The 57,671-nt window shown below is 61.0% G+C and carries 47 protein-coding genes (2 of these 47 running past the window's edge); 33 read left to right on the top strand and 14 right to left on the bottom strand.

All coding sequences use genetic code 11. From position 1 onward, the window contains the following. From AC25BC_RS21170 to AC25BC_RS21125, 10 genes are all read left to right on the top strand, one after another. On the top strand, positions 1 to 1,027 hold the 3' portion of the coding sequence (locus tag AC25BC_RS21170) for a dipeptidase (protein ID WP_012759466.1). 32 nt of this gene lie to the left of the window's left edge; 1,027 of the gene's 1,059 nt are visible here — the last part of the coding sequence; its start codon lies off the left edge, out of view; its stop codon occupies positions 1,025 to 1,027. A gap of 37 nt (positions 1,028 to 1,064) precedes the next feature. Further along, the gene (locus AC25BC_RS21165; RefSeq protein ID WP_012759465.1) at positions 1,065 to 2,708 is read left to right on the top strand and encodes an ABC transporter substrate-binding protein; all 1,644 of its coding nucleotides are present in this window, start codon (positions 1,065 to 1,067) and stop codon (positions 2,706 to 2,708) included. Positions 2,709 to 2,726: 18 nt separating this feature from the next. Then, complete coding sequence (locus tag AC25BC_RS21160; protein ID WP_012759464.1) at positions 2,727 to 3,794, top strand: ABC transporter permease; 1,068 nt, start codon at positions 2,727 to 2,729, stop codon at positions 3,792 to 3,794. After that, a complete protein-coding gene (locus tag AC25BC_RS21155) occupies positions 3,791 to 4,726 on the top strand; it encodes an ABC transporter permease (protein WP_012759463.1) in 936 nt (311 codons plus the stop codon). The genes AC25BC_RS21160 and AC25BC_RS21155 overlap by 4 nt, the downstream gene beginning before the upstream one ends. Further along, positions 4,723 to 5,556 (top strand): ABC transporter ATP-binding protein, encoded by an 834-nt coding sequence (locus AC25BC_RS21150; protein WP_012759462.1) that lies wholly within the window; start codon positions 4,723 to 4,725, stop codon positions 5,554 to 5,556. The genes AC25BC_RS21155 and AC25BC_RS21150 overlap by 4 nt, the downstream gene beginning before the upstream one ends. After that, positions 5,553 to 6,302, top strand: a complete 750-nt coding sequence (locus tag AC25BC_RS21145) for an ABC transporter ATP-binding protein (protein WP_012759461.1) — start codon at positions 5,553 to 5,555, stop codon at positions 6,300 to 6,302. Before AC25BC_RS21150 ends, AC25BC_RS21145 begins: the two co-directional genes overlap by 4 nt. Before the next feature lie 163 nt (positions 6,303 to 6,465). Beyond that, positions 6,466 to 6,654 carry a hypothetical protein gene (locus AC25BC_RS21140; RefSeq protein ID WP_012759460.1) on the top strand — a complete coding sequence of 63 codons (189 nt, stop codon included), beginning with the start codon at positions 6,466 to 6,468 and terminating at the stop codon, positions 6,652 to 6,654. Positions 6,655 to 6,779: 125 nt separating this feature from the next. Then, the gene (locus AC25BC_RS21135; RefSeq protein WP_003543858.1) at positions 6,780 to 6,944 is read left to right on the top strand and encodes a hypothetical protein; all 165 of its coding nucleotides are present in this window, start codon (positions 6,780 to 6,782) and stop codon (positions 6,942 to 6,944) included. 574 nt (positions 6,945 to 7,518) lie between these two features. Then, a complete protein-coding gene (locus tag AC25BC_RS21130) occupies positions 7,519 to 16,038 on the top strand; it encodes a glycoside hydrolase family 94 protein (protein WP_128438342.1) in 8,520 nt (2,839 codons plus the stop codon). A gap of 100 nt (positions 16,039 to 16,138) precedes the next feature. Then, positions 16,139 to 17,377 carry an OpgC family protein gene (locus AC25BC_RS21125; RefSeq protein WP_128438341.1) on the top strand — a complete coding sequence of 413 codons (1,239 nt, stop codon included), beginning with the start codon at positions 16,139 to 16,141 and terminating at the stop codon, positions 17,375 to 17,377. Between the two features lie 50 nt (positions 17,378 to 17,427). On the opposite strand, the gene AC25BC_RS21120 is transcribed toward AC25BC_RS21125, so the two are convergent. The 3 genes from AC25BC_RS21120 to AC25BC_RS21110 all read right to left on the bottom strand — a co-directional run bounded on the left by AC25BC_RS21120 (position 17,428) and on the right by AC25BC_RS21110 (position 20,532). Next, on the bottom strand, positions 17,428 to 17,781 hold the full coding sequence (locus tag AC25BC_RS21120; protein WP_012759457.1) for a VOC family protein: 354 nt from the start codon (positions 17,779 to 17,781) through the stop codon (positions 17,428 to 17,430). Between the two features lie 467 nt (positions 17,782 to 18,248). After that, the gene (locus AC25BC_RS21115) at positions 18,249 to 18,623 is read right to left on the bottom strand and encodes an IS5 family transposase (RefSeq protein ID WP_012759456.1); all 375 of its coding nucleotides are present in this window, start codon (positions 18,621 to 18,623) and stop codon (positions 18,249 to 18,251) included. 145 nt (positions 18,624 to 18,768) lie between these two features. Continuing rightward, complete coding sequence (locus AC25BC_RS21110) at positions 18,769 to 20,532, bottom strand: glucan ABC transporter ATP-binding protein/ permease (RefSeq protein ID WP_012759455.1); 1,764 nt, start codon at positions 20,530 to 20,532, stop codon at positions 18,769 to 18,771. 309 nt (positions 20,533 to 20,841) lie between these two features. On the opposite strand from AC25BC_RS21110, the gene AC25BC_RS21105 reads away from it, so the two are divergent. The 3 genes from AC25BC_RS21105 (at position 20,842) to AC25BC_RS21095 (ending at position 26,042) form a co-directional block, all read left to right on the top strand. After that, the gene (locus tag AC25BC_RS21105; RefSeq protein WP_012759454.1) at positions 20,842 to 21,597 is read left to right on the top strand and encodes a helix-turn-helix transcriptional regulator; all 756 of its coding nucleotides are present in this window, start codon (positions 20,842 to 20,844) and stop codon (positions 21,595 to 21,597) included. Between the two features lie 217 nt (positions 21,598 to 21,814). Beyond that, positions 21,815 to 25,279: a pyruvate carboxylase gene (gene pyc, locus AC25BC_RS21100; RefSeq protein WP_128438340.1), complete on the top strand. Its 3,465-nt coding sequence runs from the start codon at positions 21,815 to 21,817 to the stop codon at positions 25,277 to 25,279. Between the two features lie 190 nt (positions 25,280 to 25,469). Then, positions 25,470 to 26,042, top strand: coding sequence for an NADPH-dependent FMN reductase (locus AC25BC_RS21095; protein ID WP_012759452.1), 573 nt, complete (start codon positions 25,470 to 25,472; stop codon positions 26,040 to 26,042). A 162-nt stretch (positions 26,043 to 26,204) separates the two neighbouring features. Here the strand turns inward: AC25BC_RS21095 and AC25BC_RS21090 are convergent, their stop codons facing one another. From AC25BC_RS21090 to AC25BC_RS21075, 4 genes are all read right to left on the bottom strand, one after another. Further along, positions 26,205 to 26,966 (bottom strand): amino acid ABC transporter ATP-binding protein, encoded by a 762-nt coding sequence (locus tag AC25BC_RS21090; RefSeq protein WP_012759451.1) that lies wholly within the window; start codon positions 26,964 to 26,966, stop codon positions 26,205 to 26,207. Then, complete coding sequence (locus tag AC25BC_RS21085) at positions 26,963 to 27,643, bottom strand: amino acid ABC transporter permease (RefSeq protein ID WP_012759450.1); 681 nt, start codon at positions 27,641 to 27,643, stop codon at positions 26,963 to 26,965. Before AC25BC_RS21085 ends, AC25BC_RS21090 begins: the two co-directional genes overlap by 4 nt. A 213-nt stretch (positions 27,644 to 27,856) precedes the next feature. Beyond that, the gene (locus tag AC25BC_RS21080; RefSeq protein ID WP_012759449.1) at positions 27,857 to 28,630 is read right to left on the bottom strand and encodes an amino acid ABC transporter substrate-binding protein; all 774 of its coding nucleotides are present in this window, start codon (positions 28,628 to 28,630) and stop codon (positions 27,857 to 27,859) included. Between the two features lie 151 nt (positions 28,631 to 28,781). Beyond that, a complete protein-coding gene (locus tag AC25BC_RS21075) occupies positions 28,782 to 29,732 on the bottom strand; it encodes a DMT family transporter (protein ID WP_012759448.1) in 951 nt (316 codons plus the stop codon). Between the two features lie 131 nt (positions 29,733 to 29,863). Here AC25BC_RS21075 and AC25BC_RS21070 point away from each other — a divergent pair, with 131 nt between their 5' ends. The 4 genes from AC25BC_RS21070 to hisC all read left to right on the top strand — a co-directional run bounded on the left by AC25BC_RS21070 (position 29,864) and on the right by hisC (position 34,422). Then, positions 29,864 to 30,640 (top strand): DeoR/GlpR family DNA-binding transcription regulator, encoded by a 777-nt coding sequence (locus AC25BC_RS21070; protein WP_041935598.1) that lies wholly within the window; start codon positions 29,864 to 29,866, stop codon positions 30,638 to 30,640. A 63-nt stretch (positions 30,641 to 30,703) separates the two neighbouring features. After that, positions 30,704 to 31,894, top strand: coding sequence for an MFS transporter (locus AC25BC_RS21065; protein WP_012759446.1), 1,191 nt, complete (start codon positions 30,704 to 30,706; stop codon positions 31,892 to 31,894). 199 nt (positions 31,895 to 32,093) lie between these two features. Then, entirely contained in the window at positions 32,094 to 33,344 is a 1,251-nt protein-coding gene (ispG, locus tag AC25BC_RS21060; RefSeq protein WP_012759445.1) for a flavodoxin-dependent (E)-4-hydroxy-3-methylbut-2-enyl-diphosphate synthase, read from the top strand. A gap of 16 nt (positions 33,345 to 33,360) precedes the next feature. Then, complete coding sequence (gene hisC / locus AC25BC_RS21055; protein WP_012759444.1) at positions 33,361 to 34,422, top strand: histidinol-phosphate transaminase; 1,062 nt, start codon at positions 33,361 to 33,363, stop codon at positions 34,420 to 34,422. 9 nt (positions 34,423 to 34,431) lie between these two features. Here the strand turns inward: hisC and AC25BC_RS21050 are convergent, their stop codons facing one another. After that, positions 34,432 to 35,346 (bottom strand): polyprenyl synthetase family protein, encoded by a 915-nt coding sequence (locus AC25BC_RS21050; RefSeq protein WP_012759443.1) that lies wholly within the window; start codon positions 35,344 to 35,346, stop codon positions 34,432 to 34,434. 135 nt (positions 35,347 to 35,481) lie between these two features. Here AC25BC_RS21050 and mtgA point away from each other — a divergent pair, with 135 nt between their 5' ends. The 5 genes from mtgA (at position 35,482) to AC25BC_RS21025 (ending at position 38,643) form a co-directional block, all read left to right on the top strand. After that, entirely contained in the window at positions 35,482 to 36,219 is a 738-nt protein-coding gene (gene mtgA / locus AC25BC_RS21045) for a monofunctional biosynthetic peptidoglycan transglycosylase (RefSeq protein ID WP_041935597.1), read from the top strand. A 146-nt stretch (positions 36,220 to 36,365) separates the two neighbouring features. Then, positions 36,366 to 37,088, top strand: a complete 723-nt coding sequence (locus AC25BC_RS21040; RefSeq protein ID WP_012759441.1) for a DUF1868 domain-containing protein — start codon at positions 36,366 to 36,368, stop codon at positions 37,086 to 37,088. A gap of 13 nt (positions 37,089 to 37,101) precedes the next feature. Further along, a complete protein-coding gene (locus tag AC25BC_RS21035) occupies positions 37,102 to 37,749 on the top strand; it encodes a glutathione S-transferase family protein (RefSeq protein ID WP_012759440.1) in 648 nt (215 codons plus the stop codon). A gap of 155 nt (positions 37,750 to 37,904) precedes the next feature. Further along, on the top strand, positions 37,905 to 38,090 hold the full coding sequence (gene rpmF, locus AC25BC_RS21030; protein ID WP_003543812.1) for a 50S ribosomal protein L32: 186 nt from the start codon (positions 37,905 to 37,907) through the stop codon (positions 38,088 to 38,090). 145 nt (positions 38,091 to 38,235) lie between these two features. Further along, a complete protein-coding gene (locus AC25BC_RS21025; protein WP_012759439.1) occupies positions 38,236 to 38,643 on the top strand; it encodes a hypothetical protein in 408 nt (135 codons plus the stop codon). Here the strand turns inward: AC25BC_RS21025 and phaR are convergent. Further along, on the bottom strand, positions 38,638 to 39,210 hold the full coding sequence (gene phaR, locus AC25BC_RS21020; RefSeq protein ID WP_012759438.1) for a polyhydroxyalkanoate synthesis repressor PhaR: 573 nt from the start codon (positions 39,208 to 39,210) through the stop codon (positions 38,638 to 38,640). The genes AC25BC_RS21025 and phaR overlap by 6 nt on opposite strands. A 237-nt stretch (positions 39,211 to 39,447) precedes the next feature. Between phaR and AC25BC_RS21015 the strand changes: the two genes are divergently transcribed. After that, the gene (locus tag AC25BC_RS21015) at positions 39,448 to 40,629 is read left to right on the top strand and encodes an acetyl-CoA C-acetyltransferase (RefSeq protein WP_012759437.1); all 1,182 of its coding nucleotides are present in this window, start codon (positions 39,448 to 39,450) and stop codon (positions 40,627 to 40,629) included. Positions 40,630 to 40,700: 71 nt separating this feature from the next. Beyond that, complete coding sequence (gene phbB, locus AC25BC_RS21010) at positions 40,701 to 41,426, top strand: beta-ketoacyl-ACP reductase (protein WP_012759436.1); 726 nt, start codon at positions 40,701 to 40,703, stop codon at positions 41,424 to 41,426. Between the two features lie 589 nt (positions 41,427 to 42,015). On the opposite strand, the gene AC25BC_RS21005 is transcribed toward phbB, so the two are convergent. After that, the gene (locus tag AC25BC_RS21005; RefSeq protein ID WP_003589657.1) at positions 42,016 to 42,273 is read right to left on the bottom strand and encodes a YMGG-like glycine zipper-containing protein; all 258 of its coding nucleotides are present in this window, start codon (positions 42,271 to 42,273) and stop codon (positions 42,016 to 42,018) included. Positions 42,274 to 42,300: 27 nt separating this feature from the next. Then, positions 42,301 to 42,456, bottom strand: coding sequence for a DUF3309 family protein (locus tag AC25BC_RS21000; RefSeq protein ID WP_007632343.1), 156 nt, complete (start codon positions 42,454 to 42,456; stop codon positions 42,301 to 42,303). 810 nt (positions 42,457 to 43,266) lie between these two features. Between AC25BC_RS21000 and AC25BC_RS20995 the strand changes: the two genes are divergently transcribed. From AC25BC_RS20995 to AC25BC_RS20975, 5 genes are all read left to right on the top strand, one after another. Next, entirely contained in the window at positions 43,267 to 46,515 is a 3,249-nt protein-coding gene (locus tag AC25BC_RS20995; RefSeq protein ID WP_128407300.1) for a helicase-related protein, read from the top strand. 2 nt (positions 46,516 to 46,517) lie between these two features. Then, entirely contained in the window at positions 46,518 to 46,922 is a 405-nt protein-coding gene (locus AC25BC_RS20990; RefSeq protein WP_012759434.1) for an RNA-binding S4 domain-containing protein, read from the top strand. Positions 46,923 to 47,116: 194 nt separating this feature from the next. Continuing rightward, the gene (gene fdxA, locus AC25BC_RS20985) at positions 47,117 to 47,455 is read left to right on the top strand and encodes a ferredoxin FdxA (RefSeq protein WP_012759433.1); all 339 of its coding nucleotides are present in this window, start codon (positions 47,117 to 47,119) and stop codon (positions 47,453 to 47,455) included. A gap of 393 nt (positions 47,456 to 47,848) precedes the next feature. Further along, positions 47,849 to 48,421 (top strand): CarD family transcriptional regulator, encoded by a 573-nt coding sequence (locus AC25BC_RS20980; protein WP_003543775.1) that lies wholly within the window; start codon positions 47,849 to 47,851, stop codon positions 48,419 to 48,421. Positions 48,422 to 48,798: 377 nt separating this feature from the next. Continuing rightward, complete coding sequence (locus tag AC25BC_RS20975; protein WP_012759432.1) at positions 48,799 to 49,662, top strand: RNA polymerase factor sigma-32; 864 nt, start codon at positions 48,799 to 48,801, stop codon at positions 49,660 to 49,662. 114 nt (positions 49,663 to 49,776) lie between these two features. Here AC25BC_RS20975 and AC25BC_RS20970 read toward each other — a convergent pair whose 3' ends face one another. Both AC25BC_RS20970 and AC25BC_RS20965 read right to left on the bottom strand, forming a co-directional pair. Beyond that, positions 49,777 to 51,321, bottom strand: coding sequence for a M48 family metalloprotease (locus AC25BC_RS20970; protein ID WP_041935596.1), 1,545 nt, complete (start codon positions 51,319 to 51,321; stop codon positions 49,777 to 49,779). 391 nt (positions 51,322 to 51,712) lie between these two features. Further along, on the bottom strand, positions 51,713 to 53,251 hold the full coding sequence (locus tag AC25BC_RS20965) for an MDR family MFS transporter (RefSeq protein WP_113546723.1): 1,539 nt from the start codon (positions 53,249 to 53,251) through the stop codon (positions 51,713 to 51,715). Positions 53,252 to 53,367: 116 nt separating this feature from the next. Between AC25BC_RS20965 and AC25BC_RS20960 the strand changes: the two genes are divergently transcribed. From AC25BC_RS20960 to AC25BC_RS20945, 4 genes are all read left to right on the top strand, one after another. Further along, positions 53,368 to 53,895, top strand: a complete 528-nt coding sequence (locus AC25BC_RS20960) for a MarR family winged helix-turn-helix transcriptional regulator (RefSeq protein ID WP_012759429.1) — start codon at positions 53,368 to 53,370, stop codon at positions 53,893 to 53,895. Positions 53,896 to 53,952: 57 nt separating this feature from the next. Next, positions 53,953 to 54,609, top strand: coding sequence for a thiamine diphosphokinase (locus AC25BC_RS20955; RefSeq protein WP_017995497.1), 657 nt, complete (start codon positions 53,953 to 53,955; stop codon positions 54,607 to 54,609). A 3-nt stretch (positions 54,610 to 54,612) separates the two neighbouring features. Next, positions 54,613 to 56,430, top strand: a complete 1,818-nt coding sequence (locus tag AC25BC_RS20950) for an ABC-F family ATP-binding cassette domain-containing protein (protein ID WP_113546724.1) — start codon at positions 54,613 to 54,615, stop codon at positions 56,428 to 56,430. Between the two features lie 120 nt (positions 56,431 to 56,550). Then, complete coding sequence (locus AC25BC_RS20945) at positions 56,551 to 57,180, top strand: hypothetical protein (RefSeq protein WP_032996483.1); 630 nt, start codon at positions 56,551 to 56,553, stop codon at positions 57,178 to 57,180. 71 nt (positions 57,181 to 57,251) lie between these two features. Here AC25BC_RS20945 and AC25BC_RS20940 read toward each other — a convergent pair whose 3' ends face one another. Beyond that, positions 57,252 to 57,671, bottom strand: partial view of an ABC transporter ATP-binding protein/permease gene (locus AC25BC_RS20940; RefSeq protein ID WP_206641106.1) — the 3' portion only. 1,470 nt of this gene lie beyond the right edge of the window; the window shows 420 of its 1,890 coding nt (coding positions 1,471-1,890); its start codon lies beyond the right edge, outside the window — the gene reads right to left on this strand; its stop codon occupies positions 57,252 to 57,254.

Raw genomic sequence — 57,671 nt, 5'->3', positions numbered from 1 at the left:
TCTCCTTCGACTCTGGACACATTCAAAAGACGGCAGCGACCCGATCGCGGAATTCGCAGACGGCACGACGGTCGGCCATATCGATGCGCATCGGGCTAGAGAGGGCGGTCTTTCAGGCGGCCTCTGTGCCATCTATATTCCCTCGGGCGATCTCGTCTTCGCCGATCCGGATGCCCACGGCCGCTATATGACGCCGATGGCGGCCCCTCTCGATCCGCTGCCTTCGCTTGCCATCGCCAATGAAATGGCGGCGATTGCGCTGCGGCTCGACCAGGCCGGCGCCTGGCGGCTCTGCCGGACGGTGAAGGATATCCGCGGCGCCATGGCGGACGACATTTTCGCCGCCGTCATGCATATGGAAGGCTGCGAGGCGATCGGCGCCGATCTCTCGGCGCTCGAGGTGTTCTACGCGGCAGGGCTGCGGTCGCTCGGGCCGGTCTGGAGCCGGCACAATGTCTTCGGTCACGGCGTGCCCTTCGCCTTCCCGATGTCGCCGGACACGGCGCCGGGCCTTACCGATGCCGGCTTCGCGCTGGTCAGGGAATGCAATCGCCTCGGCATCCTGATCGACCTTGCCCATATCACCGAGAAGGGTTTCTGGGACGTGGCGAAGAAGACGGACCAGCCGCTGGTCGCCAGCCATTCCAATGCCCACGCCCTGACGCCGGTCGCGCGCAACCTGACGGACAGGCAGCTCGATGCGATCCGCGAAAGCCGCGGGCTCGTCGGCATCAACTATGCCACCGCCATGTTGCGTGCCGACGGCCGCTCAGACAGCGACACGCCGCTTGCCGACATGATCCGCCATATCGACTATCTTGTGAATCGCATCGGCATCGACTGCGTGGCGCTCGGATCGGACTTCGACGGGGCCACCATTCCGGAGGAAATCGGTGATGCAGCCGGTAATCAGAAGCTGATTGCCGCTCTCAGAGAGGTTGGCTATGCTGACGCCGACCTGGCAAAACTTGCCCGTGAAAACTGGCTTCGCATTCTGGCCCAGGCTTGGCGGGAGGACCACGCCTAAGCCTTTCGTATTCAATCAAAAAACAGGGGAACAGACCATGATGATGACCAAACTCAGCCGCAATTTTCGCCTGCTTTCCGCGGGAGCCGCTCTTTCGCTCCTGATGATGGCGGCACCCTCGGCCTTTGCCGAGACACCGAAGGATACGCTGGTCGAAGGTTTCGCCATCGACGATATCATCACGATGGATCCGGGTGAGGCTTTCGAGCTTTCGACCGCCGAAATCACCACCAACAGCTACAGCCTGCTCGTCCGTCTCGACATGGACGACACGTCCAAGGTGAAGGGCGATCTGGCCGAGAGCTGGAGCGTTTCCGATGACGGCCTTACCTATACGTTCAAGCTGAAGTCAGGCCTGAAATTCGCCTCCGGCAACCCGATCACCGCCGAAGACGTCGCCTGGTCGTTCGAGCGTGCCGTCAAGCTCGACAAGAGCCCAGCCTTCATCCTCACCCAGTTCGGTCTGACCGGCGATAACGTCGCGGAAAAAGCCAAGGCGGCCGATGCCGGCACTTTCGTCTTCACGGTCGACAAGGCCTATGCGCCGAGCTTCGTGCTCAACTGCCTGACGGCAACCGTCGCTTCCGTCGTCGACAAGAAGCTGGTGCTGGAGCATGTGAAGGCGGTGGCGCCCGATGCCGACCACAAATACGACAACGACTTCGGCAATGAATGGCTGAAGACCGGCTATGCCGGCTCCGGCGCCTATAAGATGCGCGAATGGCGCGCCAACGAAGTCGTCGTGCTGGAGCGCAATGACAATTATTATGGTGACAAGGCAAAGCTCAACCGCGTCATCTACCGCTATATGAAGGAAAGCGCTGCCCAGCGGCTGGCGCTCGAAGCCGGCGACATCGATATCGCCCGCAACCTCGAGCCGGGCGACATCGACGCGGTTTCGAAGAATGCGGATCTGGCGACAACCAGTGCGCCGAAGGGCACGATCTATTATGTCAGCCTGAACAACAAGAACGAGAACCTGAAGAAGCCGGAAGTCCAGGAAGCCTTCAAATATCTGGTCGATTACGATGCGATCAGCGCAACGCTGATCAAGGGTATCGGCGAGATCCATCAGACCTTCCTGCCAAAGGGTCAGCTCGGCGCACTCGATGAGAATCCCTACAAGCTCGATGTCGCCAAGGCCAAGGAACTGCTGGCCAAGGCCGGCGTACCCGACGGTTTCTCGATCACCATGGACGTACGCAACAGCCAGCCGGTGACCGGTATCGCCGAATCGATGCAGCAGACGCTGGCGCAGGCCGGGGTGAAGATGGAAATCATCCCCGGCGACGGCAAGCAGACGCTGACCAAGTACCGCGCGCGTACGCACGACATGTATATCGGCCAGTGGGGTTCGGACTATTTCGACCCGAATTCCAATGCCGACACCTTTACCGGCAATCCTGACAATTCCGATGCCGGCACGGTGAAGACGCTCGCATGGCGCAACACCTGGGAAGCGCCGGAACTCGACAAGCAAGCCAAGGCAGCCCTTCTGGAACGCGACGCTGCCAAGCGCGCCGCCATATATCAGGACATCCAGAAGAAGTATCTGGCAAACAGCCCCTTCGTCTTCATCTTCCAGCAGACCGAGGTGGCCGGCTACCGCAAGAGTGTGAAGGACTTCAAGCTGGGTCCGAGCTTCGACACCAATTTCGTCGGTCCGATCGCCAAGGAATAGTCCGGCAGGATTGGTCGCTTGAGCACCGTCGAAACAACGCAGGAGGCGCGGCCCCGAAAGGGCCGTGCTAGGGCCTTTGCAAAGGCGTTAGGGCGGTTTCTGTTTGCCGCCGTCACCACCTATCTCGGCCTGCTGGCCGTCACCTTCTTCATCGGCCGCGTCGTGCCGATCGATCCCGTGCTCGCCATTCTCGGCGACCGCGCGCCCAACCACGTCGTCGAGCGGGTACGACAGGAGATGGGCTTCAACCTGCCGCTCTATCAGCAATTTTTCCTTTATATCAAAGGCATCCTGTCCGGCGATTTCGGCAATTCGGTGCTGACGACCAATCCTGTCATGGTCGATATCCGCCGTGTCCTGCCGGCGACAATCGAGCTCGCAACGCTCGGAACGCTCATCGGCGCCCTCGTCGGCGTACCGCTCGGCGTTCTCGCCGCAGTGCGCCGCGGCAGCATTGCCGACCAGGTGGTGCGCGTCGTCGGCCTCGTCGGCTACTCGGTGCCGATCTTCTGGCTGGCGCTGATCTCGCTCGTCATCTTCTATGCGCGGCTGCGCTGGGTGGCCTTTCCCGGCCGCATCGACATCGTCTTCGAATATACGTTCACGCCGATCACCGGCCTCTACCTGCTCGACAGCGCCTGGCAAGGGCAATGGGACGTCTTCTATGATGTCTTCCGCCACATCATCCTGCCTGCCTCGCTGCTCGGCTATTTCTCGCTCGCCTATATCAGCCGCATGACGCGCAGTTTCATGCTGAACGAGCTTTCCCAGGAATATATCGTTGCCGCGCGCGCCAAGGGGCTTTCGGAAACGCGGGTGATCTGGGGGCATGCGCTGCGTAATGCCGCCGTGCCGCTCGTCACCGTGATTGCGCTTTCCTATGCCGGCCTGCTTGAAGGATCGGTGCTGACCGAGACCGTCTTTTCCTGGCCGGGCATCGGGCTCTACATCACCAATTCGCTGCAGAACGCCGATATGAACGCCGTGCTCGGCGGCACGATCGTCATCGGTACGGTCTTCATCGGCATCAACCTTCTGTCCGATCTTCTCTACCGGACGCTCGATCCGAGGACGCGAAACCGATGACGGCCAATGCCAGCCCATCTCCTGCGATGAGCCGCCGCGAATGGCTGCTCTCCGACCGGCCGCAATCGCGCCTGCAGGCCCGCCTCGGCCGCACCTATGTCACCTGGCGGCAGTTTACGGCAAATAGGCTCGCCGTCGTCGGCCTGCTGATCATCGTGGCGCTGCTTTTCATCGCCGCCTTTGCCGATGTGCTCGCCACGCACAATCCCGTTGTCGGCGATCTGCGCAATGCTCGGCTGCTGCCGCCCGGCACGGGGGAATTCTGGCTCGGTTCGGATGACCAGGGCCGTGATATCTATTCGCGGCTGATCTACGGATCGCGATTGACGCTGCTCGTCGTCGTGCTCGTCGCCGTCATCTCGGCGCCGGTCGGGCTGATCGTCGGCACGGTCTCCGGTTATGCCGGAGGCTGGGTGGATGCGACGCTGATGCGCATCACCGATATTTTCCTCGCCTTTCCGAAGCTGGTGCTGGCGCTCGCCTTCGTCGCAGCCCTCGGTCCCGGCATCCAGAACGCGATCATCGCCATCGCCATCACCTCCTGGCCGCCCTATGCCCGCATCGCGCGCGCCGAGACGCTGACGGTTCGGCGTTCCGACTATATTTCGGCGGTGAGGCTGATGGGAGCCTCGCCGCTTCGCATTATTGTGCGTCATGTCATGCCGCTCTGCATTTCCTCGCTGATCGTGCGGGTGACGCTTGACATGGCGGGCATCATCCTGACGGCAGCCGGTCTCGGTTTCCTCGGTCTGGGGGCGCAGCCGCCGCTGCCGGAATGGGGTGCGATGATCGCCTCGGGACGGCGCTTCATCCTCGATCAATGGTGGGTCGCAGCGATGCCCGGCATCGCCATCCTCATCGTCAGCCTCGGTTTCAATCTCCTCGGCGACGGCTTGCGCGACGCGCTCGATCCAAAGGAGAGCGGCCAATGACGACGCTTCTGACGGTCGATAACCTCAAAGTCAGCTACCCCACGCGCACCGGCGTGATCGAGGCCGTGCGCGGCGTCTCCTTCACGCTCGGCAAGGAAAGGCTCGGAATCGTCGGCGAATCCGGTTCCGGCAAGTCTCAAACCGGACGGGCAATCATGGGCCTGACGCCGAAACACGGTATCGTTACGGCCGACAGGCTTAATTTCAACGGCATCGATCTCATCAATGCGTCTGCCGGCGAAAGGCGCAGGCTGCGCGGCAAGCGTATCGCCATGATCCTGCAGGATCCGAAATATTCGCTCGATCCCGTCATGTCGATCGGACGGCAGATCTGCGAAACGCTGCGCACGCATGAGAAGGTCGGCAAGGCGGAGGCGCGCGAGCGCGCGCTCGCCATGCTGGAAGCGGTGCAGATCCGCGATCCGAAACGTGTCTTCGACCTGCATCCGCACGAGGTCTCGGGCGGCATGGGGCAGCGGGCGATGATCGCCATGATGCTGATTGCCGGGCCTGAACTGCTGATTGCCGACGAGCCGACCTCGGCGCTTGACGTGACGGTGCAACTCGACGTGCTGCGGATCATGGACAGGCTGGTGTCCGAGCGCGGCATGGGGCTGATTTTCGTCTCCCATGATCTGAGGCTGGTCTCGTCCTTCTGCGACCGCGTCATCGTCATGTATGCCGGCAAGGTCGTCGAGGAGCTGGCGGCGGCCGATCTCAAACATGCGCAGCATCCCTATACGCAGGGGCTCCTGAACTGCATGCCCGAGATCGGTGCAAACCGCCATCCGCTGCCGGTGCTCGACCGCAAGCCGGAGTGGGCGGCATGAGCGCAGCTCTCGATATCGACGATCTCAGCGTCGTCTACGACCATTTTCATGCGCTGAAGGATGTCAGTATCGCCATCGAAAGCGGCGAATCCTTTGGTCTTGTCGGCGAGTCCGGCTCGGGAAAATCGACCTTGCTGCGAGCCGTTGCCGGACTTGCACCGATCAGCGGCGGGGCGATCAACATCGATGGTGAGCCGCTGAAAGGTTCGAAGCGCAGCAAGGCCTTCTACCGGCGCGTGCAAATGGTCTTTCAGGATCCTTACGGGTCGCTACATCCGCGCCAGACGATCGATCGGCTTCTGCTCGAACCGCTTGCAATCCACGGCATCGCCGACAGCGAGAAGCGCATCGCCCGAGCGCTCGACGAGGTCGGCCTCGGCAATGGTTTCCGTTTCCGCTACCCGCACCAGCTCTCCGGCGGCCAGCGCCAACGCGTGGCGATCGCCCGGGCGCTGATCGTGGAACCGTCGATCCTGCTGCTCGACGAGCCGACATCGGCGCTCGACGCCTCGGTGCAGGCCGAGGTGCTGAACCTGCTGGAAGAGATCCGACGCGACCGCAAGCTTACCTTTGTTATGGTGAGCCATGATCTCGGTGTCGTCACCCATATGTGTGAAAGGCTCGCCGTGATGCGCAACGGCGCCGTCGTCGAGCGGCTGAGCTCACAGGCACTGGCAGAAGGCGCGGTTCACGAGGACTATACGAGAAATTTGATGATCGCGAGCAAGGGTTTCGTCAAAGCGTGAAAGCCAATCTTTTCAAACCTTTGAAAAGAAAAGACCGGCGGCGGTGTTAAGGATAATGGTTTCCTAAAAGACGACCATTCAACTAGACTATTGACAGCTGCCTTGCTTCTGTCATGATCCTGTTAACGTTTGTTAGCTTTCGTGATCGATGGAGGTTGATTGCATGTTCTTTCTCGGTGGGATGACCATGGGTTACCTCGATCCTCCTGTTAAAGCCGATTGCCGGGAACAGATTTCGGCATCCATTCCTGCGGAAAAGGACCGTCGGCTGATCGAGACTTCCTCCAACCCGCCCCAGACCGAGAACGCTGTCGAGCGCTCGTTGATCTGGGCATGGCGCACGCTCTGCTAAAAGGTCTGGTTGAATTTTCTCTTTCGTTCGCCCTGGACGGAAATTTATCTCTACCTTTGATAGACAAAATACGAATATAAGCGCGAGCCGCACAACCGGCCGAACGAGAACAACGGAGGCGACATATGGCAGATTTGGGTATTTCGCATGCTCACGTGAACCAATATGGTTCCGTACCGACCAAGAAGCCGCTCACCACGCGCCACAGGCTTCAGACGATGCTCCATGGCGCGATCTTCACCGCAGCATTCCTGTTCGTCGTAGCCATGGTTTGCGGCGTCGTCGGGTAATCCGGCGGATGACTAGCGTCGGCAGGTGCCGGCGCTGCGGCGGTTTCCGCCTTTATTGAATTCCGGAACATTAATTTGTCTCGGTTTTCCGAGACTCTTCATCATCATTCTTCTGTACTTTTTCACGCCATCCAAAGCGCGCCACGGCGAACTTGCTCATGCGTGGCGCGCAAGCCGGCCCAATTCGCCGGCAGGCGCATGATCCGGCGATTCTTCTTTCCTTTTTCTGAAATCGAAGCCGTTGATCGCCGGGACCAGGTGCCGGCACTTTCGTCATTCCGACCGCCCACGCTAGCCCGCCGGGCGAGTGGCGAACGCCTCTTGACTTGAATTATCCCGATAGTGTCCAAATTTCCGACATAGCTTTCGCGGAGAGGGTATCGATGGTCTCGATCCCCTCGGGCCACGTCCTGAACCAGGGCTTGGCCCGTTTGCATCGCTTGGCCCGAGTGTCGTTCACCCCGGCTTCATCGATCTTTGAAGAATAGGGCTCCGTTCATGTAGCAGTCATGATAAGCAGTGCAAAAGGCTGAGCAAAACAGCCATAACTTCGTTTGGATCCAGAACCGAACCCATGTCTATTTCTCATCTTTCTCCGAGCCTTCCGCGCGAACCCGATATGAAGCAGATCGATCACAATGGTTCGATCCGTTCGACCTATCTGTCGATCGAAGACATCAAGGCGATGGGCGATGCGGTCGCCCGCAACGGCGTCGACCAGCTGCCGGCTTTCGCCCCCTTCGATTTCTTCGCGCGCCATAAGGAAAACGAGAAGGAAATCCTGCGCGTCTACCGGACAACGGCGACCGACGTCGAGGCCGGCGAGACGATCACGCCGGCGGCAGAATGGCTGCTGGACAATCACTATATCGTCGAAGAGGCGATCCAGGAGGTGCGGCGCGACTTCCCCCGCCGCTTCTACCGCGAATTGCCGACCATGGTCGTCGGCGGCGTCGAGGTACCGCGCACCCTCGTGCTTGCCTGGCTCTATGTCGCTCATACCCACAGCACGATCTCGCAGGAAAGTCTGACGGCGCTGGTCGACGGCTTCCAGGCTAGCGAGACGCTCAGGATCGGCGAACTCTGGGCGTTGCCCTCTCTGGTGCGCTACGTGCTCGTGGAAAACCTTCGCCGCATTTCGAGCCGTGTCGAAGCCAGCCGCCGGCTGCGCCGCCGCGCCAACGAGGCGGCCGACGAATTGGTGCGCCTGACCGACCCGGCCGGGGCGGCCGCCTATCTGAAGACGCTGGAACCGCTTGCCGAGGACAATACCTTCTCGACGCAGTTCCTCTATCGCCTGCGCGACGGCTCGCAGACGTCGAGCCTGGCGATCACCTGGCTCGACGAGCGGCTGGAAGAGCTCGGCCGCAACACCGAAGAGGCGACGACGGCCGAACACAGCCGGCTCTCGTCCGGCAATGTGACGATGGGCAACATCATCCGCAGCCTTCGCGAGATCGATGATGCCGAATGGTCGGTCTGGGTCGAGCAGGTCAGCCATGTCGACAAGCTGCTCTGGGAGCATTCGGATTACGGCATCCTCGATTCCGGCTCGCGCAACAAATATCGCAAGCAGATCGAGAAGCTGGCCAAGCGCTCGCCGCTGTCGGAAATGGAAATCGCCCAGCTGGCGCTCGACATGACCGATGCCGCCAAAGCCTCCGACGAGCCGCAGCCGCATGAACCGAATGTCGGCGGCTTCCTGTCAGGCGCGCAGCGGCCGAAGCTCGAGGCGCGGGCGAACTATCGTCCGACGGTCACCCAGCATTTCGTGCGCGCCGTTCGCCGGTTCAACTGGCTGGCGATTGCCGTGCCCGTCATGCTGCTGACGGTCATCGCCATGGCAATCGTCGGCAAGTTCATGGCGAATGCCGGCATGGGGGCGGTCGAAATCGCCCTGCTGCTGATCATGTTCTCAGTGCCGGCGTCGGAGGGGGCGACGGGTCTCTTCAACACCTTGCTTTCCTTCTTCGTGACACCGGCGCGCCTCGTCGGCTACGAGTTCAAGGACGGCATTCCAGAAGATGCGCGCACGCTGCTCGTCGTGCCCTGCCTGATCTCGAACCGCGACAGCGTCGACGACCACGTGCGCAATCTCGAGGTCCATTATCTCGCCAATCCGCGCGGCGAGATTTATTTCGCGATGCTCAGCGACTGGCCGGACAGCGAGGTCGAAGAAACGCCTGCCGATCTCGAGGTTCTCGATTATGCCAGGCGCGAGATCGCCAATCTCTCCGCCCGTTATGCCTATGACGGCAAGACGCGTTTCTATCTGCTGCATCGCCGCCGCCTCTATAATCCCTCGGAAGGCGTCTGGATGGGCTGGGAGCGCAAGCGCGGCAAGCTGCACGAGCTGAACATGCTTCTGCGCGGCGACCGCGACACGACCTACCTGCCGGGCGCCAATACCGTGCCAGCCAATGTACAATATGTCATGACGCTCGATGCCGATACGCGCCTGATGCGCGATGCCGTCACCAAGCTCGTCGGCAAGCTCTATCATCCGATCAACCGTCCGGTGATTAATCCGAAAACCGGCCGTGTCGAAAGCGGCTACGGCGTGCTGCAGCCGCGCGTCACCCCGTCGCTGACGACGGGCAAGGACGCGTCGGTCTTCCAGCGCGTCTTTTCGATCAACCGCGGCCTCGATCCTTACGTTTTCACCGTATCCGACGTCTATCAGGATCTCGCCGGCGAAGGCACCTTCACCGGCAAGGGCCTTTACCATGTCGATGCCTTCGAAGCGTCGCTGAAGGGCCGGATTGACGAGAACTCCGTGCTCAGCCACGATCTTCTCGAAGGCTCGATGGCGCGTTGCGCGCTCGTTACCGATCTCGAACTGGTGGAGGATTTCCCGATCCGCTACGAGGTGGAAACCTCGCGCCAGCATCGCTGGGCGCGCGGCGACTGGCAGCTTCTCCCCTACATGTTCAATCCAAAATATGGCGTCACGGCACTCGGCCGCTGGAAGATGTCCGACAATCTGCGCCGCTCGCTGACGCCGATCGCCTGGTTCTTCGCCTCCGTGCTCGGCTGGTATTTCATGGGTCCGCTCGGCGCGCTCATCTGGCAGATTCTGCTGATCTTCTGCCTCTTCGTCGCGCCGACGCTATCGCTCATCAACGGCATCATCCCGCGCACCAGCGATATCATCGCCCGCGCCCATCTCTATACGGTCTGGGCCGATATCACGGCTGCCAATGCGCAGGTTGCGCTGCGCATCGTCTTCATCGCCGATTCGGCTTGCATGATGGCGGATGCGATCGGCCGGTCGCTCTACCGCCTGTTCGTCAGCCGCAAGCTGATGCTGCAGTGGCGGACCGCCGCCAGCGTTCAGGCCGGCGGCCAGGGCACGCTGATTTCCTATTACAAGGCGATGTGGCATGCACCGGCGCTGGCGCTGCTGGCGCTCGGTTTTGCCGCTCTTCCCGGCGACAACGCCTTCCTCGTCGGCATTCCCTTCGCGCTGCTGTGGATCCTGTCGCCTGTTGTCGCCTGGTATGTCAGCCAGTCGGCGGAGACCGAGGACCGGCTCGAGGTCGCCGATTCCGTGTCGAGCGAACTGCGCAAGATCGCCCGGCGCACTTGGCGTTATTTCGAAACTTTCACGACCGCCGAGCAGAACTATCTGCCGCCTGACAATATCCAGGAAACGCCGCATGTGATCGTCGCGGCGCGCACCTCGCCGACCAATATCGGCGTCTATCTGCTTTCCGTCGTTTCCGGCCGGCATTTCGGCTGGTTCTCCTTCGAGGAGACGCTCGAGCGGCTGGAGCAGACGATCGCGACGATCGACAAAATGGAGAAATTCCGCGGTCACCTGTTCAACTGGTACCACACCGATACGCTGCAGACGCTTGGGCCCCGTTACGTCTCTGCCGTCGACAGCGGCAATCTCGCCGGCCATCTGATCGCCATTTCGTCGGCCTGCCGCAACTGGGCCGAGGCGCCGTCCGCTCATATGCAGGGCAATCTCGACGGCGTCGGCGACACGGCCGGCATTCTCCGCGAAGTGCTGGCGGACCTGCCCGATGACCGCAAGACCGTGCGCCCGCTGCGCCGGCGCCTGGAGGAGCGCATCGTCGGCTTCCAGAACGCGCTTGCCGCCGTCAAGCGCGAGCACGAATTTGCCTCGATCCGCATCATCAACCTCGCGGTTCTCGCGCGCGATATCGAGAAGCTCGCCGCCAATCTCGACCATGAGGTCAAGTCGAAGCAGAGCGAAGAGGTCACCCAATGGGCGGCATCGCTGGTGAAGGTCTGCGAGGCGCATATTTCCGACAGCACCTTCGACCTTTCCAAAGTCGATGCACTGAGGCCGCGTCTGGTGGCGCTGCGCGACAAGGCGCGCGACCTCGCCTTCTCGATGGATTTCGGCTTCCTGTTCCGGCCGGAGCGGCGTCTGCTGTCGATCGGCTATCGCGTCGAAAGCGGTGAACTCGATCAGGCCTGCTATGACCTTCTCGCCTCGGAATGCCGCCTGACCAGCCTCTTCGGCATCGCCAAGGGCGACCTGCCGACGGAACACTGGTACCGCCTCGGCCGCCAGGTCGTGCCCGTCGGCTCGCGCGGTGCGCTGGTGTCCTGGTCCGGCTCGATGTTCGAATATCTGATGCCGCCGCTCGTCATGCAGGAGCGCGGCGGGGGTATTCTCAACCAGACCAACAATCTGGTCGTCGTCGAGCAGATGAATTACGCCCGCAAGCTCGGTATTCCCTGGGGCATTTCGGAAGCTGCCTTCAATGCCCGCGACCATAACCTCAATTATCAGTACACGAATTTCGGCGTGCCGACGCTCGGCCTGAAGCGCGGTCTCGGCCACAATGCCGTTATCGCGCCCTATGCCTCGCTGCTTGCCAGCCAATACGATCCGCCGGCTGCGCTGGAAAACCTGCAGAGGCTGCGCAAGCTCGGCGCACTCGGCAAGTTCGGCTTCCACGACGCCGTCGACTTCACGCCGACGCGCGTGCCGGAAGGCAAGAAATGCGCGGTGGTCTACAATTATTATGCCCACCATCACGGCATGTCGATCGCGGCGGTTGCCAATGTCGCCTTCAACGGTCATCTGCGCGAACTCTTCCACGCCGATCCTGTCATCGAGGCGGCGGAACTGCTGCTGCAGGAAAAGGCGCCGCGCGACATTCCCGTCATGAGCGGCAAGCACGAATCCGATACGCCCGCCAGCATCCAGGACGATCTCCTGCGGCCGGAACTCAGGAAGATCAGCGATCCGGCTTCGCGCGACCGCGAACTCGTCTTCCTGTCGAACGGCCATTATTCGGTGATGCTGACGGCGACGGGCGCCGGTTATTCCCGCTGGAACAATCTTTCCGTTTCCCGTTGGAAGCCTGATCCGACTGAAGACCGCTGGGGCAGTTTCATCTTCCTGCGTGATACCGCCACCAACGAATGGTGGTCGGCGACATCAGAGCCGAAGGGCGTCGAAGGCGAAAAGACCATGGTCGAATTCGCCGACGAGAAGGCGCAGTTCACCAAGATTGTCGGCGACCTCACAAGCGAGGTGGAGTGCATCGTCGCCACCGAGCATGATGCCGAGGCCCGTCGTGTTACGCTGCTCAACATGGGCACGGAAGACCGTTTCATCGAGGTCACCTCCTATCTCGAGCCGGTGATCACCTCCGACGATACCGACAATGCGCATCCGGCATTTGCCCGCATGTTCGTCAAGACAGAGATCGGCAAGCGCGGCGACGTCATCCGTGCCGAACGCAACAAGCGCGATCCGAACGAGCCGAACATCAGCATCGCACATCTGATCGTCGACAATGCCGGCGACACCCGCCATACCGAATTCGAGACCGACCGGCGCAAGTTCATCGGCCGTGGCCGCAGTCTTGCCGATGCGGCCGCCTTCGACCCGGGCGCTACGCTTTCCGGCAGCGACGGCTTCATGCTCGATGCCGTGATGTCGCTGCGTCGCACCGTCCGCGTACCGGCCGGCAAGAAAGTCAGCGTGATCTTCTGGACGATTGCGGCGCCAAGCCGCGAGGAAGTCGACAAGGCGGTCAATCGCTACCGTCATCCCGACGCCTTCACCCACGAGCTCGTCCAGGCCTGGACACGCACGCAGGTGCAGATGCGCCATGTCGGCGTCACCTCCCAGCAGGCGGCGGCCTTCCAGCATCTTGGACGCTATCTCGTCTATCCTGATATGCAACTGCGCAAGGACGAGGCGACCGTCGAGGCCGGCCTGCAGTCGCAATCGGCGCTCTGGCCGCTGGCAATCTCCGGCGACTTCCCGATCTTCACGCTGCGCATTAACGACGACATGGATCTCGACATCGCCCGCGAGGCGCTGCTGGCGCAGGAATATCTGCGCTCGCGCGGCGTCACCGCCGATCTCGTCATCATGAACGAACGCGCTTCGTCCTATGCGCAGGACATGCAGCATGCGCTTGACGCCATGTGCGAAAACGTACGTCGCATGGGCCAGGCCGACGGGTTGCGCCAGCATATCTTTGCGGTTCGCAAGGACCTGATGGAGGAAGCCACTTATCATGCGCTGATCGCGGCTTCCCGCGTCACGCTGCACACCAAGAACGGCAAGGTGGTCGACGAGATCAACCGCGCCGTCGCGCTGTTTGCACCCTCGAAGGAGGAACTGCAGGAGATGGAACGGGCCGAGCGCAACAAGGCCCCCGTCAAGCGTATTGCGCCGGTGCCGCCACCTGTCGTGCCCGCCGTCGTCATCGAGGAGGAAGGCGATCTCGACTTCTGGAACGGCATCGGCGGCTTTGCCCGCGACGGACGCGAATATGTCGTTCGGCTGCCTGGAGGTCATGCGACGCCGCAGCCCTGGATCAATGTCATTTCCAACGACAGCTTCGGCTTCCACGTGTCGGCCGAGGGCTCGGGCTTCACCTGGAGCGTCAATTCGCGCGACTATCAGCTGACCTCCTGGTCGAACGATGCAGTGGTCAACCGTTCGGGCGAGGCGTTCTATCTCACCGATCTGGACAGCGGTGCTGTCATGACGCCGTTCGCAGCGCTTTCCCGCCGTCCGGACATCCGTTTCGAAGCCCGCCACGGGCTCGGCTATTCCGTCTTCTCCAGCGTTCAGCACGATATCGCGCTCGAGCTGACGCAGACGATCGACCGCGAAAAGCCGGTGAAACTGCAACGCCTGCGCCTGCGCAACACCGGTTCGACCAGTCGCAAGCTGCGTCTCTACGGCTATGTCGAATGGATCCTCGGCAGCAATCCGGGACGCACGGTGCCTTTCATCCTGTCGAGCCATGATGAGGAGACGGGGGCGCTATTTGCCACCAATCCCTACAGCATCGATTTTTCCAACCGTACTGCCTTCTTCGCGGCGAGCGAGACGCTTTCGAGTTTCTCGGCAAGCCGGCGCGAATTCATCGGCAAGGCGGGGACGATCCAGGCACCGCAGGCCGTCATTTCCGCCGCCGCCCTTTCCGGCGCGACCGAACTCGACGGTGATCCGGCCGCGGCGCTTGCTATCGACATCGAGCTCGGCGCCGGCGAGGAGCGCGACTTCACCTTCTTCCTCGGCGATACCCCGACGGAAGAAGAAGCGCGGACTGTTATCGCCGATATCCGCAAGGCTTCGTTCGACGAGACCGTCGAGGCAAACCGCGCCTTCTGGCGGGATTTCACCGGCAGGCTGCAGATATCGACTCCGGATCGCGGGATGAACAATCTCGTCAACACCTGGCTGCCGTATCAGAGCCTCGGCTGCCGCATCATGGCCCGCACCGCCTTCTACCAGGCAAGCGGCGCCTTCGGCTTCCGCGACCAGCTGCAGGACACGCTGGCCTTCGTGCTGCACGAACCCTCGCTTGCCCGCCGGCAGATCCTGAATGCCGCTTCGCGGCAATTCCGTGAAGGCGACGTACAGCATTGGTGGTTGCCGGGAACGGGTGCGGGCGTGCGCACGCTGATCTCCGACGACGTCGTCTGGCTCGCTTACGCGATCCATCACTATTGCAGCGTCACCGGCGACAAAAACGTCCTCGATGAGGAGATCGCCTTCCTGGAAGGGCCAGCACTGCTCGAAGGCCAGCACGACTCGTTCTACAAGCCGGAAATTTCCGAGGACAAGGCGAGCGTCTACGAACACGCGGCGCTGGCGCTCGATCTTGCCATCGCTCGCAAGGGGGCAAACGGCCTGCCGCTGTTCCTCGGCGGCGACTGGAACGACGGGATGAACCGCGTCGGCATCGGCGGGCGCGGCACCAGCGTCTGGCTCGGCTGGTTTCTGGCGGGCGCATTGCGCTCCTTCATTCCCTATGCCGAAGAGCGTGGCGACACGGCCCGCATGGAGCGCTGGGCGGCGCATCTTACTGAGCTCAAGAAGGCGCTCGAAACTGCGGCCTGGGACGGCGGCTATTATCGCCGCGGCACGTTCGACGACGGTGCACTGCTTGGCTCCAGGGAAAGCCCGGAATGCCGGATCGATTCGATCGCGCAGTCCTGGAGCGTGCTGTCGGGCGAGGGCGATCCGGACCGCGCCGTCACGGCGATGGAGGCTGTGCTCGACCAACTGGTCGACGAGGATGCCCGCATCATCCGGCTGTTCACGCCGCCTTTCGTCAATTCTGCCAGGGATCCTGGCTATATCAAGGCCTATCCGCCGGGTGTGCGTGAAAATGGCGGGCAATATACCCATGCGGCGACCTGGGTGGTGATGGCGCTGGCGGAGCTGAAGCGGGGCGACGATGCCTTCCGCTGCTTCCAGATCCTCAATCCGATCACCCATGCGCTCGACAAGGCTTCAGCGGAGCAATACCGCGTCGAACCCTATGTCGTGGCGGCCGACGTCTACGGAAACGAGCCTTATACGTCACGCGGCGGCTGGACCTGGTATACCGGGTCAGCCGGCTGGCTCTACCGCGCCGCCGTCGAGGGCATCCTCGGTATCCGGCTGAAGGATGGTCGGCTCTATGTGCGCCCGTCGCTCCCGTCGGAATGGGACGGTTTTGCGGCAGAGGTGGAGCAAGGCGGCGGGAAATACCGCATTTCGGTCTCAAAAGCGTCCAATGACAGCGGCTACACTCTGGCAATCAACGGCTGCGAAGTCACCGATCCCGAAGAGGGATATCCGCTCGGATAACAGCGTTCTCCACGCTGAAAAACACGGCGATTCGCGACGGCCAAAAGGGAACCCTTTTGGCCGTCGTCGCGTTTGCAAATCGGATAATAAGGAGAAACCCATGGCAAGCACGCCGACCCAAGCCATCGTCACGGGGCGCAGTTCCCTATCCGCAGCTGCGCCGGTGCGTGACACGAGGCTCGACGTCTTGCGCGGCGTGGCGCTGATCATGATCTTCATCAATCATGTTCCCGGACAGATCTTCGAATATGTGACGACGAAGAATTTTGGTTTTTCCGATGCCGCCGAAGCCTTCGTGCTGATCTCGGGCATTGCCGTCGGCCTTGCCTATGGGTCCCGCTTCCAGCCGGGCAACCGGCTGACGGTGGCGATCAAGGCGGTAAAGCGCGCCTTCACGCTCTATCTCGCCCATATGATCACCACCTTCATGACGCTGGCGCTCTTCATCTGCGGTGCCTGGCTGTTCCATCGGCCGGGCTTGCTGGTCGAGATTAATATCCTGGCGGTTCTGATGAACCTGAAGGAAGGCATTCCGGCGCTGCTCCTGCTCGGCCACCAGATCGGCTACAACAATATCCTGCCGATGTACGGGGCGCTGATGCTGATGGTGCCGATTATCCTGCTGTTGAATGCGCGCAGCCCTTGGCTGGCGCTCGGCGTCTCGGCTACGGTCTGGCTGCTTGCGGGAATCTATGAAGTGGCGCCGCACAACATGCTGATCGAGAGCTACTGGTTCCTCAATCCGCTCTCCTGGCAGTTCCTGTTTTCGATCGGCATCGTCTCGATGCTGCATATCAAGCGCGGCGGCACGATCCCGCAGCACCCGCTGCTGCTGACGGTCGCTGCCGGTTACGTCGTGCTGTCCTTCATCTGGGTGACCGGCCATCTCTGGATTTTCGGCAACTCGCTGGCAGCACTCGGCCTGCCGACTGTCATCACCGGTTTCGACAAGACCTTCCTGTCGCTGCCGCGGCTGCTGCACGTTCTGGCGCTGACCTACCTCGTTATCAGCATTCCCGCGCTCTCGCGTATCCTGCGCCGTCCTGTGGGCCATCCGCTGACGATCCTCGGCCGCCATTCGCTGAACATCTTCGTCGCCGGCACGATCCTCGCCATGATCGGCCAGGTGGTGCTCTACATCACCAACAAGGACCAACTGGTCGGTCCGCTCTTCGTGATTGCAGGGATCGCGATACAATTCGCCTATGCCTATTATCTCGAGCGCAAACGTCAGCAGGGCAAGGTTAAGGGGAAACTCGTCACCGATACCGCCACCATCCCCGTTCCCGTCCGCATTGGCGGAACGGCAAATGCCTATCGCCAGAATGATCGGAAATAGGGCTGGGATTTTGCTCGACATGAAGGAGCCGGTGGCCGATGGCCGCCGGCTCAATTTTTATGCATGAGGATGTTCACCAACTTGCCGAAGGGATCTCGGACATAAAAGCGTCTGACGCCCCAAGGCTCATCGGCCGGGCCGTACTCGATCGGGAAGCCTGAAGCCGACATCGCCTCGAAAGCGTCATCGAGGTCATCAACCTCGATCGAGAGGTCCGGCACCTCCGTTCCGGAACCGCCTTCACTGGCGATGCTGAGCTGAATATTCATTGAGCGTGCGGCGCCGAACGTCGTGATCCAGCCGTGGTCCATGATGACGTCAAGACCGAGGATATCCTGATAGAAGCGCCGGGCCGGGGTGATATCCGCTGCCTGGATATTGGCGACGATGCGCAGGACCTTCATGGGTTTTCTCCCTATGCTCCGTTGACTGGCGAAGGATAGGGAAGATCGGCGGGGTGATCAATCATGTGGGTTGGAGCGGAGATGTTGTGCCGTGCACTACCCCCTCTGCCCTGCCGGGCATTTCCCCCGACAGGTGTACGGTCTTGATGCATACGTGACAGATGTTCGGAGACATGCCTGACACTTCCGCGATGATTTGTCGGGAGGTTCGGCATGGTTTGGCGGAGAGATGCGCGGCGGGGCGCGACGCCCGTCTCTCGGTTTTTCGAGAACGGTCTGAGGCTATGACTGCCTCGGCTTCCATCTTTGCGATCGTTGCGCGCAAGGCATTGCTGTCATAGGCTTTATCGCCCAGATGGCTTGAGCTGTCTGGTTATTGAGCTTGCGTGATGTCGCGACCTGGCCGGCCATCGTGATGAAGAGCAGGGGCGCTCGAGCGTATCGACCGGCATATGGGCCTTGGGCCGTCAGTCCACCTCTGGAACGCCCCAGCGCCTGATCCTTGGCCCCCCTTTTCCGCTCACCGCCTGTTGATGGGCACGCACGATGGTACTGTCGATCATTAAGTACTGATTGTCCCGGTCAGCAGTGAGGGCATCAAAGACCCGCTCCCATACGCCGGCATGGCACCAACGACTGAACCGGCGATGGACCGTCTTCCGCTTGCCGTAGCGCCCCGGCAGGTCCTGCCAGTGTGCGCCCGAGCGCAGAATCCACAAACATCCGTTCACAAACGTCCGGTTGTCTACTCCCGTTCGACCCGGATCGCTGGATTTGTCTGGCAACAAAGGCGCAATTCTCGACCATTGCGCCTCGTTCAACTCGTATCGCTTCACGCCCATCAAAGGCCTCCGTGCTGCACACGGTACCTTATGAATCAGTGATCAACCGATTTGGGAATCCGGAATGTCGATCGGTCCTCAGCCCCAGAGCAAACGAAAAGGCCAGAAGGAGTTACCCTTCCGGCCTATCTCGAACCCAAACCGATCAGGCGGCTTCGGTGGTATGGGCCTTGCGGACCTCTTCGTCCGTCAGGATGCCGCTGGCGCGCAGCAGGGCGGCGAAGCGGCCGTTGCTGTGGCTGAGTTCGTCGAAGCTGCCCTGTTCGACGACACGGCCGTCATCCAGGAAGAGCACCATATCGGCTTCGCGGACCGTCGACAGGCGGTGGGCGATGATGAAGGTGGTGCGGTTCTGGCGCAGATTGTCGATTGCGGCCTTGACGCGGTTTTCGGTTTCGACGTCGAGCGCCGAGGTCGCCTCGTCGAGCACCAGGATCGGCGCGTCCTTGAGGATGGCGCGGGCAATCGCGATGCGCTGGCGCTCGCCGCCGGAGAGCTTGTTACCGCGTTCACCGACATGCGTATCGTAGCGATCTTCACGGGTCTCGATGAAGTCGGCGGCGGCGGCGGCTTCGGCCGCACGGCGCATTTCCTCTTCGCTGGCGCCTTCGCGACCAAGGCGGATATTGTCGCTGATCGAACGGTTCAGCAGGCCCGCATCCTGGAAGACGGTGGCGATGTGGCGACGCAGCGACTTGCGGGTCACCTTGGTGATATCGGTGCCGTCGACGAGGATCTTGCCGCCTTGGGCATCATAGACACGCTGCAGCAGGTTGACGAGGGTCGTCTTGCCGGCGCCGGTCGGGCCGACGATCGCGACCGTCTGGCCTGCCTTCACCGAGAAGGAGACGTTGTGCAGGCCCTGTGAGCTGTTGCCGAAGCCGAAGGAGACGTCGCGGAATTCGATCGCACCCTTGACGTCCTTGATCTCGCCGTTGCCGGCCGGCTCTTCACGTTCACGTACCGAGTCTTCCAGCGCATAGAATTCCTCAAGCTTGGAACGGGCCTCGAAAATCTGCGTAGCGAACTGGCGCATCAGGTCGAGACGGCCGATCAACAGGTTGGCAAAGCCGATGAAGGCGATGACTTCGCCGACGCGCAGCTGGCCGGCCTGGACGAGCATGGTGCCGATGATCAGAACCACCATCATCGCGATGGTCGACGCCATGCGGTTCAGTGCGCCGGCGATCGCCCACCAGTCGAGCACCGGATACTGGGCTTCGAGCAGACGGTCGGCGAAGGATTTCAGCGCCCTGGTTTCGGCCTCGATGCGGTTGTAGCTGTGCAGGACAGAAACGTTGCTAATCGAGTCGCTGACATGCGAGAAGACGGTGTGATAATGGTTCTCGACCGAAGCCTGGCCGTCCTTGGTGCGGCTCATGACGACGCGGCCGATCAGCCAATAGGCGATGGCGAGCACCATGAGTACTGCGGAAAGGCGCAGATCCATCGACATTGCGGTCGGTATCAGAAGGGCAAGCGCGATGACCGTCGACAAGTGGTTGCGCATGAATTCCAGCCAGAGGCCGAACAGTGTCTCGCAGGCGCGCAGCAACGTATGCAGCGCGTTAGAGGTGCCGCGCTGATGATGCCAGCCGAGCGGCATGGAAATGATGCGGCCGAAGGCTTCCGTCAACAGCGTCGCTCGCCGGCCATGGGCCAGCCTGTCGGCCTCGCGGGCCACCAGAACGAAGGCAATGGTGTTGAAGACGGCGAAAGTCGCCCACATGAAGAGGATGGGCTTGACCTCACCCTTGCCCGAAATCGCATCGATGATGCGACCGAACAGGATCGGCTCCGCGATGGTGATCGTCGCAAGAACAATGTTTGCGACAACGACTAGGGATACGCGCAGCTTGTAGGCGCCAAGATAGCGCAGAGCCCTTGCATAGACCTTGAATAGCGTCACGTCGAACCTCTTGTGCATCTGCGAAAACGGGATGATGCAATGCTACAAAAGGCTACCTGAACGGGCGATTAACGGAGTATTCAGGGTTCGATCGATGTGATGATTGCCGCGATCATATTATGGCAGGATCCGACGAGTGGCCATGACGCCGAAATTGCCGCCTGACTATATCTCGCAACAATTTGCGCTTGCATTTTATTAAATGTTTAGCGCAGCATTAAATTACAGACTGCATTTATTGAATAAGACCGTTTCGCGACCAGTTTGACCAGCCGCCAGCGGCATCAGGTCCGGGCAAGGGGCATTTTTGTGAATATTAATTCGTTAATTCAATTGCTTGTAATTCTGGAAGAATGCTCAAATCCTGAAGCTGTCATCACCGAACTGGAGCAGATCCTCCGCGGTTGCGGCTTCGAATATTACGGCTTGCCGCACCATTTGCCGCAGAGCCCGCTGCAGCAGAATCCAGAGCCTTGGGCTGCGGCGCTTGCCGGCCGCTGGCCGGAACAATGGCCGCAAATATATGCCGCGAAAAAATATGCGCTGATCGATCCGATGGTGCGCTATCTCGCCCATGCGCAGCGGCCTTTCCGCTGGCGAGAGGCGATGGCGGCCTTCCGCAAGGACGCCTATCATCGGCGCATGGAGCAGATGATGGTCGATGCCTTCGGGCACGGGTTGGAGGACGGCTACATCTTTCCCATCCACGGACGCAGCGGCATTCTCGGCAGCCTTAGTCTCGCCGGCAAGCCGATCGAGCTGTCGCCGGTGGAAATCGCATTGCTGGAGGCGGTGGCGCGCAAGGCCTTCTGGCGGTTGCTCGATCTGAAAGGTGAGGCGCAGGCACTGGAAACCGTGCTGCCGGCCGATACGCCGCTGACACGGCGCGAGATGGAAATCCTGCATTATCTCGCCGAAGGCATGACTTCGATGGAGATCAGCAAGATGCTGAAGATCTCAAACCACACCGTCGACTGGTATATGAACGGCCTACAGGACAAGCTGAAGGCGAAAAACAGGCAGCATGCGGTGGCGCTTGCCTTCCGTCATGGCCTGATAAGGTAGAGAAACTCCGCTTCTCATCGAAGCGGAATTGCTCTGGTTTTTTATTTTTGCGCAACTCCGAACGGAAAACCGCTTCGCACTTTTCGCGGAGTTGCTCCAGCATGTCGAAAAATTGCATTTCGCAGTCGCAAGATAAATTGAACTTTCTGTGACAAGAAGTTAAGAATTTCCTTCGCGGGTGCAGCAATCCCGCGTCTGAACGTCTGAGGAGACCGTTTTGCCCATTTCCAAGATTCTCGTTGCCAATCGCTCTGAAATTGCCATCCGCGTGTTCCGCGCGGCCAACGAGCTTGGAATAAAAACCGTGGCGATCTGGGCGGAAGAGGACAAGCTGGCGCTGCACCGCTTCAAGGCGGACGAGAGCTACCAGGTCGGCCGCGGCCCGCATCTGTCCAAGGACATGGGCCCGATCGAGAGCTATCTGTCGATCGAGGAGGTGATCCGCGTTGCGAAACTCTCCGGCGCCGATGCCATCCATCCCGGCTACGGCCTGCTGTCGGAAAGCCCCGAATTCGTCGATGCCTGCAACAAGGCCGGCATCATCTTCATCGGCCCGAGGGCCGATACGATGCGCCAGCTTGGCAATAAGGTTGCGGCGCGCAACCTGGCGATCTCGGTCGGCGTTCCCGTGGTGCCGGCCACCGGGCGGCTGCCGGAGGACATGGCCGAAGTGGCGAAGATGGCGGAGGGGATTGGCTACCCCGTCATGCTGAAGGCCTCCTGGGGCGGCGGCGGGCGCGGCATGCGCGCGATCCGCGATCCAAAGGATCTCGCCCGCGAGGTGACGGAAGCCAAACGCGAGGCGATGGCGGCCTTCGGCAAGGACGAGGTCTATCTGGAAAAGCTCGTCGAGCGCGCCCGCCATGTCGAAAGCCAGGTTCTCGGCGATACGCACGGCAATGTCGTGCATCTCTTCGAGCGTGACTGCTCGATCCAGCGTCGCAACCAGAAGGTCGTCGAGCGCGCGCCAGCGCCCTATCTCTCGGAGGCGCAACGCCAGGAACTCGCCGCCTATTCGCTGAAGATCGCGGCCGCGACCAATTATGTCGGCGCCGGTACCGTCGAGTATCTGATGGATGCCGATACCGGCAAATTTTACTTCATCGAAGTCAATCCGCGTATCCAGGTCGAGCATACGGTGACCGAAGTCGTCACCGGCATCGACATCGTCAAGGCGCAGATCCACATCCTCGACGGTTTTGCGATCGGCACGCCGGAATCGGGCGTGCCGCGCCAGGAGGATATCCGTCTCAACGGCCATGCGCTGCAGTGCCGCATCACCACGGAAGATCCGGAGCATAATTTCATTCCGGATTACGGCCGCATCACCGCCTATCGCTCGGCGTCCGGTTTCGGCATCCGCCTCGATGGCGGCACCTCCTATTCGGGTGCAATCATCACCCGCTTTTACGATCCGCTTCTCGTCAAGGTCACGGCATGGGCGCCCAATCCATCCGAAGCGATCGCCCGCATGGACCGGGCGCTGCGCGAATTCCGTATTCGCGGCGTGGCAACCAACCTGACCTTCCTCGAAGCGATCATCGGCCATCCGAAATTCCGGGATAACAGCTACACGACACGCTTCATCGACACGACGCCGGAACTCTTCCAGCAGGTCAAGCGCCAGGATCGCGCCACGAAGCTCCTGACCTATCTCGCCGATGTCACCGTCAATGGCCATCCCGAGGCCAAGGATAGGCCGAGGCCGCTGGAAAACGCTGCCGAGCCGGTGGTTCCCTACGCCAACGGCAATGCGGTCAAGGATGGTACAAAGCAGCTCCTCGACACGCTCGGCCCGAAGAAATTCGGCGAATGGATGCGCAACGAGAAGCGCGTGCTTTTGACCGACACGACGATGCGCGACGGCCACCAGTCGCTGCTCGCCACCCGCATGCGCACCTATGACATCGCCCGTATTGCCGACACCTATGCGCATGCGCTGCCGAACCTTCTGTCGCTCGAATGCTGGGGCGGCGCGACCTTTGACGTCTCCATGCGCTTTCTGACCGAGGATCCGTGGGAACGCCTGGCGCTGATCCGTGAGGGCGCCCCGAACCTTCTGCTGCAGATGCTGCTGCGCGGCGCCAACGGCGTCGGCTACACCAATTATCCCGATAATGTCGTCAAATATTTCGTCCGCCAGGCAGCCAGAGGCGGCATCGATCTGTTCCGCGTGTTCGATTGCCTGAACTGGGTGGAGAACATGCGCGTCTCGATGGATGCCATTGCCGAGGAGAACAAGCTCTGCGAGGCGGCAATCTGCTATACCGGCGATATCCTGAACTCGGCGCGTCCGAAATACGATCTGAAATACTACACCGATCTTGCAGTCGAGCTCGAGAAGGCAGGCGCGCATATCATCGCGCTCAAGGATATGGCGGGCCTTCTCAAACCTGCGGCTGCGAAGGTTCTGTTCAAGGCGCTGCGTGAGGCGACCAGCCTGCCGATCCATTTCCACACGCATGATACATCGGGTATTGCGGCCGCGACCGTTCTTGCCGCCGTCGATGCCGGCGTCGATGCCGTCGATGCGGCCATGGACGCACTTTCCGGCAATACCTCGCAGCCCTGTCTCGGTTCGATCGTCGAGGCGTTGCGCGGTACGGAGCGTGATCCGGGCCTCGATCCGGAATGGATCCGCCGTATCTCCTTCTATTGGGAAGCGGCGCGTAACCAATATGCCGCCTTCGAAAGCGATCTGAAGGGGCCGGCATCCGAAGTCTATCTGCACGAAATGCCGGGCGGCCAGTTCACCAACCTCAAGGAACAGGCCCGCTCGCTCGGCCTCGAGACCCGCTGGCATCGGGTGGCGCAGGCCTATGCCGACGCCAACCAGATGTTCGGCGATATCGTCAAGGTGACGCCGTCTTCCAAGGTCGTCGGCGACATGGCGCTGATGATGGTGTCCCAGGACCTGACGGTCGCCGATGTCGTCAGCCCCGACAAGGAAGTCTCCTTCCCGGAATCGGTGGTCTCGATGCTGAAGGGCGATCTCGGCCAGCCGCCGTCGGGATGGCCCGAAGCGCTGCAGAAGAAGGCGCTGAAGGGCGACAAGCCCTATACCGTGCGCCCCGGCTCGCTGCTCAAGGAGGCTAATCTCGATGCGGAGCGCAAAGTTATCGAGACGAAACTCGAGCGCGAGGTCAGCGACTTCGAATTTGCCTCCTACCTGATGTATCCGAAGGTCTTCACCGACTTCGCGCTCGCCTCCGATACCTACGGCCCGGTCTCGGTGCTGCCGACGCCCGCCTATTTCTACGGTCTCAAGGACGGCGAGGAACTGTTTGCCGATATCGAGCGCGGCAAGACGCTCGTCATCGTCAACCAGGCGATGAGCGCCACCGACAGCCAGGGCATGGTGACCATCTTCTTCGAGCTCAATGGCCAGCCGCGCCGCATCAAGGTGCCGGACCGGGCCCATGGGGCGACGGGTGCGGCCGTCCGCCGCAAGGCCGAACCGGGCAATGCCGTTCATGTCGGCGCGCCGATGCCGGGTGTCATCAGCCGTGTCTTCGTCTCGCCCGGCCAGGCCGTCAATGCCGGCGACGTGCTCGTCTCGATCGAGGCGATGAAGATGGAAACGGCGCTGCATGCGGAAAAGGATGGCACGATTTCCGAAGTGCTGGTACGGACCGGCGATCAGATCGATGCCAAGGACCTGCTCGTCGTCTACGCAGGCTGAAGCGCTGCCATCCTTGGCAAAGGCGCCCATCGGCCGGCTTTTCGAGCGGGCTCCATTCACTCGATTGTGTACGATCGGCCTGTCAAAAAGCTGATTTTTCGAAGCCTTCGCGCCTTGCCCGGCGCGGAGGCTTTCTCATAAGCTTGCGCTCCCACCATCCGCCCCCAAGACCAATCAGGAAATGATATCAATGAGCAAGTTGAAGATTGCCGTTATCGTCGGCAGCACGCGTATTGGCCGTTTTTCCGAGCATCCGGCCAAGTGGATTGCCGCTATCGCCGCCGAACGGCAGGACATTGAGGTCGAGGTTCTCGACCTGCTCGACTACCCCATGCATTTTTTCGGTGAGCAGCGTGCCACGACCGCTGAAAGCGAAACGGCAGAGCGCTGGAAAAAGAAGCTGCGTGAATTCGATGGCTTCATTTTCACAGTTGCCGAGTACAATCACGCGCCGACTGCGGTTTTGAAGAACGCCATCGACCTCGGCGAGTTCATCCACAAGCCGGTCGGTTTCGTCGGTTACGGCGGCGTTGGCGGCGCACGTGCGGTGGAGCATCTTCGCCTGATCTTCGTGGAAATGGGGGCGGCTTCGGTGAAAACGGGCGTGCATATCGCGCTTGGCGAATATCTCGGCGTCCTCAAGGAAGGCAAGAGCCTCAGCGATTACGCCCATCTCAACGAAGCGGCGAAGAACCAGCTCGATCAGCTCATCTGGTGGGGTAATGCGCTGAAGGCGGCGCGTGCCGTCGTCACGGCCTCCTGATTGGAGTTCCAGCCATGCCGGGATCTTCGCATCCCGGCATTAGTCTAGATCCGGATGATTTTAGGCCAGGTCGGCCTAGAATCTGAATCCGGATCTAAATCAAAGAAATGGAGCATGATGTCGTCCGAAAACCGCTCACACTTTTCGGCATCATGCTCTAGCTCAGATATCGTAAGTATGGGCGGCGTTAATCGTCGAGATGAAACGTTTGGTGCGTTCCCGCTCCGGCGCGCTGAAGATCGCTCTGGCGCTGCCCGTTTCCACCACGATGCCGGCTTCCAGGAAAACAACGTCATTGGCGATCTTCGAGGCGAGCCGAAGATCGTGGGTCGCCATCACCATCGTCGTGCCTTCGCTGGCAAGTTGGCCCAGTACATCGACCACTTCGGCCGAAAGCTCGGGATCGAGGGCGGATGTCGGCTCGTCACAGAGAAGCACGCGCGGCGAGGGCGCCAGTGCGCGGGCGATCGCAACGCGCTGCTGCTGGCCGCCCGACAGCGTCGAAGGCCAGGCATCGGCCTTGTCGGTCATGCCGACCTTGGTCAGCAATTCCATCGCACGCTCGTGGGCCTTTTCCCTCGGCCATCTCAGTACCGTCACCAGGCCTTCCATGACATTCTCGATCGCGGTCTGATGCGGGAAGAGCTGGAAATTCTGGAAGACCATGCCGGTCTGGCGGCGGATCTTCTGGATCGCCGGCCAGCTCGTTCGTTTGCCCGGTACAAAGGCCAGCTTCTCCTCTCCGAGGCGGATAGAGCCGGCGGTCGGAATTTCGAGCAGGTTGATGCAGCGCAGCAGTGTGCTCTTGCCGCCGCCGGAAGGCCCGACCAGCGCGGTGACGCTGCCTTCGGGGATACGGATGCTGATATCCTTGAGGATGACGGCGTCGCCGAAGCGCTTTTCGATGTTGGAAAGCTCGATCATGCATTTGCCTCCAGCATGCCGCCATAACGCGCGAAGCGGCGTTCCAGCCGCACCTGCAACTGCGAGAGGACGGAGCTCAGGACGAGATAGATCAGCGCCGCCTCGATATAGAGGATCAACGGCTCATAGGTGGTGGCGACGATGCGCTGTGCTGCCTGGAAGAGCTCGGGCACGGTGATGGCCGCAGCAAGCGAGGTGTCTTTGACCAGCGAGATGAAGGTGTTCGACAAAGGCGGCACGGCGACGCGGGCGGCCTGCGGCAGGATGGTGCGGCTCATCGCCTGGCGCCAGCTCATGCCGATCGAATAGGCTGCTTCCCATTGGCCCTTCGGCACCGAAGAAATGACGGCGCGGATGATCTCGGAGCTGTAGGCGCCGATATTCAGCGTGAAGCCGATGAGGGCGGCCGGAAAGGCATCGAGCAGGATGCCGAGGCTCGGCAGGCCGTAGAAGATCACGAAGAGCTGCACCAGCAGCGGCGTGCCGCGGATGACCCAGACATAGAAGCGCGCGACGGCCGAAAGCGGCATCGGCCCGAAGAGCCGGGCGATTGCGGTGGCGAGCCCGAGGGCCAGGCCAAAGACGAAGGATAGCAGGGTCAGCGGAATGGTGAAGATCAGCCCCGCCCACAGGAGCGAGGGTAGCGATTCCGCCATCAGTTGGAGCCAGTGCGCCAAGGGAGTTGCCTCTCGTCAGTTGGGTCGTGATATCCGAAATACCCCTCCCCAACCCCTCCCCACAAGGGGGAGGGACTTATCCAGGTGCCGGCTCACACGAAATAGCGACCGAGCGGCAGGCCGAAACGTTTATTTGGAGATGAGACGGCCCGCCGGCTAAGCCCCTCCCCCTTGTGGGGAGGAGTTGGGGAAGGGACTTTTCTTCAGTTGAACTTACTTGGAAACATCCTGGCCGAAATACTTGTCGGCGATCTTCTTGTAAGTGCCGTCGGTCTTGATGTCGGCAAGCGCCTTGTTGATTTCGGCGAGAAGCTCCGGCTCGTTCTTGCGGATGATGACGCCGGAGTAATCGGCGTTTTCCTGCTCGGCCACGATCTTCACCGGCGCGTCCGGCTTGTGCTTCTTGAAATCGAGGAAGGAGAGGCTGTCGTTGATCGTGGCGTCGGCGCGCTTGGTCAGCACCAGCTGGATCGATTGATCGAAACCGTCGGTGCCGACGAGCTCGGCACCGGCTTCGGTTGCGAGCTTGCCGAAGTTGCTGGTCAGCGACTGGGCGGACTTCTTGCCCTTCAGGTCGGCGAAAGACTTGATGCTGTCGTCGCTATCGCGGGCGATCAGCACGGCCTTGGAGGCGATATAGGGCTCGGAGAAATCATACTTCTGCTTGCGGGTTTCGGTGATGCCGACCTGGTTGATGACGGTATCGTAGCGCTTGGCATCGAGGCCAGCGATCAGGCCATCCCACTTGCCTTCGACGAACTCGGCTTTGACGCCGAGCTTGGCGGCGATCGCTTCGCCGATCTCGACATCGAAGCCGACGAGCTTGCCGCTTTCGTCATGATAGGTGAAGGGCGCATAAGTGCCTTCGGTGCCGATCTTGAAGACGCCGGCCGATTTGATGGCGGCGAGGTTTTCACCTGCATGGGCAGGCAGGAGGGCCGCGGCCTGAATGAGGGCGGCGGCGGCGACGGTTTTCAACCAGTTCATTGTTTCATCCATCCTTGGGAGTTGTTATCGGATGGGGATAGTTGTCAGAAAATTATGGCGCCGGAAGCGTAGAAAACTGCGAATAAAAGCAGCAACTGCAAATATTTTTCTCAAACGGCCGCTCGAACCATGAATCCCGCAGAAACAGGCATCAGGCGGTGATGCGGCGGCGCAGTTTTTCGCTGATGATGATGATCAATCCGGCGCCGAGGATTATCGCCGCGCCGACGACCACATTCTGCGTGGGGATGTCGGCCCAGATCAGATAGCCCAAGAGGAAGGCCCAGATGAGAGAGCTATACTCGAATGGCGCAAGCACGGAGACGGGCGCCTGACGCATGCCTTCGAAAAGGGCGAACTGCGCGCAGCCGGCAACGATGCCGGTGGCGATGAGGAGCGCGAGCTGTGTCATATCGGGGGTCTGCCATGTCCAGATCACGGCAACGCCGGTCATGGCAAGGAAAAAGACGTTGGAAACGGTGAGCTGGATAATCGTCTTCTCATGCAGCGAGGTCTTGCGCAGCAGCACCATGGCAGAGGCCCAGAGCACGGCCGCCTGCAGCGCCAGATAGACCGGCCAGGAGATGGTGAGGCCGACCGGATTGCAGGCGATGAGGACGCCGACGAAGCCGACGCCGACCGCCAGCCAACGCGCCGGCGTGACCTTCTCCTTCAGGATGAACCAGGCAAGCAAGGTGCCGACAACAGGTGCGGCGTAATAGAGCGTGGTCACTTCGGCAAGCTGCAGGCGGCTTGCGGCGGAATAGTAGGAAAGCCAGGCGCAGAGAAGAAGGATGCTGCGGGCAATCATCGGCTTGATGATCGGCGATGTCATCGTCTGGTGGACGAGCTTGCCGCGACCATAGGCGAGACAACCGACGAGGATGGTGAGACTGCGGAAAAACAGGATCTGCCAGACGGGAATGCTTGAAGCCAGGATCTTGATGATCGCGTCATGGAAGGTGAACGCCATATAGGCGAGGCTCGTGAGCAGGATGCCCAGGCTGACGGAGTTTTTCACGGGGAGAACGGACCAGGTGGCGGATATGCCGGCGGGAATCGGGAATGACCAATCGATATTCCCGCCTCCCGGGCCGGTCAATAGGGCATATTCGCTCTGGTGGTGGAGCTTTGTTTCGAAACGTCAGAAAACGTGTGACCGTGCATGTTGCCTGCATGATCATAAGCGTTTATGCACGTTTTCGGTTTGTGAGGTCTCGATCCGGTAGGAACATGCAGGATTTTCTGTTGCGAGAGCGCCAAGGCGTGATTTCCGAGAGGCTGCGGCTGAATGGCCGCGTGCTGGCGACGGAGCTTGCGCTCGAATTCGGCGTCTCCGAGGATACGGTGCGGCGGGATCTGCGGGAGATGGCGGCGGCAGGGCTCTGTGAGCGGGTCTATGGCGGCGCATTGCCGGTCTCGCCGGCGCACGGAAGTCTGACGCAGCGCATCGGCTTTGCCGCTGACCGGAAACAGGCGCTGGCGCGCGCTGCGGCAAAGCAGATTGCCGCCGGTTCGACCGTGTTCTTCGACGCCGGCAGCACCAATCTGGCGATTGCCCACGCATTGCCGGCCGAACTTGCGCTGACGGCTGCGACCAATGCGCCGGCGATTGCCGCAGCTCTGATCGACAAGCCTGCCGTCAACGTCATTCTGATCGGCGGGATGGTGGATCGGCAGACGGGCGGTTCGCTCGGCGCCAAGGCCTTGCGGGATATGGAGCAGATTTCGCCCGATCTCTGCATTCTCGGCGCCTGCGGCGTCGATCTCGAGGCCGGCATCACGGTGTTCGGCTTCGAGGATGCGGAGTTCAAGCGGTTTGCGACATCCAGGAGCAAAAGGGTGTTGGTGGCTGCAACCTCGGAGAAATTCGACACGGCTGCCCCGCATAGCATCCTGCCGGTTGCGCATTGCGAATGCCTGGTCGTCGAGCACGATGCCGATCCGGCCATTCTCGCCCGTTACCGCGAGCGCGGATGCAGAACTGTTCTCGCCGAGAAAACGAACTGAGGCGCCATCATAGAGTTTAGGGAAACCGGGCGGGTGAAAGCCCGGCAATGAGGAAGACCGGAAATGGATAGTCATGTGAGTGCGCCGGGAGCCCGGAGCGGCTTCATTACCAGAAGCAGGGCGGCGGTTTCCCTGCTCTTTCTTATGAATGGTTTTGTCGTCGGCTGCTGGGCGCCGAAGATCCCGGATTTTGCCGAGCGTCTGGCGCTGACCAAGTTCGAGCTTGGGCTGATGATCCTCGTCTTCGGCGTCGGCTCGCTGGTCATGATGCCGATCGCCGGTGCGCAGATCGCCAAACACGGCTCGCGTGTCGTCGTTCAGGTCCTGGCCGTCTCTGTGCTGCCGTTGCTGCTGGCATTGACGCTGGCGCCAAATGTGCTGACCGGGGCAATCTCGCTCTTCCTGTTCGGCGGCTTCATCGGCGCAATGGATGTGGCGATGAATGCCAATGCAGTGTCGGTCGAGAAATCCATGCGCCGCGCCATCATGTCGTCCTGCCACGCTTTCTGGAGCCTTGGCGGACTGATCGGCTCAGGTCTCGGCGGCATCGTGATCTCCAAGCTCGGTATTCTCGGCCATGCGCAACTGGCGACGGTGCTGGCGGCGATCTTCCTTGCCGTCGCCTGGCCGATGATCCTTGCGGATCCGCCGCATCCCGACGCCAAGAAGGAAAAGACGAAGCTGCCGATGGTACCGCTGCCGTGGCTGCTCGGATTGATGGCGCTGTTCAGCATGGTGCCTGAAGGCGCTGTTCTCGACTGGGGCGCGCTCTATCTCCGGCAGGAAATGGGTGCATCCGTGGCGCTTTCCGGCCTTGGTTTCGCAGCCTTTTCGGCGACCATGGCAATCATGCGCTTTGCCGGCGACCTGGTGCGCGACCGCCTGGGCGGCGTCAAGACGCTACGCATCTGCACTTTGTTTGCCATTGTCGGCATGCTGCTTGCCGGCCTGGCGCCCAATGCCGAGCTTGCCATCCTGGGCTTTGCGTTTTGCGGTATCGGCATTTCCAACATGGTGCCGATCGCTTTCTCGGCGGCGGGCAATATTCCCGGACTCAAGCCCGGCATCGGCATCTCGGTGGTCACGACCATGGGCTATTCCGGCATGCTGGTTGCGCCATCGTTGATCGGCTTCGTCGCCGAGCATATCGGTTTTGCCGTCGTTTTCATGGCGCTGCCGGTGCTGCTCATCGTCGTTCTGCTGCTCTCCAACCTGGCCCATTATGCCGATGAGACCTCCGGAGGCGGTCACTGAGCCGCCTCCCAACAAAAGTGATATCAGGGGCGGTTGACAAGCAGCCGGCCTTGATCCACCTGAAAAGCACCGTTTCTAAAGCGCGTCGCAATCTTTCAGATTTGCTCCTCACGCTTTAGGTTTTTATTTTTCGCATGTCGTTATCGCAAAACCGCTGCACACTTTTGCGCGACATGCTTTAGGGGTGCAAGAACTCTCCATGTTGTCAGCCGCCGATTTTGATCCGAAACCGCGCCGCGCTTCCGTTGCCGTCGATGTCGGCGGCGTCATCGTCGGCGGCGGGGCGCCGGTCGTCGTGCAGTCCATGACGAACACCGATACGGCCGATATCGATTCCACCGTCGCGCAGGTCGCCGCTCTCCACCGGGCGGGCTCGGAACTGGTGCGCATTACCGTCGACCGCGACGAGAGTGCAGCCGCCGTGCCGAAGATCCGCGAGCGGCTTCTGCGCCTCGGCATGGACGTGCCCTTGATCGGCGACTTCCACTATATCGGCCACAAGCTGCTCGCCGATCATCCGGATTGCGCCGAAGCGCTGGCGAAATACCGCATCAACCCCGGCAATGTCGGCTTCAAGGACAAGAAGGACAAGCAGTTCGCCGAGATCATCGAGATGGCGATCCGCTATGACAAGCCGGTGCGCATCGGCGTCAACTGGGGCTCGCTCGATCAGGATCTGCTGACGGCGCTGATGGACCGGAACGCCGAAGCCGGATCGCCGCTTTCGGCCCGGCAGGTGACGCGCGAGGCGATCGTGCAGTCGGCGCTGCTTTCGGCAGCCCTTGCCGAAGAGATCGGCCTGCCGCGCAACCGCATCATCCTGTCGGCCAAGGTCAGCCAGGTGCAGGACCTGATCGCCGTCAATTCCATGCTTGCCGAACGCTCCAATCATGCGCTGCATCTCGGCCTGACCGAAGCCGGCATGGGCACCAAGGGCATCGTCGCCTCGTCTGCGGCGATGGGCTTCGTGCTGCAGCACGGCATCGGCGATACGATCCGCGTGTCGCTGACGCCGGAGCCGAACGGCGACCGCACGCGCGAAGTCCAGGTGGCGCAGGAAATCCTGCAGGTCATGGGCTTTCGCCAGTTCATACCCGTCGTTGCGGCCTGTCCGGGCTGTGGACGCACGACGTCGACGGTGTTCCAGGAACTTGCCCAGAATATCCAGAACGACATCCGCAAGAACATGCCTGTCTGGCGCGAGAAATATCCTGGGGTCGAGGCGCTGAACGTCGCCGTCATGGGCTGCATCGTCAACGGGCCGGGCGAAAGCAAACATGCCGATATCGGCATTTCGCTTCCGGGCACTGGCGAAACGCCGGCCGCCCCCGTCTTCATCGACGGCCGGAAGGCGCTGACTCTGCGCGGTGCCAATATCGCCGCCGATTTCGAGGCGCTGGTTGTCGACTATATCGAGAAGCGTTTCGGCCAACGGACGGCGGCGGAATGAGCGCCCGCAAGTTCGGATGAGCCGGTACTGGTCGCCTATCGTCAGTAAGCTTCGGCCCTATGTCGCGGGCGAGCAGCCCCGTATCGCGAACATGGTCAAGCTCAATACCAACGAGAGCCCTTACGGTCCGTCCCCGAAGGCGCTTGAGGCGATCCGGGATGCGGCGGACGATCGTCTGCGGCTCTATCCCGATCCGACTGCTGCGGAATTGCGCGAGACGATCGCGGCCCATTTCGGCCTGACCGCAGAAGAAATATTCGTCGGCAACGGCTCCGACGAGGTTCTCGCGCATACGTTCCAGGCGCTGCTGAAACACGAGCGGCCGCTTCTCTACCCCGATGTGACCTACGCCTTCTATTCGACCTATAGCCTGCTATACGGCGTCGAAGCGATCGAGGTGCCTGTTGACGATGGGTTTCGGATCGGGCTGGAAGATTACGACAGGCCCTGCGGCGCGATCATCATCCCCAATCCGAATGCGCCGACCGGCATCGGCTTGCCACTTGCCAGTATCGAAGCACTTCTTGCCGCCCATCCGGATGCGGTCGTTGTCATAGACGAGGCCTATATCGATTTCGGCGGCGAGAGCGCTGCCGGGCTCGTTTCAACCTATCCCAACCTACTGGTGATCCAGACCCTGTCGAAGTCCCGTTCGCTTGCCGGTCTGCGCATCGGCTTCGCGCTGGGGCAGCGGCCGCTGATTGAGGCGCTGGAGCGGGTCAAGGACAGTTTCAATTCCTATCCGCTCGATCGTCTGGCGCAGCTTGCGGCGACGGCGGCGATCAAGGACGAGGCGTGGTTTGAGACATGCCGGAGGAACATCATCGCCAGCCGCGAAAGCCTCGACTCTGAACTTGAAGTTTTGGGTTTCGAGGTCTTGCCGTCCCAGGCGAACTTCGTTTTCGCGAGGCACCAAAGCCGTTCCGGGGCAGCGCTTCAAGCCGCTCTGCGGGAGCGCGGCATTCTCGTCCGGCATTTCGCCAAACCGCGTATTTCGGACTTCCTGCGGATCAGCATCGGCACGGGCGAGGAGTGTGCCCGTCTGGTTTCCGCCCTCAAAGAAATACTGACAGCCTGACCTGCCGCTTCAGCTCTTCCGGTCGGCGATGAAATGCGCCGCAGCAATGAGGGTCGAGGCACGGGGGCCGTAGGGGGCAAGCAACGCCTCTGCATCGCGGACATGCTCGCGGAGCTGGGCTTCGGCCCATTCCATGCCGCGCAGGGCCACAAGCGTTCCCTTGCCGCGGGCCGCATCCTTGCCGGTCGCCTTGCCCATGGTCGCCGCATCCGAGGTCAGGTCGAGAATGTCGTCGGCCAGTTGGAAGGCAAGGCCGATCTTTTCGCCGAAGGCGCGCAGGCGACGGCGATCTTCCGGCCGGCTTGCCGCGATGACGGCGCCGGCTTCACAGGCGAAGCGGATCAGCGCGCCTGTTTTCATCGCCTGCAGGCGGATGATGCCGGCCTCGTCGGGGGCCTGCTTTTCCGCCGCGAGGTCGAGCGCCTGGCCGCCGGCCATGCCGCCGAGACCGGCTGCGCGGGCAAGGGCCAGCACCAGCGATGCCTTGCTCGTATCGGCAAGGGTCGTTTCTGGCGCGGCGATGATGTCGAAGGCATAGGTCAGCAGGCTGTCGCCGGCGAGGATCGCCGTCGCCTCGTCGAACTTGATGTGTACCGTCGGTTTGCCGCGGCGCAGGTCGTCATCGTCCATGGCCGGCAGGTCGTCATGCACGAGGGAATAGCAGTGAACGCATTCGAGGGCGGCGCCGACGCGAAGCGCCGCCTCTGCGTCGCCGCCGAGAAGGGCTGCACTTTCGACGACGAGAAACGGGCGCAGCCGCTTGCCGCCATTCAGCACGGCATAATGCATGGCATCGCGCAGCGTCTCGGGCCTGGCGATTTCATCGGAAAGGGCACTCGGTGAAAGCAATGCGTCGAGCAGCGCCTCGATGTCGCGGGCGTTGTTCTTCAGCCTCGTCTCGAAAGTGTCCCGGTTCGCGTCCATGGGCGCTGTTTGGCATGAGCGCCCCCGGGCTTGCAACGGAATTGTCGATGGCGGCAGCAAGATTCGCCGCGCACTCTGGCATAAGCTCTGCACAGGCGTTATGAGAACGACAGGAGCGAAATCGGACTGGGGACATTGGATATAGCGCCGGAGAGAGAGGACAGCGTCGACATGCCGGCTCGTCGGCGATGGTTCGGAGACGGGCGTGTGTTGAAACGCATTGTTCTTGCCGTGCTGGTCTTGCTGATTCTTCCCTATGCGCTGATCTTTTTCTATCTGCTGCCTTTCATTCATCCCGTCTCGACGCTGATGCTGCGCGATCTCGTGCTGCTGCGGGGTTACGACAGGCAATGGGTGTCGCTTGATAAGATTGCCCCGGTTGTGGTGCAGTCGGTGATGATGTCAGAGGACGGGCAATATTGCTTTCACGGCGGTGTCGACTGGGCGGAAATGCGCATGCTGGTCGAGGATACGCTGAAAGGTCAGGCAACACGGGGCGGTAGCACCATCCCGATGCAGACGGCGAAAAACCTCTTCCTCTGGAACGGCCGCTCCTTCGTGCGCAAGGCGCTGGAACTTCCGCTCGCGGTGAGCACGGATTTCGTCCTGTCGAAACGACGGCTGATGGAAATCTATCTCAATATCGCCGAATGGGGTCCCGGCATTTACGGTATCGAGGCGGCGGCCCAGCATCATTTCAAGGTGCCGGCCTCGAAGCTGACGCGGCGCCAGGCATCGCTGCTTGCCGTCTCGCTGCCGAACCCCATCGACCGCAATGCCGGCAAGCCCGGACGAGGTCTTCGCCGGCTCGCCGGCGTGATCGAGAGACGCGCACAAGGTTCGGGCGATTACATCCGGTGCATCTATGATTGAGATCAGAACTTATCGCTAGAACAGGATGTCGTCCGAAAACCGCTCACACTTTTCGGTATCGTGCTCGAGACGTGGCAAGTGTCATCTGACATTCTTGGTTCTGCCATATGGGCGAATGCAGTCCAACCAGAGCCCCCGAGTCGCCCATGACCATCACGACATTTTCGCCCGAGCTTCTCTTTTATTCGAAGAGGCACAATCCAACCCCGCCCGCCCATCTCGGCAGCCGTTATCGCAAGGTCGGCGGCTTTCTGCCGGAAGCCGGCAACACCATCGTTTGCCATATCGAGAAGGGTTCGCAAACGCAGGCGGTGCTGATCGAGGCGCGTGAGAAATATCTGGCGATGCCCGAAGCCCCGCAGTTCCTCTTCACGCCGATATCAAGCATTCACATGACACTTTTCGAAGGTGTCATCGAGACCAGGCGCCGCCAGGATTGCTGGCCGGGCGATCTGCCTCTCGATACGCCGATCGACGACATGATAGCGCTGATGGCGGCCCGGCTCGAAGGTTTCTCGATGGCCGATCCCTTCAAGGTCGCCATCGTCGAAGCTCGCCCGTCGGGCCTGCTCGTCGACGGGGCGACGGAGAGAGACCGCAAGGTCATGCGAGCCTGGCGCAATGCGCTGGCCGAGCTTCTGGGCTATCGCCAGCCGAACCATGAGGACTATAAGTTCCACATGACCTTCGCCTATGCGATCGAACGGTTGGAAGACGAAGCCTTGCCGCGCTGGCAGGCAATGCTCGACAACGTCGCCGACGATGTCCGCCGCAAGGCCCCTGTTTTCGAGCTGACCCCGCCGGCATTCTGCGCGTTCGAGGACATGAACCATTTCCACGAATTGTTGATCTTCGATTTCGAAGCCTGAACCGGAGAGGCCCATGGATAGACCGACGCTCTACATCGCCAACAAGAACTATTCCTCCTGGTCGTTCCGGTCGTGGATGGCGCTGACGGGCGCCGGCGTCGATTTCGAGGAGGTTCTGATCCCCTTCGACTATCCTGGTGGCAATCGCGATATCAAGGCGGTCTCACCGACCGGGCGAGTACCACTTCTGCAGCATGGTGCATTGAAGATCTGGGAATCGCTGGCGATCATCGAATATGTCGCCGAGCTTTATCCGGACGCCGCCCTTCTGCCGAGGGATCGCGCCGAGCGAGCGCTCGCCCGTTCGGTTTCGATGGAAATGCTTTCGGGCTTCCGGGCGCTGCGCGGTGCCTGCCCGATGAATATCCGCCGGCCGAAGGGCAAGATCGCGTTGCCGGAGGGTGTCGACGCCGATATCAGCCGCATCGAGACGATCTGGCGCGACCTCCTGCAGCAATCCGGCGGACCGTTTCTGTTTGGCGCGTTCAGCGGGGCGGATGCGATGTTTGCGCCTGTCGTCAACCGGTTCGAAATCTATGATCTCGTCAGCCAGAACGATACGCTGGCCTATATGGAGACCATGAAGGCGCATCCGGCCTGGCGGAAATGGGAAGAGGCGGCTCGAGCCGAGCCTTGGATCGTGCCGGAAGACGAAGTCTGAGCCTGGAATCATCGGCTTTGCAAAAAATACGCATGGGGACTGGTCAAGGTCACCCCTTGCATGTATAAGCGCGCCAAATTCCGAAATCGCGACATGTCCGTTTCGGCCGCCGGTGTGGCCGTGGGAATGTTTTGCCCGCAAGTGGAGTAAGAGAAATGGCTGTACCGAAGAGAAAAACAAGCCCGTCCAAGCGCGGTATGCGCCGTTCGGCAGACGCCCTGAAGGCTCCGACCTACGTCGAAGACAAGAATTCCGGCGAACTGCGCCGCCCGCATCATATCGATCTGAAAACCGGTATGTATCGCGGCCGCCAGGTTCTGACGCCGAAGGAAAGCGCATAATTTCGCGATCCGGCTTGTCCGATCGAAGTTTCAAGGCCGGCGTCACGCCGGCCTTTTGCATTTCGACAATATAATATTTGCAATGACTTGCGGTGGGGCAAGGGTTTGCGGCAGTATTGTTCCATGATGCACTGGGAGATTGCCGATGATAGCCGCCATGCCCCTGATGATTATCCCGTTTATTCTTTACAATCTTGCGATGCTGGGCCTGATGGGCAATGGCGGAATTCCGGCACTGCAACATGATATCATCGTGCTGTCGATGATCTCGGGCGCGATCTGGAGCATGGCGCTCGGCGATCTTTTCATCGTCATCGCACTTGTCGTGCTGTTCTTCGAAATCCTCAAGGCGACCAGAACTGGTTCCGGCAATCTCGTCAACCACATGCTGTCGATGCTGGTGTTCATCGCTTTCCTGGTCGAGTTTTTGCTCGTCCGGGATGCTGCGACGCAGGTCTTCTTCATTTTGATGACGATCGCTCTGATCGATGTCATCGGCGGTTTTGCCGTGTCGATCCGAAGCGCCGGGCGGGATGTCTCGATCGGATTATAGGTTGTCGAGTTTGTTCTGAAGGGCGCGGAGCTGTTCCTTCAGCTCGTCGATATCCTTGGCCTCGGCCTTGCGGCTTTCCTTGGCAGGCGGCGTCATGAAGGGCGAGAACATCTGCATCGCCTGCTGAAACAGCTCGGTGTTGCGGCGAACATGGTCCTCGACCATCTGCATCGGCAACTGCAGGTTCTTGCCGAGCGGCGTTTCGCCGAAGGCGCGGTTTACTTGCTCGCGCATCTGGGACTGCTGTTCGGTGAAGGAGCGCATCGAATGTTCGAGAAAGCTCGGCACCACCATCTGCATCTGGTCGCCGTAATAGGTGATGAGCTGGCGCAGGAAAGAGATCGGGAGCAATGTGTTGCCGGTCTTCGATTCCTGTTCGAAGATGATCTGGGTCAGCACCGAATGGGTGATGTCATCTCCGCTTTTTGCATCTTGTACGTTAAATTCTTCGCCCTTCTTCACCATCTCCGCCAGGTCTTCCAGCGTCACGTAGGTGCTGGTGCCTGTGTTGTATAGGCGGCGATTGGCGTATTTCTTGATAACAATCTGACCCTCATGCTTCGCCATATCAGTCTCCTGAACCCCCGTCTGATTTATGGATATTCCTCCACTTGAGACTGTAAACGCAAAAGAAGGCCGGTGACAATCTCTTTGTGCGATGCGGCAAACCTTTAACAGAGCAGATGAATCGGGCTTCGACGGGCTTTACCTAAAATGACGGCGGCCGGTCTTCGCGTTTGACTTGTGCTCCAAGCTTTGCCAGTTTCCACTTATGTAAGTGAGACGAAAACGAGGAGCGTCCCCATGAGCAATCCATCCATCGTCATCGCCAGTGCAGGGCGAACAGCAGTCGGCGCCTTCAACGGTGCTTTCGCGACGGTCCTCGCGCATGAGCTCGGGGCGGCCGTCATCAAGGGCGCGCTCGAGCGTGCGGGCGTCGATGCCGGCGAGGTGGATGAGGTGATCCTCGGCCAGGTGCTTGCCGCCGGCGAAGGTCAGAACCCGGCCCGCCAGGCGGCGATGAAGGCCGGCATTCCGCAGGAAGCAACGGCCTGGGGCGTTAACCAGCTCTGCGGCTCGGGCTTGCGCGCCGTCGCGCTCGGCATGCAGCAGATCGCCACCGGCGACGCCAAGATCATCGTTGCCGGCGGCCAGGAATCCATGTCGATGGCCCCGCATGCCGCGCACTTGCGCGGCGGCGTCAAGATGGGCGACATGAAGATGATCGACACGATGATCAAGGACGGCTTGACCGACGCTTTCCACGGCTACCACATGGGCATCACCGCCGAGAATGTTGCGCGCCAGTGGCAGCTTTCGCGCGACGACCAGGATCAGTTCGCCGTCAGTTCGCAGAACAAGGCGGAGGCAGCGCAGAAGGCCGGTCGCTTTGTCGACGAGATCATCCCCTACGTCATTAAGACACGTAAGGGCGACGTTACGGTCGATGCTGACGAATATATCCGTCACGGCGCGACGATCGAGGCGATGGGGAAGCTGCGCCCGGCCTTCGACAAGGACGGCACGGTCACGGCCGCGAACGCGTCCGGCCTCAACGACGGTGCCGCTGTGGCGGTGCTGATGAGCGAAGCGGAGGCGGTCCGGCGCGGGGTCCAGCCGCTCGCCCGCATCGTTTCCTGGGCAACGGCGGGTGTCGATCCGCAGATCATGGGCACCGGACCGATCCCGGCTTCGCGCAAGGCGCTCGAGAAGGCCGGCTGGTCGGTCAACGATCTTGATCTCGTCGAAGCCAATGAGGCCTTCGCGGCGCAAGCCTGTGCCGTCACCAAGGATCTCGGGTGGGATCCGTCGATCGTCAACGTCAATGGCGGAGCGATCGCGATCGGCCATCCGATCGGCGCCTCCGGTGCGCGCGTTCTCAACACGCTGCTGTTCGAAATGAAGCGCCGCGGCGCTAAGAAGGGTCTCGCCACGCTTTGCATCGGGGGTGGCATGGGTGTGGCCATGTGCTTTGAAGCGCTTTAAATAGCATACGATCCATGTTTGATTGAAGATCCCGCCACGCGACGGGGCGAAAAACAAAAGGGGAGCGGAACATGAGCAGAGTGGCTTTGGTCACCGGGGGTACACGCGGCATCGGCGCGGCAATATCCATGGCACTGAAAAATGCCGGATACAGGGTCGCTGCCAGCTATGCCGGCAACGACGAGAAGGCCAAAGCCTTCCACGACGTTACCGGCGTTCCGGTGTTCAAATGGGATGTTTCGGATTACCTCGCTTGCGGCGAGGGAGTTGCCAGGGTCGAAAGCGAGATCGGCCCGGTCGAAATCCTCGTCAACAATGCCGGCATCACCCGCGACGCGATGTTCCACAAGATGACGCAGCAACAATGGCACGAGGTGATCAATACCAACCTCACCGGCCTGTTCAACATGACGCATCAGGTCTGGACCGGCATGCGTGACCGCAGCTTCGGTCGTATCGTCAATATCTCGTCGATCAACGGGCAAAAGGGCCAGATGGGCCAGGTGAATTATTCGGCGGCCAAGGCGGGCGATCTCGGTTTTACCAAGGCACTGGCTCAGGAGGGGGCGAACAAGAACATCACCGTCAACGCCATTTGCCCCGGTTACATCGGAACGGAAATGGTGCTTGCCGTGCCGGAGAAGGTGCTGAACGAACGTATCATTCCGCAGATCCCCGTCGGTCGGCTCGGCGAACCGGAAGAGATCGCGCGCTGCGTCACCTTCCTCGTCTCCGACGATGCCGGCTTCATCACCGGTTCGACGCTGACGGCCAATGGCGGACAGTTCTTCGCCTAGGCATTTCTGTCTTCACGTCGACAGTAGGAATTAGATTCAAAGCGATGGCGCGTCCGGCAGGATCGCGCCATCGCTGTTTGTGGGCGTCTCGTGATGCCGGTTGCGACTTTGTGACCGGAGCAGTCGCGCTGTTTCGGGAAGATCAAGAGCGGCGGTCTGTGTTCGGACGTCGCTGTGGCCTAACTCTGGCCGGTATTTTGCGCAGCGAACGATCATCGCTGCTGAACGCTGATATCGCGGTTGTCAGGAAAGCCGACGCGATGAGGGAATTCAGCAAAATCTGAATCATGGAAGCGTTTCCTTTTGGGTGCGCCGGGCGGCCCTGCCTGTCCGTTGCGCTCCAGAACAGGATGATCTTAGGCCGGGTCGGCCTAGGATCATCCTGTTCTGCATTTATAGTGAGAGCATGATGTCGTACGAAAACCGCTCACACTTTTCGGCATCATGCTCTGAAGGAAATATGTGACTCCCCGTTGGGCGGCGCTAGGTTTGACTTTCGCAACCGAATGTCAACGTCTCGTTGACGGATCGACCGACAAAGAAAACGGGCGCCGAAGCGCCCGTTGGGAGTCCGATATGCTTGTGCCGATTAGCGGCAACGAGCCTCGTAGCGGCGGCCGTAGCGGTCGCGATAGACGCAGTAGCCGCGGCGTTCGACCGACTGGCCGATCAGAGCGCCGGTCAGGCCGCCGGCAACGGCGCCGACGGCGGCACCACCCCAGCTGTTGGTGACGACACCGCCGATAACCGCGCCGGTGCCGGCGCCGATCGCCGTGCCTTGCTCGGTCGCTGTGCAGGATGCGAGCGCGCCGACGAGCGCACCAATAAGAACAATCTTCTTCATCATGTCGTAACTCCCCAGGTTAGTTGGCCTTTAGACGCGGCCCATTAGTACAAGGATAATGATAATCACGAGAACTAGCCCCAAACCGCCAGAAGGTCCATAGCCCCAGCCACGGCTATAACCCCAATTCGGCAAGGCTCCGATCAAGAGCAGAATGAGGATAACAAGTAGTATCGTGCCAAGCATGGTGTGTTTCCTTCATTTCATCCGCAATTTGGATGGACTAGAAACACGTATTGGCGATTTTTGTTCCCGGTTAAGCTCTGGAAATGTGACGAAGCCTGATTCACGGTTTAATTTCCGTCATTTCCGAAAATTGCCGCTATGGTTAAAAAGACATTTAAATACAATATGTTGCGGTGAACAAAGCGGGAAAATCGCGATGTCGCCGATTCGTCAGCGATTCGTTCCGTTTTTGATCGGCGCGCCACAATTGGCCGTCCCCGACTTAACGCCGTCTGAATCCGGCTCCCAAAAAGATTAATTTTGGTGCGGCGGAGCGGGACGAAGGGCTCTGCCGCTGATCCGCGTCTAGTGCCGGGGCCTGATAGCGCTACCAGATGTGGCCGTGAACGAAAGGCGAAAACGATGGAGTGAGCGATTCGTCTCCGATTCGTTCAGGCTTTGGTCGAGAGGTTAATTTCGGGCGGATTTTTGCCTGTTCAAAATCGGGCGAAGATTGTCGCTCACGACGGCGAAAGTGCGAACAGGAGAGAGTCTCGCGATTCAGCATCTAGTGGGAAAAAGTGATTCAAAATCAATACTTAGCCGTGAACAAAAGCTGAATCAGCGAGAGTCATCGATTCGTCGCTGATTCGTTCTTGCGCTGTTCCGAATCGGAAATTCGGGCGTTCCGCAGGACTCGCAAAGGTCGTAATCCCCGAGGCATTTTGAAATCTGCCCTTGCGTTTGCGACGGCAGCTGTCCATGTGTTGTCCAGCTTCCATCGAGGAGTCGAGATTTTCTGGGGCCACCCCGCCTCATTTGCATGGACTCATGACTCTGATTTCGCAGCCGATGATTCTGAGTGGGCGCGGTGTGACCGCGGTGCTCGGACCGACCAATACCGGCAAGACCCATTATGCCATCGAGCGCATGGTTGCGCACGGGACGGGCGTGATCGGCCTGCCGCTCCGGCTGCTGGCGCGCGAGGTCTATACGCGGGTGGTGGAGAAGGTCGGCGCACAGAATGTGGCGCTGGTCACCGGCGAGGAAAAGATTTCGCCGCCCAATGCGCGTTTTTCCGTCTGCACTGTCGAAGCGATGCCGCGCGAGACCAGGGCCGCCTTCGTCGCGATCGACGAGGTGCAGCTCGCCGGCGATCTCGAGCGTGGCCATATCTTCACCGACCGTATCCTGCATCTGCGCGGCCGCGAGGAAACGCTGCTGCTCGGCGCGGCGACGATGCGGCCGATCCTGCAGCAGCTCCTGCCCGGCATCACTATCGTCGAGCGGCCGCGGCTTTCGCATCTTTTCTATGCCGGGCAGAAGAAGATCACCCGGCTGCCGCAGCGCTCGGCCATCGTCGCCTTCTCTGCCGACGAGGTCTATGCCATCGCCGAGCTCATCCGCCGGCAGCGCGGCGGCGCGGCGGTGGTGCTCGGCGCGCTCAGCCCGCGCACCCGCAATGCGCAGGTGGCGCTTTATCAGGCGGGCGACGTCGAATATCTGGTGGCGACCGATGCGATCGGCATGGGCCTCAACCTCGATGTCGATCACGTCGCCTTTGCCCAGGACCGGAAGTTCGACGGTTACCAGTTCCGCAATCTCAATCCAGGCGAACTCGGCCAGGTCGCCGGGCGCGCCGGGCGGCATGTGCGGGACGGGACCTTCGGCGTCACCGGACAGGTCTCGCCCTTCGACGACGAACTGGTGCAGCGCATCGAGGGGCACGAATTCGACAACGTCAAGGTTTTGCAGTGGCGGACGACGGAGATGGACTTCTCCTCAATCGCATCGCTGCGCGCCAGCCTTGAGGTGGGACCGCGCGTGCCGGGGCTGACGCGGGCGCTGCCTGCGGTCGACCAGCAGGCGCTGGAACAGCTTTCGCGCTATCCCGAGGTCATCGATCTCGCCGACAGGCCGGCGCGCGTCGAAAAACTCTGGGAGGCTTGCGCGCTTCCCGATTATCGGCGTATCACCCCAGCACAACATGCCGATCTTATCGCGACCCTCTTTTCCGATCTTGTCCGCTATGGCACGGTGAATGAGCAGTTTCTTGCGGAGCAGGTTCATCGCTCCGATCGAACAGATGGGGAAATTGACACGCTTTCGGCGCGAATCGCGCAGATAAGGACCTGGACCTACGTTTCGAATCGGCCCGGTTGGCTTGCCGATCCGACACACTGGCAGGAAAAGACGCGGGAAATCGAAGATCGATTGTCCGACGCGTTACATGAAAGGTTGACGAAACGCTTTGTTGATCGCAGGACATCTGTGCTCATGAAGCGCCTGAGAGAGAATGCGATGCTGGAAGCTGAAATCAGTGTGAATGGTGATGTCTTCGTTGAAGGACATCATGTAGGGCAATTGAGCGGGTTCCGTTTCACGCCGGTGGCGGGAACGGACGGACCGGATGCCAAGGCGGTTCAGGCTGCGTCGCAGAAGGCGCTCGGGCTCGAGTTCGAAGCCCGCGCGGCCCGGATGCATGCCGCCGGCAACAGCGATCTTGTGATCGGTTCGGATGGGTTGATCCGTTGGCTGGGCGACCCGGTGGCGCGGCTTTCGGGCAGCGATCACATCATGCGTCCGCGCGTGATCCTGCTGGCCGACGAACAATTGACGGGCAATGCCCGCGATCACGTTGCTGCCCGCATCGAGCGCTTCGTCAATCATCATATCAGCACGGTGCTGAAGCCGCTCGATGATCTGTCGCGCGCCGAAGATCTGCAGGGTCTCGCCAAGGGGCTTGCCTTCCAGCTCGTCGAGAATCTCGGGGTGCTGTTCCGCCGCGAGGTGACCGAGGAGGTGAAGTCGCTGGACCAGGAGGCCCGTGCCTCCATGCGCCGCTACGGCGTGCGTTTCGGCGCCTATCACATCTTCGTTCCCGCACTTCTGAAGCCGGCGCCGGCCGAGCTCATCACGCTGCTCTGGGCGCTGAAGAACGACGGTCTCGACAAGCCCGGCTACGGCGATCTCATTCCGGTGCTTGCCGCCGGCCGCACCTCCGTCGTCACGGATCCGACCTTCGAGCGGATGTTCTACAAGCTCGCCGGCTTCCGTTTCCTCGGCAAACGTGCCGTACGCATCGACATCCTGGAACGGCTGGCCGATATCATCCGTCCGCTGCTGCAATGGAAGCCCGGTCAAAACAACCGTCCGGAGGGCGCCTATGACGGCCGCCGCTTCACGACGACGACGGCGATGCTGTCGATCCTCGGTGCGACGCTCGAGGACATGGAAGAAATCCTCAAGGGTCTCGGCTATCGCGCCGATGCCGTGAAGGCGGAAGAGGCATCAGTACATCTTGCGACGCAGGATGCGGCCTCAGTGCCTGCTGCCACTGCGGAAATGCCTGCGGAAGAGACAGCCGAAAAGGCCGACCACGACGATGCCGACGGTGCGGCGGAAGAGACTGCTGCCGAAGCGTCTGCAACCGAGGCGGCTCCGGCAGTTGCTGACGCGCCCGTGGCCGAAGCGGTCCAACCCCCCGCTCCGGTCGAAGCGATCGAGACATCGGCTCCGGTCGAAGCGTCTGGGGAAGCGGTGCACGCTCCCGAGGAAGCAGCACCTGCTCCTGGGGAAGCCGGCGAGCCGGTGGAACCGAAGCCAGTTCTTCTGTGGCGTCTCGGCGGCCGCAACGACAATCAACGCCAGGCGCGCGGCGGTCATGGCGAACGCCGTGGCGGCCAGGGCGAGCAGCGCGGTCAGAACCAGGAACGCGGCGACCGCAATCGCCGGCCGGGCGGCGGTGAAGGCGGCGAGGGCAATCGCAATGGCGACGGCCGCGACAACAATCGCCAGAACCGCGGCAAGGAAGGCGGCGGTCGCGATGGCGGCCGGCCGCAGCAGGCAAGAGGCGACCGCAACAACCAACCACGGGGCGACCAGCCGCGTGGCGACCGGCAGGACCGTGGCGATCGCAAGGATCGCGGTGACCGCAACGATCGCAACGACCGCAACAACAATCGCGGCGGCTCGCAGCCGCTGCGCTTCGAGGCCAAGCCGCCGCGTAAGGAGAAGCCGATCGATCCGGATTCGCCTTTCGCCAAGCTCGCAGCCCTCAAGGAGCAGATGAAGAAGTAGTCATGAGCGGGGAGACACAGCCGACCAGCGGTTCGCGCCAGCGCATCGACAAGTGGCTGTTCTTCGCGCGCATGGCGAAGTCACGCTCGGTGGCGCAGAGCCATATCCAATCAGGCCATGTGCGCATCAACGGCGAGCGCTGCAGCCAGCCGAGCCAGATGGTCAAGCCGGGTGACCGTATCGAGCTGACGCTGGAGCGGCGCGATGTCGTTCTCGTCGTGCGCCTTGCCGGCGAGCGGCGGGGGCCTTACGAGCAGGCGCGCCTGCTTTACGACGACCAATCCCCGCCGCCCGATGAGGCAAAACGTCTCACGCCCTACGAGCAGGCAATCCGGGCGACCGGCACCGGCCGTCCGACCAAAAAGGAAAGACGTGCAATCGACAGGCTGATGTCGGACGAGGATTAGAAAACTCTGTCTGCGGCGTCGGCTTTTGCAGATCGTTTATCCTTGAAATCCGGCGATAAAGCCGATACGTCACTGACAACCTGCCGGAAGCGTGCTTGCCTCCCAAGCGTGCTCACGCTTTTCCTCCGGCACGGGGATAGGCGCGACGTTCCAGGTTGCCCGGCCCCATCCGCATGGAAATCCTGGAGTTCTTCATGACCTATGTCGTGACCGACAATTGCATCAAGTGCAAATACACCGATTGCGTGGAAGTCTGCCCTGTCGACTGCTTCTATGAGGGCGAGAATTTCCTCGTCATCCATCCCGACGAATGCATCGATTGCGGCGTCTGCGAACCGGAATGTCCCGCCGAGGCGATCAAGCCCGATACCGAGCCTGGCCTCGACAAATGGCTGAAGATCAACACCGAATACGCAACGATCTGGCCGAATATTACGGTCAAGAAGGAGCCGTTGCCTGAGGCCAAGGACATGGATGGCGAGACCGGAAAATTCGAGAAGTATTTTTCCGAAAAGCCCGGTTCCGGCGATTGAGACAGCGCCTACATTCGGTCACCGGGTTCGGGCGAACGTAGGGCAAAACGTTTTAAAAGCTGCGTGAGGCATATGGGTGACATGTGTTGCCCGCATGACTCAAGCGAAGCAAATTATTGATTTCCTCATATTTTTATGATAGGTTTCGTCTACTGTTCCATTTGTGGCATGACGCATGCCCAAAACCATCACGAAAGCAAAACAAATCCGTACACGGTTTCCGTGACATATCAACGCTTTGAGCGCCGGGTCCCAAGATCGTGCGCAAGAAGTCTTTGCTTTTGCCCGATGGGACCAGAGTGAAGTCACCCGACGGATACTACCGTCTCACCCGGGCCTGACTGACCCGGCTCCGGCCGCCGCCGGAAGCGTAACAGGGAGTTTTTGAATAGAATGACGACTCAGCAGAAAAAACCTTCTACAGCACGTCACGGCTTCAAGACCGGTGAATCGATCGTCTACCCCGCTCATGGCGTCGGTACCATCACCGCTATCGAAGAGCAAGAAGTTGCCGGCATGAAGCTCGAACTTTTCGTTATTGATTTCGAGAAGGACAAGATGCGTCTGAAGGTTCCGGTCGCGAAGGCGATGAGCATTGGTATGCGCAAGCTTTCGGAAACGGATTTCGTCGAGCGTGCTTTGAAGGTCGTGCAGGGCAAGGCGCGCGTCAAGCGCACCATGTGGTCCCGCCGCGCCCAGGAATATGATGCCAAGATCAATTCCGGCGACCTGATTTCCATCGCTGAAGTCGTGCGCGATCTCTATCGTGCCGAGAACCAGCCCGAGCAGTCCTATTCCGAGCGCCAGCTTTATGAGGCTGCGCTCGACCGCATGGCGCGCGAAATCGCCGCGGTCAACAAGATGTCGGAAACCGAAGCCGTCCGCCTCGTCGAGACCAATCTCAACAAGGGTCCGAAGCGTGGCAAGGCCATCGAAGAAGACGATTCACAGGACGAAGCCGCATAAAGCGACCCTGTTTTTCTGTCAAAAAACCCGGCCTTCGAGCCGGGTTTTTTTATTGGAACTTTTTGCCGACTGCCGCGTTTATCACACGTAATTGCGGACTGCTCGTCGGGCAATGGCCTCACGGGCGAACTGCTATTCCGTCAATGTTCGATGAGGAGCGGATCATGCCTTTTCTATATTGCCCATCCGGCAAGGTGAAAAAACAGGTCCTGCCCAGCCGTCTTACCGGCACATGATGAAAAATAGGGCCTCCCCCTGAAAAGTCCAGGGGCGGGGCTTTTATGCATTCAGAACTCCATTCAATCCGGACAGCGATGTTCCGGGAGAAGAGTTTTATTGTTCATTTCAGGGCGAGAGGCCTGTTTCGGGAGATCGAAATGAAGAACATGTCTGCAGATCGGCGCATGATCAAAATCGCGATGGCCGCGCCTTATCTCGCCCGTCAGGAAGAGCACGATCTCGCCACCCGCTGGAAGGATCATGACGACCGCGGCGCGCGCAACCAGATTGCCATGGCCCATATGCGCCTCGTCATATCCATGGCCGGCAAGTTCCGCAATTTCGGTCTGCCGATGAGCGATCTGGTCCAGGAGGGCTATGTCGGTCTGCTCGAGGCCGCCGCCCGCTTCGAGCCGGAACGCGACGTGCGCTTTTCCACCTATGCAAGTTGGTGGATCAGGGCATCTATCCAGGATTATATCCTGCGCAACTGGTCGATCGTGCGCGGCGGTACGAGTTCGGCGCAAAAAGCGCTGTTCTTCAATCTGCGCCGTCTGCGCGCCAAGCTCGCCAAGGGAGACACGCAGCTGACGCTGCAATCCATTCACCAGGAAATCGCCGCGGCCCTCGGCGTCAGCCTCTCGGATGTACAGACGATGGATGCTAGGCTTTCCGGCAACGACGCCTCGCTGCAGGCGCCTTCGGTCTCCGGCGATGCCGAGAGCGCGGAAAAGATGGACTTCCTCGTCAGCGACGATCCCCTGCCGGACGAGCAGGTGTCCAACATGATCGACGGCGAGCGCCGCCGCGTCTGGCTCGCCTCGGCGCTGAAACATCTCAACGAACGCGAGATGAAGATCATCAGCGCCCGGCGTCTGGCGGAAGACGGTGCCACGCTCGAAGAGCTCGGTGCCGATCTCGGTATTTCCAAGGAGCGCGTGCGTCAGATCGAAAGCCGAGCGATGGAGAAGCTTCGCAGCGCGCTCGTCAGCGCCGATCCGCATATGGCGGCCTACGCCTGAACCGAAAGCGCGTCGCCGATTTAGCTCGTTGTCGCAAAACCGCCGCACAATTTTGCGCGAGATGTTTTATCCCTTCCAGCAGCACAGACTGGCCCGGCGCTAGCCGGGCCTTTTTTATTCGGCGATGATCTTGACGCGATCGCCTATAGAAACGGCTGCACCCGTGGGCAGGGCATTGATGAGCTTGAAGAGATCGAGCTTGCGGTCTGTGCCCATCATGCGGGCGGCGAGCGTCGAGATGTTCTCACCCGGCCGGACGGTGACGACGCGGATGCGCAGCGGTTTCAGCGAGGCGGCCTCTGCCGGCGTCATGCGGCGGAAACTCGCGCGCAGCACATTCGCCGTTGGCTCAAGGGCGCCGCTGCCTTTCGGCACGGCGGTCAGGAAACGGAAGATCTGCGAATTGTTGCGGATCACGGTGACATCGAAATCCCAGCGGTCGGCGCTGGCGCGCGCGGTGGCTGCTTCCATGCCGTTGATGGTGATCGGTTGGATGGTCGACGGGTCGAGGCCGGTTACCCACCCGCTGGAGATATAGTTGGTGAGGCTCTGGTTCTGATTGTCGGCGACGCCGTCGAAGCGGACGGCGATGTCGTTCGGACCGGTGGCCATCACCGCCTCGACCTTGTTGTCGATGTGGAAATCCGGCGGCACGTCGAAGCGGATGCCGAGGCCGCCATGCAGGAAGGTCTGGCCGCGCACATAGCCTTCTTCCGGGCTGTCGCCGTAGAGCAGTCCGTCTATGCCGTCGAGATAATAATCGCGGCCCTTGTCGCCGACCGAGCCTTCCTGGCCGAAGGCGCGGGCGTGGGTGCGGGCGAGCTCTATGCGCTGAGCCGAATTCGGATGGCTCGACAGGAAGTCGAGGCTCTGGTCGGCTTCGGGATCAACCGACATGAAGCGACTGTAAGCCGCCATCGAATCGAGGAAACGGGCAGCGGCATAGGGATCATAGCCAGCTTCACCGAGCATGCGCACACCGATGACATCGGCCTGCAGCTCCTGCTGGCGGGAGAAGGCGGCGAGCCGCAGCTTGCCGCGGGCAAGCGCCTGCTTGCCGGCGATGTCGCTGGAAAGGACTTCGGCGACGACGCGGCTGGCGATAACCTCAGCCTCTTCGCGCTTCTGCCGCTCGATGCCGTGGTTCGCCGTCACATGGCCCATTTCGTGCGACAGCACGGCGGCAACTTCCGAAGCGTCGTTGGCAAGGGCGAGCAGGCCGCGGGTGACGTAGAGATAACCGCCCGGCAGCGCAAAGGCGTTGATCGCCGGCGAATTCAGGATGGTGATGCGGTAGGACTGGCTCGGATTTTCCGACACCGCCGTCAGCGCGCCGGCGATGCGGGCGACGAGGCGCTCGGTTTTGGCGTCCTTGTATTCGCCGCCGTAGCTTGCCACGATGCGCGGATGCTCGCGGGCGCCCATCGCCGCGCGCGGGTCGTTTTTCTGCACCTCGTCGACGATCTGTGGATTGGAAGACGGCGAAACACTCGGCTGATAGGATTGGTCGATCAGCGTTTGGCAGCCATTCAGCGCCATTGCGACGGCCGAAAGCAGCATCATGCGACGCGCGAAGCGCCGCGGCGCGGAAATGGCATCACTGGAAAGCGCGGGGGATTTCCACGTCGTCAAGCTGTCCAGTCTGTTTCTCCGCATCATGTCGCTGTTTTGCCGGTTTGCCGCAGATTCGGACCGACCGTGGCAAGGGGAATTCAACAGGTGCGCACCCCTGATCTCGCGCTGCACAATCGGCCAATACAAGTCGTTGCTGTAGCTGATTTACGCATCGGTTGCATAGCGAGACTCTGTTTAAATGTGGCGCCGTTGCATTTTAGCAAGCCTCAGGCATTAAGGCTTCCCTTCGCTCGGATGAAATTATGGCGAAAGTTCCGTCACAAAGCCGAGATTCGTCGGCGGTGCGGAAAAAGAACGGCCCGATTGAAGCAACCGGCTCGATAGCGACAGTCTTGCGAGAAAATCGCAACCTTTGATGTATGCACGTCGAGAGAGGACGCCTCCTGATAAAGCATTCTCTCGCGTGACGATTCCACTATTCGGCAGCTTCCGCCGTCGCCGGTTGCGGCTTTATCGTCTCGCCGGCACGGGGCAGTTGCACGGGTTTCAGCATGATGGCGGCGGCAAGGCCGATCAGCGCAATGGCGCAGGAGGTCATGAAGAGCGGCGAGAATGCGGCGGCATAGGTATCGGCGACCGCTTGGCGGCTCGCTTCGGGAAGGGCGGCCATCATTTTCGGCGTCAGCTGCTTGATATCGGCGACGCCAGGAATGGAGACGCCGACCTTGCCGAGCTCAGAGGCGATGATGGCGCCATAGATGGAAATGGCGATCGAGGCGCCGCCCATGCGCGACAGCGTCACCGAGCCGGTGGCGGCGCCGACGTCGCGGGCGGGTGCTGCATTCTGTACGCCGATGACGGGAACCTGCTGGGCAAGGCCGATGCCGATGCCGTGCAGCATCATGACCGCGCCGATGAAGGCGATCGGCGTTCCGGCGTGGATCTGCGACATCAGCGCAAAGGCGATGGCGCTGCAGGTGAGGCTGGCGATGGCGAAGGGCTTGTAGCGCCCCGTCTTCGAGATGATGCGGCCTGCGGAAAGCGACCCGCAGACGAGGCCGCCGGTCAGAAGGATGAAGAGCAGGCCGGCGGCAGACGGCGAAAGGCCGGTCGTTGTCTGCAGAAAGAGGGCGAGATAATTGACCATGCCGATGGCGATGGCGCCGCCCATGATCGAGATCACCAGGAGCAGGCTGAAGGTCGAATTGCGAAACAGCTGCAGGGGAACGATCGGTTCCGGCGCGCGGCGCTCGACGAACACCCAGGTGACGGCGCAGACGACGCCGAAGGCGACGATGCCGATACTCTCCGGCGAGATCAATGCGCCGAACAATTCGCTGCTGTCGGTGGCAAGCACGATGCTTGTCGTCGTCATGGCAAGCAGGAGCGCACCGGCATAATCGATCTTGGGGCGACGATGCGGTTTGCGGTACGGCAGCATGAAGGCAAGGCCGGTGAGCACGATGAAGCCGATCGGCACGTTGACGAGGAAGATCGAGCGCCAGCCGAAGAGATCGCTCATCGTACCGCCGAGCACCGGGCCGATCGCGCCCGATGCCATCAGCACAAGGCTGGAATAGCTTTGGTAGCGCGCCCGCTCGCGCGGCTCGAACAGGTCGGCGTTGACGGCGAAGATCGACACCATGATGCCGCCGCCGCCAAGACCCTGCAGCACGCGGGCGGCGATCAGCGTATTCATCGAGACCGCAAGGCCGCAGACTGTCGATCCGACGGTGAAGATCATGATCGCCGTCATCATCACGTATTTTCGGCCGAACAGGTCGCCGAGCTTGCCGTAGACCGGCATGACGGCGCTCAGCGACAGGAGATAGGCCGAGCCGATCCAGCCGAAGCGCTCGAGATGGCCGAATTCGCCGATGATCGTCGGCAGCGCCGTGGAGACGATCTGATTATCAAGCGTCGCCATGAACATGGCGGTCATCAGGAAGAAGAAGAGGATAAGCCGACGACGAGGATCCGTCACGAGCGGCGCAGGCGCGAGTTGCATGTCCATGGGAGGCATCGTTCCGGGTTGATGTGCTTTTATGTGCTAACAGCATATAGTTGTCAATGGCACATTAATGACATCGGCATATTCAATTTTTGAATCGGCTCTGTTATGGTCCTGTGATGAGCGACGTTCTGACCAAGACCCCTTCTGTGGAGCCGGCCGAGCCGGATCGTGAAAACGTGCCGCGTATCGGCCGGAGCATGGCGCGCATGCGGCTGATGACCGGGCGGCGGCTGATCGGCCGCCTGGCGATCCAGAGTGCTGCACCGGGCCTCGAGCTTTCGCATCTCGACGTGCTCGATGCCGTGCGCAGGGCGCAGCCTGCCGGCGAGGTCACGGTCGGCATGATCGCGGAGATGCTGCGCATCGATCCGTCACGGGCAAGCCGGGTGGTGGCCGACATGGTCGGGCGCAACGTGCTGCGCCGCGAGGCCTCGCAGGCCGATGCGCGGCGGATCGTCGTCGTCATGACCGAGGTTGGCCAGGACCTGCTTGCCGAGATCGTCGCGCAGAAGCTTGCGATCATTTCCGAGATCGTTTCCGACTGGCGACAGGAGGATGTCGAGCGCTTCGCAGCGCTTTTCGAGCGCTTCATCGGCGGCTACGAGGCGGTTTTCCTGTCGCGCGACAAGGATATGCCGGGCTGAGGCAGACGCCGGCGTTCGCCGGCCCTTCCCCTCGACCCCTCGTTTGCGCTAAGGGCAATGCCCATGAGCCAATCCACCTTCACCATTCTCCTTGGCGGCGAACTCAGCCTGACGGAGCGCCTGCGCGATGCCATCGAAAACAGCCGCTTTATTGCGGCCGATGGCGGCATGCGGCATGCGGCAGCACTCGGTATTACGCCGGAGCTCTGGGTCGGCGATTTCGATTCGACGCCTGATGATCTCGCGGGTGCATTTCCCGATGTGCCGAAACAGCCTTATCCGGCCGCGAAGGCGGCGACGGACGGCGAAATCGCCGTGGCGGAAGCAATCGCGCGGGGCGCGCGGCGGCTCATCCTGGCCGGTGCGCTCGGCGGTGAACGCTCCGACCACGCGCTTCAACACCTGTTGTCGGCCGTCAGCCTGGCGGAAGAGGGTTTCGACCTGCTGCTGACCTCGGGCAAGGAAGAGGCCGTGCCGCTGGTTGCCGGTACGATCGAACTGGACCTTCCCAAAGGCAGCCTGTTTTCCGTGCCCGGATTCAGCGAGCTGAGAGGGCTTTCCCTCGAAAATGCGCGTTATCCGCTCACGGATTTCCATCTGCCTTTCGGCTCGTCGCGCACCATTTCCAATGTTGCGGAAGGCAAGGTTCGCTTTTCGCTCCGCAGCGGCCGGGCAATCGTGCTCGCCCGGCCCTATGATCTTTCCGGAGTCTGATTTTTGGCCCCTCCCATTCTGAAACTCGACGATATCTTCCTGAGCTTTGGCGGCGCACCGCTTCTGGCCGGTGCTGGCCTGCAGATCGAGCCCGGTGACAAAATCTGTCTCGTCGGGCGTAACGGCTCGGGGAAATCGACGCTGCTGAAGATTGCCGCCGGCCTGGTCGAGGCGCAGTCCGGCGAGCTCTTCCGCCATCCGTCCTCGACGGTGCGTTATCTCGAACAGGCGCCGGATTTTGCCGGCTTCAACACGGTGCAGGCCTATGCCGAGGCCGGCCTCGGGCCAGGCGATGACCCCTATCGTGTCACCTATCTGCTGTCGCATCTCGGGCTGAGCGGCGATGAAGACCCCAAAATGCTGTCCGGTGGCGAATCACGGCGCGCAGCCCTTGCCCGGGTTATGGCACCGGAACCGGACATTCTTCTGCTCGACGAACCGACCAACCATCTTGACCTGCCGACCATCGAATGGCTGGAAGGCGAGCTGCAAAAGACGCGCAGCGCCTTGGTGCTGATCTCGCACGACCGGCGTTTCCTCGAAAAGGTCTCGACGGCAACCGTCTGGCTCGACCGCGGCACCTCGCGCCGGCTCGAGAGAGGCTTTGCGCATTTCGAAGCCTGGCGCGACCGGGTGCTGGAGGCCGAGGAACTGGAACAGCACAAGCTCGGCAAGTCGATCGAGCGCGAGGAGCACTGGCTGCGCTACGGCGTCACGGCGCGGCGCAAGCGTAACATGCGCCGTCTCGGCGAGTTGCAGACGATGCGCTCGAACTATCGCGGCCACAAGGGACCGCAGGGCACGGTGCAGGCGACGGTTTCGGACGCGCAGGAATCCGGCAAGCTGGTGATCGAGGCCGACAAGATCACCAAGAGCTTCGGTGAGCGGGCTATCGTCACGCCGTTTTCGATACGCGTGCATCGCGGCGACTGCATTGGTCTCGTCGGACCGAACGGCGCCGGCAAGACGACGCTGCTGAAGATGCTGACCGGGCAGCTTTCACCCGATAGCGGCATCGTCAAGCTCGGCACCAATCTGGAGATCGCGACGCTCGACCAGAAACGCGAGGATCTCGACCCCGAGGATACGCTTGCCAACTATCTGACGGATGGGCGCGGCGAAAACCTGCTCGTAAACGGCGAGCAGCGCCATGTCACCGGCTACATGAAGGAATTTCTGTTCCAGCCGGAACAAGCGCGTACGCCGATCAGAAACCTCTCCGGCGGCGAACGCGCCCGGCTGATGCTGGCGCGCATCCTTTCGCGCCCGACGAACCTCTTGATCCTCGACGAGCCGACCAACGATCTCGATATCGAAACGCTCGATCTCCTGCAGGAGATTGTCGCCGGCTTTCCCGGCACCGTCATTCTCGTCAGCCACGACCGCGATTTCCTCGACCGCACCGTGACCTCGACGATCGCACCCGCTGTGCCGGATGCGCCTGATGGTCGCTGGATCGAATATGCCGGCGGCTACTCGGACATGCTTGTACAGCGCAAGGGCGCGCTCGAGGAGCGTAAGAGGGCCGAGAAGGCGGCGGAGAAGCCGAAGACCCAGCAAGCAACAGCTTCAAGCAGCTCGAAGGTCAAGCTCTCCTTCAAGCAGAAATTCGCACTGGAAAACCTGCCAAAGGAAATGGCGAAGGCCGAAGCGGAAATCGCAAAGCGCGAACAGGTGATGGCAGATCCCAATCTTTTCACGCGCGATCCCGCAGCTTTCAACCGGCTTGCCGGCGAGATGGAAAAACTGCGCGGCAGCCTGACTGACATGGAAGAGGAGTGGCTGGCGCTCGAAATGCTGCGGGAAGAGCTGGAAGGGTGAGATTTTCTCGAGGCTGGAGGCTCACTTTTCCTTGATTCGTCAGTGTGTCGCCCGGCGGCATAAGGTGCCGTCCGGCAGCCGGGGATATTGCCGATCGCAATGGCGACAAGGAAAAGTCATATGTCTCGCAAGCCTTATTCCGGAATTCTCACGGCGTTTGTCGCCGGCAGCCTCATGGCGCTTGCCCTGTCGCAAGCTGCACAGGCGCAGGATGCCCAGCGCATTCGTGTTCGCGGCGCCATAGAAAGCCTCAGCGGCGATACGCTCGTCGTCAAGACGCGCGAAGGCAGCGATGCGACGGTCGCGCTGAAACCCGGCTGGAAGGTCGGCGGCATCAAAAAAGCTTCGGTCGAGGATATCAAACCCGGCGATTTCGTCGGCGTCGCTTCGCTTCCGAAGGGCACGGGCCCGGACGGGGCGATCGAGGTGCTGATCTTTCCGGCGTCGATGAAGGGAACCGGTGAGGGCAACCGTCCCTGGGATGCGCAGCCGAACAGCCAGATGACCAACGCGACTGTCAGCAACGCCGTCAAGTCCGTCGACGGCCACACGATCACGCTGACCTATCAGGGCAAGGAAAAGACCATCACGATTGCCGATGGCACGCCGATCGTGACGTTGGCGCCTGCGACCAAGGATGATATGAAGGCCGGTGCCGGCGTCGTCGTCACCGGCGAGAAGGCGGCGGATGGCAGCATCTCGGCCAGCCAGATCGCCGTCGGCCTCAACGGCGTCATACCGCCGATGTGACCAGCGGCTCAAATCCTCGTCTTATGCATGCCGACATCCCAAAACCGCTCCACATTTTTGGACGGCATGCATTAAAGCGCCGGCGCGGGCACGGCGGCAGCGCCCGCACTGGCGCTGGCGCCGGTCTGGACGGCAGGCGGCTCCTCGGATGCTGACGGCAGCGCCTGCAGATGCAGCACGCGCGGCTTCAGCGCCTCGAGATAGGCCTCGGAGCGGCCGATATAGATCATGCCGCTTTCGGGCATCGAGGTGAGCAGTTTGGCCATTGTTTCCTGCAATTCCGGCTCCATGCCTTCCAGCACTTCGTCGAAGATGATCCAGCGCGGGCGCACGAGAAGCAGCCGGGCAAATCCGATCGCTTTCTGCTGGTCGCTGTCGAGCAGCTTGTCCCAGCGGGCGCGGGTTTCGAGCCTTGCGATCAGCGAATGCAGACCAACCTTGTCGAGGGCCGCCTCGACGTCGGCTTTCTCGTAGGCTTCGGGACGTTCGGG

It is taken from the genome of Rhizobium sp. WSM409 (assembly GCF_057653825.1).
This window is presented reverse-complemented; position numbering and strand designations above follow the sequence as displayed.

Coding starts and splice junctions, on each gene's coding strand:
- AC25BC_RS21165 (WP_012759465.1), top strand. CDS start 1,065: ATGATGATGACCAAACTCAGCCGCAATTTTCGCCTGCTTTCCGCGGGA.
- AC25BC_RS21155 (WP_012759463.1), top strand. CDS start 3,791: ATGACGGCCAATGCCAGCCCATCTCCTGCGATGAGCCGCCGCGAATGG.
- AC25BC_RS21150 (WP_012759462.1), top strand. CDS start 4,723: ATGACGACGCTTCTGACGGTCGATAACCTCAAAGTCAGCTACCCCACG.
- AC25BC_RS21145 (WP_012759461.1), top strand. CDS start 5,553: ATGAGCGCAGCTCTCGATATCGACGATCTCAGCGTCGTCTACGACCAT.
- AC25BC_RS21140 (WP_012759460.1), top strand. CDS start 6,466: ATGTTCTTTCTCGGTGGGATGACCATGGGTTACCTCGATCCTCCTGTT.
- AC25BC_RS21135 (WP_003543858.1), top strand. CDS start 6,780: ATGGCAGATTTGGGTATTTCGCATGCTCACGTGAACCAATATGGTTCC.
- AC25BC_RS21130 (WP_128438342.1), top strand. CDS start 7,519: ATGTCTATTTCTCATCTTTCTCCGAGCCTTCCGCGCGAACCCGATATG.
- AC25BC_RS21125 (WP_128438341.1), top strand. CDS start 16,139: ATGGCAAGCACGCCGACCCAAGCCATCGTCACGGGGCGCAGTTCCCTA.
- AC25BC_RS21120 (WP_012759457.1), bottom strand. CDS start 17,781: ATGAAGGTCCTGCGCATCGTCGCCAATATCCAGGCAGCGGATATCACC.
- AC25BC_RS21115 (WP_012759456.1), bottom strand. CDS start 18,623: ATGGGCGTGAAGCGATACGAGTTGAACGAGGCGCAATGGTCGAGAATT.
- AC25BC_RS21095 (WP_012759452.1), top strand. CDS start 25,470: ATGAGCAAGTTGAAGATTGCCGTTATCGTCGGCAGCACGCGTATTGGC.
- AC25BC_RS21090 (WP_012759451.1), bottom strand. CDS start 26,966: ATGATCGAGCTTTCCAACATCGAAAAGCGCTTCGGCGACGCCGTCATC.
- AC25BC_RS21080 (WP_012759449.1), bottom strand. CDS start 28,630: ATGAACTGGTTGAAAACCGTCGCCGCCGCCGCCCTCATTCAGGCCGCG.
- AC25BC_RS21070 (WP_041935598.1), top strand. CDS start 29,864: ATGCAGGATTTTCTGTTGCGAGAGCGCCAAGGCGTGATTTCCGAGAGG.
- AC25BC_RS21065 (WP_012759446.1), top strand. CDS start 30,704: ATGGATAGTCATGTGAGTGCGCCGGGAGCCCGGAGCGGCTTCATTACC.
- ispG (WP_012759445.1), top strand. CDS start 32,094: ATGTTGTCAGCCGCCGATTTTGATCCGAAACCGCGCCGCGCTTCCGTT.
- hisC (WP_012759444.1), top strand. CDS start 33,361: ATGAGCCGGTACTGGTCGCCTATCGTCAGTAAGCTTCGGCCCTATGTC.
- AC25BC_RS21050 (WP_012759443.1), bottom strand. CDS start 35,346: ATGGACGCGAACCGGGACACTTTCGAGACGAGGCTGAAGAACAACGCC.
- AC25BC_RS21040 (WP_012759441.1), top strand. CDS start 36,366: ATGACCATCACGACATTTTCGCCCGAGCTTCTCTTTTATTCGAAGAGG.
- AC25BC_RS21035 (WP_012759440.1), top strand. CDS start 37,102: ATGGATAGACCGACGCTCTACATCGCCAACAAGAACTATTCCTCCTGG.
- rpmF (WP_003543812.1), top strand. CDS start 37,905: ATGGCTGTACCGAAGAGAAAAACAAGCCCGTCCAAGCGCGGTATGCGC.
- AC25BC_RS21025 (WP_012759439.1), top strand. CDS start 38,236: ATGATAGCCGCCATGCCCCTGATGATTATCCCGTTTATTCTTTACAAT.
- phaR (WP_012759438.1), bottom strand. CDS start 39,210: ATGGCGAAGCATGAGGGTCAGATTGTTATCAAGAAATACGCCAATCGC.
- AC25BC_RS21015 (WP_012759437.1), top strand. CDS start 39,448: ATGAGCAATCCATCCATCGTCATCGCCAGTGCAGGGCGAACAGCAGTC.
- phbB (WP_012759436.1), top strand. CDS start 40,701: ATGAGCAGAGTGGCTTTGGTCACCGGGGGTACACGCGGCATCGGCGCG.
- AC25BC_RS21005 (WP_003589657.1), bottom strand. CDS start 42,273: ATGATGAAGAAGATTGTTCTTATTGGTGCGCTCGTCGGCGCGCTCGCA.
- AC25BC_RS21000 (WP_007632343.1), bottom strand. CDS start 42,456: ATGCTTGGCACGATACTACTTGTTATCCTCATTCTGCTCTTGATCGGA.
- AC25BC_RS20995 (WP_128407300.1), top strand. CDS start 43,267: ATGACTCTGATTTCGCAGCCGATGATTCTGAGTGGGCGCGGTGTGACC.
- AC25BC_RS20990 (WP_012759434.1), top strand. CDS start 46,518: ATGAGCGGGGAGACACAGCCGACCAGCGGTTCGCGCCAGCGCATCGAC.
- fdxA (WP_012759433.1), top strand. CDS start 47,117: ATGACCTATGTCGTGACCGACAATTGCATCAAGTGCAAATACACCGAT.
- AC25BC_RS20980 (WP_003543775.1), top strand. CDS start 47,849: ATGACGACTCAGCAGAAAAAACCTTCTACAGCACGTCACGGCTTCAAG.
- AC25BC_RS20975 (WP_012759432.1), top strand. CDS start 48,799: ATGAAGAACATGTCTGCAGATCGGCGCATGATCAAAATCGCGATGGCC.
- AC25BC_RS20970 (WP_041935596.1), bottom strand. CDS start 51,321: ATGATGCGGAGAAACAGACTGGACAGCTTGACGACGTGGAAATCCCCC.
- AC25BC_RS20965 (WP_113546723.1), bottom strand. CDS start 53,251: ATGGACATGCAACTCGCGCCTGCGCCGCTCGTGACGGATCCTCGTCGT.
- AC25BC_RS20960 (WP_012759429.1), top strand. CDS start 53,368: ATGAGCGACGTTCTGACCAAGACCCCTTCTGTGGAGCCGGCCGAGCCG.
- AC25BC_RS20955 (WP_017995497.1), top strand. CDS start 53,953: ATGCCCATGAGCCAATCCACCTTCACCATTCTCCTTGGCGGCGAACTC.
- AC25BC_RS20945 (WP_032996483.1), top strand. CDS start 56,551: ATGTCTCGCAAGCCTTATTCCGGAATTCTCACGGCGTTTGTCGCCGGC.